The organism is Parasediminibacterium sp. HNIBRBA5674 (assembly GCF_056745525.1).
Genome location: NZ_JBQWIE010000028.1, coordinates 1 through 57,671 on the forward strand (window position 1 = coordinate 1; position 57,671 = coordinate 57,671).

A 57,671-nucleotide genomic window follows, 5' to 3' on the forward strand; every position below is an offset into this window, starting at 1 on the left:
AATTCCATCTTAAAGCAACGGATAAATTTAATTTTATTGTATCAAAGAGCTAATTTATCTTTCGTACACCTGTGGTGAGGACACGAAACAGGGCTGAGATAAACCTAGCTTTGGTACGTGTCCTCACGTACCTTTTTCATTTATGTTTCTTGAAGACACGAAACAGGGCTGAGGATGAAAAAAAACGTTGGTTCCTTTATCTTCACTAGCGCTGGTCTCTGACCAGTGCTACAACGTTACTTGATTGTTCAAGGAAAATATTTATAGCTAAGTGACCTCTACGAACAGGTCAGAGACCTGCTCGAGTTAGACACCACTAGCGCTGGTCTCTGACCAGTGCTACAACGTTACTTTATTTTTCAAGGAAATATTTACAGCTAAGTACCCTCTACGAAAAAGGTCAGAGACCTGCCCGAGTTAGTATTTGCTGTTGGTCAAAGACACAACAGCGGCGAAAAGAAATAACCTTTGTGACCTTTGCCTTCTTCGTTTCGTTGCGTGAAACAACTACGCTACGATAAAAGCCTAATAAAGTATCTAGCCGTACAAGTGTGCGCAACAGACGTTACATAGAAGTACAAAAGCTGGTAAACAAAAGGTTCTCGTCACTGCGAGGTACGAAGCAGTCTGTGTTAGAAAAGATGAGATTTTCGCTGCTGTTGGTGTTGCTTTCACCAACAGCATTACTTTTTTCGGTTAGATGCTTCGTTCCTCAGCAAGACAAGTAAAACCTTTCCGCCGCAGTTGGTGTTGCTTTCACCAACAGCTTTTATTTTTGCAATGAAGTAGAAAAATGGTTTTGTGAATTAAAACACTAAATTTGATATTATGCAAATACAGCTAGATATAGAATTTAACCAGTTGGTAAAAATTGTGAAAACATTGCCAACAGCAAAGTTGCAGCAACTAAAGGCTGCTATTGATAAAGAAACCACTAAAGTGAATCTTAGTAAATCACAAGATTTAGAAACCTTGTTGTTAAACGGCCCTGTTGCTACACAAAAACAACTTGATGCAATAGACAATAACCGTAAAGCGATTAACCAATGGCGGACAAAGTAATATTGGTTGATACCTCAATCTTAATAGATTATTATCGTAAAACTGATAAAGCCAATACCATTTGGATGGGCTTTGTGAAGCAAGGTTATGAATTTGTAATTTCAGCAATTACAAAGTACGAGTTATATTCAGGTGCTACCGAAAGCCAATTAACATTTTGGAATGATGTGCTACAAATTATTTCTGTTATTCCTTTTGATAGTAGCTGCGTAGATACAGCCGTAGCTATTAACCAACAACTAAAGCGCAAGCGTAAGCAGATTGCTATTGCCGATTTATTTATAGCTGCAACGGCTGTTACCATTGGGTTGCCTATAGCTACACTCAATAAAAAACATTTTGAAAGGGTGGACGAATTGATAATTGTAGAATGATTTTTCAGTCGCTGTTGCTTTCACCAACAGCATTACTACGTTTAGGTTAGATGCTTCGTGCCTCAGCATGACAAGTAAAACCTTTGTGTAAAATATCTACGTTACAATAAAAGCCGCACAGCGAACAGAACGTAAAAGTGTGCGCAACGAAGCATCATAGTACTCCCAAAGCTGGTAACCAACTACTGCTTTTCTATTTCGGTGGTTGGCTTTTCTTTTTGTGCGGTGAGGTACATAATACTCACATTTAGCTCGAAGCCAATGAGCAAAATGAGGGCATTGAAACGGATTAATAGCATGATGACTAAAACGGTGCCGATAGAGCCGTACACTTTGTCGAAACGGGCATAATGATTGACCCAATACGACAAGATAATGGTGGTAAGCAAGGTGAGTATGGTGGCTAAAAACGAGCCCGGCGACAGTAGCGGCCAACGCTTTTTAACCGATGGTGCAAACTTGTAAATGAGGCCAATACCATAAAACAGAAAGCCTACGAGAATAAACCATCGCACACCGTTCCACCATTGTATGCGTGCCTTGCGCTTCATGTGAAAGAGACTTTTTAGCAAGAGGGCAAATTGGTCTTGCCCAATGAGTAGGGTAGCAGAAGCCAATACTAACACGATAAGGATAAGGGTGAGTTTGATGGCTCGCAAGCGTTTATGCAGGAAATACTTTTTCTTCTCAAGCACAGAGCGGTCGAAGGTTCTGATAACGCCAATCATGGCATTAGAAGCGTAGTAAATAAGCAACACAAAACCGAAAGAAAACAAACCCACTTGGCGCTCCATTAAGCCATTGAGCAAGTTGCGTATGAAAATATAGGTGCTAGAATTGGGCGTGATATCTTTAAATAAACCCAATACTTCTGTTTGTAAATCGGCCGATTGTGGTAAATAAGGAATGATAGAAAACAAGAACAATATGGCCGCAGGTAAGGCCATAATGAGGTTAAACGAGATAGCCGAAGCTCGTTCGTTTAAGCCTAGTTTGTCTATTTGTTTAAAGAAATACGTGGTGACATCGTACCAGCTTAAAGTGGTAGTAGGAAATATTGCTTGCTTGCTTTTGGCAGACAAAAATCTTACAGGCTTTAGCTGCAATATGTTTCTTTTCAATTTATTCATCCGCTTGTGCCTGCTTCTTTTCTAGGTAGATGGTTAATGCTTGTTGGTATGCTTTGGCGTATTGTAAATGCTCGGCGTAATTGCTGCTAAAATGGCTACCGCCTTTTAAATCTGCATCGGCCACAAAAAATAAATAGTCTGTTTTAGGAGCATTCAAAACCGCATCTATGGTACTAGCACTTGGTGTGCAAATAGGGCCTGGGGGCAAACCTTTGTTGCGGTAAGTATTGTAAGGCGATTCTATTTGCAAATATTTTTCGTACACACGTTTAATAGTAAAATCGTTCATGGCAAAGCGAACGGTAGGGTCTGCACCAAGCGCCATGCCTTTGTTGTAGCGATTGAGGTACACACTTGCAATATTGCCTTTGTCGGCTTCTTTGTTGGTTTCTTCTTCTACAATAGATGCCAAAGTGTACACTTCTGCTTGCGATAAAGCGAGGGCTGTGGCTTTGATTTTTCTGTCTTTTGCATCCCAAAAAGCATCGCTAGCATTTTTAATTTTTGCCAATACTTTACTTAACGGTGTGAAGTAGTAAAAGGAATAGGTATTTGGTAGAATGATGGTAAACACGGTTTTATCATTCACGCCAAAAGGCTGTAAACTATCTTTATTGTTTAGGAAATTGATAACTGCAATACTATCTGTTGCGAAATTCTTGGCTATTAATCTTGCAAAATCTTCTTTGGTACGTAGTTTATTGATAACCAATTTCACTTCGGCCTGACGGTTATTGCGTAAGATTTTGGCAAGGGTTAAAAGATTGTCGCCATTTTTTAATTGAAACTTACCCGGCTTTAAGCGCTGCCATACATTCAATTGGTCTGCTAGTAAGCCAAACATCAAGGTATTGTCAATAATATGCTCTTTTTCTAGTGTTTCTAGTACGCTAGCTTTATCGGTTTTGCCATCTTCTACCACAAAGCTTTTCGCTTTTTCATCGAAAGTGGTGGCAGAACCAAATACAAGGTAGGCAGCTATAGCACCTACAACAACTATTATTAGCAGTAAAAAAGTTAGGAATCGCTTCATGGCATCAAAGTACATAAAAAACCCCGACTGAGGTAAACAGACGGGGAAATTTGTGGTTAATAAACCAATAATTATTTTTTAGCAGGAGCAGCTGGCGCCGCTGGTGCTGCACCGCTCGTATTTACTTTATTTAATAAAGAGTTATCTACAGAAGTAGTAGAACCACCTTTTAAAAATAATGAAGAGGTTAATGCTAAAATAGCAATTGCACCTGCAAAAATCCAAGTTCCTTTTTCTAACACATCGTTGGTTTGTTTTACGCCCATAATGTTGTTACTTAAACCACCAACATTACCTGCTAATCCACCACCTTTTGGGTTTTGAATTAAAACAATTGCACCAAGAGCCACACTGGCTAACACTATTAAAGCTAAAAACAAATACACCATGATTATATTCCTTTTAATTGTTGAATCTTGCCCGCAAAATAAGCGGATTTCTCAGGATCTAAAAAACTTAATTTTATATAAAGCTGAATTGCCTTGTCAACCTTGCCTTGTTTGATGAAAACATCGGCCATAGTTTCGGTAACAATTTCTCTTGCAGCGATAGACGTTTTGGCAATATTCGCAATGGCTTTTTCCAATTCAGGGTCAGTACCAAGGTCTTGCGGTGGGTTTGGGCCTTGCCCTTTTATCTGTTTTAACCAATCTGTAAAGCGCCTTAACTGAACGGTTAATTTATCTTGCGGCTGCTTAGTTAAATCTATTTTAATGCCTTGCGAAGCAAAATAATCTACTTTAAATAGAGGTTCGGCTTCAAATTCTAGTTTTGCATCTTCACTAATAGGCTTTTTAAAATCAGCTATTTGGCTAGATAATACAGACGCAATGTTGTTAATTGGGTGTTTATCTTCTTCTTCCAATACATCCACTTCTTCCTCTGTAAATGCTTCACTTAAAGCCACTGCATTTGGTGCAATTTCTGTTGCAGCATCTGCAAAACCATTGAAACTATAACTTGGTATGGTAGCTATATTTGGCTTAGGTGTTTCAACTTGAATGGCAGGTGTTGAAGCATTTACGTCTAATAGTTTTTTTACAGCTTCTAATGTTGGGATTGAAAAACCGCCACTATTATCACTGCCAAAACTGTTTGTTATACTATTATCTGAGATTGGTGCTTGCGGCTCATAGATAACTACTGGGGCTTCAACTTTTACGATAGGCGCAGGAGGTGTTACATCTTTGAGTGAATTAGAAAGCGCATAAGCCGAATAATCTACAAAGCCATTATCATCTACAGGATTATTTGGTGTAGGTGTATTCAGAATTGGAGCTTGTACAAATATCTCATCTAAAAAAGGTTCAGCAATTAAGGTGGTATCTACAATTTCTGTTACTACTGGCACTTCTATTACAGCAGCTTCAACTTCGTTGTTTGTAGTTTCTGAAACAGTTTCTACGTGTTCTGTACTTTCAGTTGGTAAAGCTGCAATTGCTTCTTCAACAACTGGCATAGACGCAACCTGAGTAGACTCAACAACTGCTTCTACAACTGGTGGTATTGACTGCGTTACTGTTGTTTGTTTCGCCTGACCATTTAATATTACTTTTTCCAACACAGGTTCGGCAATACTGCCGTTGTGTAATTGGTACTGCAACCACAAAGGATTGCTAAAGTGCAAAGCTGCTTTTTGTATTTGGCCATTATAGCTGTAGCTGCTTTGTTCTTTTTGTTTTAGGGCTAATAAAAATTGGGCTGGGGCGAAATAAGGAAATTCGTTGGCGATTTGTTGCAAATCGTCAGCACCTACAGATGATAGGTGGTTGCTTCCTGAAAGGTTGTATAATACTTGTTCTATTGCCATCGGGGATGAAAATACTAATAGATTACCAATTAGAAAAAATATGGTTGAAAATTTCATCTGTTAAGTTGCGAATAATCTCATCCTGCAACTGAACATAGGCTTGGTCAAGGGATAAATTGGCTGAAAAATCGAAGTTACGACTTACATCAAATTCATCCGTTTTATTTTCCAAAATATCTTTCACAATCATGTGAACGCCAACCGTTAAACGGTTGGTAGCTGCTTGTGTAGATGATATTGCCGTGGTTGTAACATTATAAGTAGATATAAAACCACTTAACTGATAATGAGCATCATCGCTACTTGTTCTTGTTAGGCGTGTTTGCCCCACAATTTTAAGTTGCAGTTTATCATTCAACTTTGGTGCAAGCTGTGTATTAATAATTGGTGCTCTATTCTCAATAAAATTAATCTTGATGGTTTTGTACTTATTATAGTCTATAGATACATCTTTAAACTTGTACACACCACAAGAACACAAAAGCACTAATAGTGAAAGGTGAAAGGTGAAAAGTGAATATTTTTTTACCTTGAACATAAATTTCAGTTATCTATATTTTTAAAAAACTCCCTTTAGGGTTGGGGCAAAAATGGTTACAAATCATCAATATCGTATTCCTTCAACTTTCTGTACAATGTTCTTTCGCTAATGCCTAAATCGGCTGCGGCATCTTTACGCTTACCCTTATGTTTTTTCAATGCTTTTATAATCAGTTCTTTTTCAATCACCATTATGTTTAGCGTTTCTTCTACTTCTTCATGGTGATGAATATCGTCTTCATTCAATAGTACTGCTTGGTTATTATTAGGCTGATAAGCATTCGCAATTGGTTGCGCAGGCTGATAACTAGGTGTAGGCAACATCGGCTGCAAATCCATCGAACCGCCATTTGCATGAAAATCGCTCATTAAACTTTCTTTGGTAAAATTAGCCGCTGTACCTGCCAATGAAGGGTTTTGCAATATTTCTAAGAACATCTTTTTCAACTCTGTCACATCTTTCTTCATATCGAAGAAAAGCTTGTACAAAAGTTCTCTTTCATTTGCAAATTCGCCTTGCGGTGCTGCATCGCTAGCTAGCATTGGCATTCTATTCACCACTTTTTCTGGTAAAAATTTACGCAGCTGATTAGCGTTTAACGTTTGCGAATTACTCAACACAGAAATCTGTTCTGCAAGGTTCTTTAATTCACGCACATTACCTGGAAAAGGATAGTTAATTAACAAATTTCTTCCCTCTTCATCTAGCTGAACAGGTGTGGTTTTATAGCGCTCAGCAAAGTCAACCACAAACTTTCTAAACAACAATAAAATATCTTCCTTTCTGTCGCGTAAAGCTGGTACACGAATAGGTACTGTGCTTAAACGGTAATACAAATCTTGTCTAAAACGGCCTTTTTCTGCAAATTCTAGTAATTCTCTATTAGTAGCTGCAATAACACGTACATCGGTTTTTTGTACTTTAGACGAACCTACACGAATAAACTCACCAGTTTCTAGCACACGTAGCAAACGTGCTTGAGTACCAAGTGGCATTTCACCAATTTCATCCAGAAAAATTGTACCACCACTTACGGTTTCAAAATAGCCTTTACGGCTATCTACAGCACCTGTAAATGCACCTTTTTCGTGACCAAATAGTTCACTATCAATAGTACCTTCTGGTATGGCACCACAGTTTAGTGCAATAAAAGGATTGTGTTTTCTTGCCGATGTAGCATGTATAATTTGAGAAATAACTTCTTTACCCACACCACTTTCACCAACTATTAATACCGTTAAATCGGTTGTAGAAACCTGTACCGCAGTGTTTAATGCAAAGTTTAGCGTAGGTGCATTACCAATAATGCCAAATCTATTTTTTATGCTTTGTAAATCCATTATGAGTCAGTTTCTATTTTGTCAACTAAAATTTTGATTTCTGCTATTAAAATTGGAACATGATTTTTCACAATCAAGTATAATTGATAAGGGTCAACTAAATCATATTCATGGGAAATCTTATTTCTTATTGCAAAGATTTTATACAAATTGGTTATTGGGAGATTTGGCTCTATTACTTGCGCTCTTTTTAATGCTTCGCTTATTATTTCTATGCCTCTTTCAGCAATCCATTTAACATTGCTGATGGCAAATTTGGAAGGATTTAAAACGCCATATGTTTCCAACTCTTCTGCTGCTAACAATGAATCACATAGATATTTTAATAAGCGTTCTTTTTCTTTAAGCAGCATAAACTATTTTTTTACTTGCATCTATAGATCTTCTTAAATATTTATTTTGTGTTGTAATATTGGGAACAAGATCGACTTTTCTTTTTAGCAATTGGGTTAATGCTTTTTCCAAATCTAGAATGTTATCTATGTAATCATAGTTCTCAGAATCCCAAGTACTAAAATTATCTAAATCGATAGTGTATAAAAAATCTATGTCGCTTTTAGGGCCAAAATCCTTTTCTTGTGCCGCTGAACCAAACAGATATAACTCTTTCACCTTGTATTTTTTGCAAGCCTCAGCTATGCCATCCAAATTATTTTTTACTATATCAACCATAAGTCACAAATTTAAAGGTTGCTGACTATTGACTATTGACTATCTCACCCAATAAAGTAGCCCTTGTACATTCGTTTACTTTTACGTGTACATAGTCGCCTTTTTGCAACTGATAATTGCCTTTAGGAAACACAATTGACTTGTTTTGTTCAGTTCTGCCGCTCCAATCTGTGTCGCTTTTTTTGCTATTGCCTTCTATTAAGACTTTGAAGGTTTTTCCAATGTCATTCAAATTACTTTGAGTTGATAAAGTGCCTTGCATGTCTACAATTTCTTGCAAACGTCTTTTCTTTACTTCTAATGGTACATCATCATCAAAACGTCTTTCAGCCAATGTACCCGGCCTTTCGCTGTAGAAATACATATAAGCCATATCGTATTTACTGTAAGCCATGGCACTTAACGTATCTTGATGGTCTTCTTCTGTTTCGGTACAAAAACCAGTAATAATATCGGTTGTAATGCCGCAATCTGGCAGTATTTCTCTTATTCTATCCACTTTCGCTAAGTACCATTCTCTAGAATAGGTTCTATTCATGAGTTGTAAAATACGAGAGTTACCGCTTTGTATAGGTAAGTGAATATAGTTGCAAATGTTCTCGTATTTAGCCATAGTGAACAATACGTCATCGGTAATATCTTTAGGATGAGATGTGCTGAATCGCACACGTAAATCAGGATGAATCAACGCTACCATTTCTAGCAATTCTGCAAATGTTACGGCTTTATCGGTCTGTTCATTAAACCAATAATAGCTATCAACATTTTGCCCTAAAAGCGTCACTTCTTTATAACCTTTATTAAACAAATCGGTTGCTTCGGCTACAATAGAAACTGCGTCTCTGCTACGTTCTCTACCTCGTGTAAATGGCACTACACAAAAGCTACACATATTATTGCAGCCACGCATAATAGATACAAATGCACTCACACCGTTGCTATCTAAGCGAATAGGTGAGATGTCAGCATAGGTTTCATCTCTACTTAGCAGAACGTTAACCGATTTTTGTCCACCTTCTGCTTCTTCAATTAGGTTGGGCAAGCTTCTATATGCATCTGGGCCAATAACGATGTCAACCAATTTTTCTTCTTCCAATAATTTGGCTTTTAATCTTTCTGCCATGCAGCCTAAAACGCCTACCAATACGCCTTTTCTCGCTTCTTTTAGCTTTCTAAATTCTGTTAAACGCTTACGAATAGTAGCTTCGGCTTTCTCACGAATAGAGCAAGTATTTACAAAAATTAAGTCGGCTTCTTCTAAGTTTTTGGTAGCACCAAAGCCTTCGTTATTTAAAATAGAAGCCACAATTTCGCTATCGCTAAAGTTCATGGCGCAGCCATAACTTTCAATATAAAAGTGCTTTTTAAAGATATTTGGTTCAAATTCAAACGGCGCAAACGCTTCACCTTGCTTTGTTTCATCATGCACTTTGTTTTGCAACGCTAACATTTCCATTATTCAAGAAAAATTTTGTCTGCAAAAATAAGAGAAACTTGTGTCAGTTTGGCAGCGAATGTTTGTTAAGTGGTAATTTGTAGAGCGAACCATACCGCCTTGTTTAAATTGATTACATGCTTATATAAAAAACTTTAACAAAATCTGCCCTAAATGTTTTCTACACACTACTTGGGAAACACAAACTCAACACTTATTTTCGCCAAAAAAGCAAGCAACATGAAGCATTTGGTATTGGCAGTCTTAATCAGTTTGGGTGTATCGTCGGTAAAAGCGCAAGTTGTGGTACTCAACAGATTAAGAAGCGAAACCAATAGAACCATCAAAAAAGAAGCAGATACAAGCACATGGAAATGGAAGCAGGGCGGTTTATTGAGTTTTAATTTATCGCAAGCATCACTAAGTAATTGGGCTGCTGGTGGTGATAATTTTACATTGGCGGTTGGTGGCTACTTCAATTATTTTATGTACCACAAAAAAGATAGAATAAGCTTTGACAATAACCTTGACGTAAACCTTGGTTATGTACAAAGCACTAGCCTTGGTGGTAGAAAAAATGATGATAGGATAGATTTTTTAAGCAAATACGGCTACAAAATGGATAGCACTGGTAAGTGGTATTTATCTAGCTTATTCAATTTTAGAACCCAATTTTTTGATGGTTATTCGTTTAGTGGTAATAATGCAACGCTTACTTCTACGGCTCTATCGCCTGCCTATGTGGTGTTATCTGTCGGTTTTGATTATAAGCCTTCTGATAAACTATCTGTATTCTTATCACCTTTAACCTCAAGAACAGTGATTGTTGCTAGTAATAAGTTGGCAAAACAAGGTGTTTATGGCTTAGATAGCGGCAAACACGTTTTACAAGAAATTGGTGCTTTTGCAACCATTAACTATAACAACACGATTGCTAAAAACGTAACATACAAAGGCAGGTTAGACTTGTTCTCTAACTATAAAAACAATCCTTGGAACATTAATGTGTTTATGACCAATCAGTTTTCTTTTAAAATTAATAGAAACTTCAGTGCAACTTATGGTCTTGATTTAATTTACGATGATAACGTACGCATTTTTGGCCCAAACAGTAATGCCCCTGGTTTACAAACCAAAAGCTTAATTGGGGTTAACTATTTAAGACCATTGAATGTGAAAAGAAAGCGTTAATAATATTTACATGTATTATTTTTAGTAAAAGCCATTCTAAATGAGTGGCTTTTTTGTGAGAATAATATAATCTGTTGCTTAAAAATTGCTATTCTAAAACCGTTCTTCAAAAAAATATGCATTTTCTCTAGTGCAATAATTAGTTGTTGCCAATAATTAACTACTTTACGGCTAACTAAAACTGTGCTGTATCAAACGGAAAGAACTTTCTAGAAGACAATTTCTATCATCAACTGGTATGCTTGCAGGTGGTACTTATCCTGCCATGCTTGCTTTAGGCTTGTTAAAAGCTGCACCTGCTAATGCATTTAAATTAAAAGGCAGTGGCAAAGGCAAAAAAATCATCATTTTAGGTGCTGGTCTTGCAGGCATGAGTGCTGCTTACGAACTAGAAAAATTGGGTTACGAATGTGTATTACTTGAAGCTAGAGATAGAGTAGGTGGCAGATGCTTTAGTATTAGAAAAGGTACTACCAATCAAGAAATCAATCAACCATTACAAACGGCTGGCTTTGATGCAGGCTTGTATTTTAACGCAGGGCCAAGTCGTATTGCGCATCATCATCACATTACATTGCAATACTGCAAAGAACTTGGTGTACCACTTGAAACGTACAACAATGTTAACGAAGCGGCTTATTATTTTGCCGAAGGCAAAGGCCCATTATCTAACAAAAAAATTCGCATTAAAGAGATACAAAACGATGTGCGTGGCTATACCAGTGAATTGCTAGCAAAAGCGATAGATAAAAGCCAACTAGATGCAGCTTTAACCAAAGAAGATACCCAAAAAATTATTGAGTTTTTACGTGCAGAAGGCGGTTTAGATATTGATAAACTGTACAAAGCTTCTTCACGCCGCGGCTATACACAAGAACCAGCAGCCGGTAATCAAGAAGGGGTAATTTCAGAAGCTTATAAGCTACAAGATATTATCGCTTCTGGCTTACTTGACCCAGACTTTTACAACGTTACTTATTACACTTACGAACTGCAAATGACCATGTTTCAAGCAGTAGGTGGTATGGATAAAATTGCCACTGCTTTTCAGGCAAAACTAAAATCACCCATACAATTTGGCGCAGAAGTAACCAATATTAAGAACACCAATAGCGGCGTTACTATTAGTTACAATACCAAGCAAGGTGCACAACAAATACAAGGCGATTTGTGCATTTGTACCATTCCTTTACCAGTGTTAAGTAATATTAACCACAACTTTTCTAGCGATGTAAGTAGGGCTATTGACTTTATTCAATACATTAACACTTGTAAAATTGGCTTACAATTTAAAAGGCGTTTTTGGGAAGAAGATGAGGGTGTTTATGGCGGCATTACACATACCAATAATGAATTGACACAAATATTTTACCCGAATAACGATTTCTTAGGCAAGAAAGGCGTACTCATTGGCTGCTATAATTTTAACGATAAAGCCAAACGTACAGGTGCTTTAGGTTTTAAAGAACGTGTACAAATGGCTTTGCAAAAAGGCAGCTTGATTCACCCACAATACAGCAAAGAATTTGAGCAATCATTTTCTATTGCATGGCACAATACCAAATACAGCCAAGGTGGCTGGGCTTTGTATAGCGATGCAGAACGAAAATCGGTGTATCAAGCGCTGCTGAAACCAGATGGCAATGTGTATTTTGCAGGTGAACATTTAACCTATTGGAACGCTTGGATGGCTGGCGCATTTCTCTCTGCTCGTAGCGTTGTTGCCAATATTCACGCAAGAGTAAACGAACAAAAACTAGCCTATCAATCACCAACATAAATCTTTTAGCAACCAAAACAAATCATACTCAAAACAAACTACTATGCACACAAACATTAACCGCAGACAATGGCTTAGAAACAGCGCTTTATTAACAGGTGGCTTATCTATTTTGCCGGGCATTTTCAATTCGCTTAGTGCCAATCATTACGTGCCACAAGGCACTAGCCTTTACAGCGATATTTTGTCGGAAAAAGAAATTGTAGAGCAGTTTAATGCAGAGCGACCGCAATTAAAAGCGAGACTATTTGCCAACGAAAACCCTTGGGGGCCTTCGCCTGCGGCAAAAAAAGCCATTGCAGATGCGCTTGCCACTAGCTACCAATATGCATTTGTTGAAGAGCGACAATTAACCCAGAAAATAGCAAGTGTTGAAGGCGTAAAAGAAGACCAAATTTTAATGGCGGCAGGTTCTTCACCTTTATTGCAGGCAGCAGCTATTCATTTTAGTAAAAACGGCGGCACAATATTGACTTGTGGCCCTACTTACGATGATTTACTAAGAAAATCAAAAGCCTTTGGTGCTAATATTAATGAAGTGCCATTAACCGCAGATTACAAGTACGACCTTGATGCGATGGAAGCAAAAATTGACAGCAAAACATCTTTAGTATACATTGTAAACCCTAACAATCCTACAGGTACGGTGCTAGATGCAGCCAAGCTAAAAGCTTTCTGTACAAGGGTTTCAGCCAAAGTGCCTGTGTTTATAGACGAGGCTTACATAGATTATTTAGAAGACCCCAAAGCAGCCTCTTTAATTGAAAATGTAATTAAAGGCGAGAACGTAATTGTTGCTAGAACCTTCTCAAAATTGTATGGTTTTGCTGGCTTGCGTGTAGGTTATATTGCTGCGCAAAAAAGCATGATTGATATTTTAGAAAAATACTCATCAGACGGTGCTATTTCTTCGCCAAGTATTGCTGCTGCCATGGCTTCGTTTAAAGAACAGCCTTATTGCGGCGAGATTATTAAAAACACACAAGCTTCTAAAACCTATTTGTACAGCGTTTTAAAAGCAGAGGGCTACGATTATATCCCTTCAAGCACCAATTTCGTGATGTTTCCTATCAAAATGGACGGTAAAAAGTTTGCCGAAGAAATGATGAAACGTGGTGTGGGTTTGCGTTACTGGAAAATGAATGGCAAAGATTATTGCCGCCTAAGTATCGGCAGAATGGACGAAATGGAAGCATTTGCCAAAGCGTTTAAAGAGATTTCATAAAGTCGTCTGAACGGGGATTTTGTAGGATTTATTGGATTATTCAGATAAATCTTGATAATGCTACTAAATCTAGGTTCAGATATTTTGTCACCAGCTTTTGTTTTTCAATTGAGCATCGTTGCGTCGCACACTTGAGCGCTTAGTACATTTATCAGCAATCCAGTACCTTATCAAGTTTTTGAAACTTCGTAAGTGTACTGTAACATATCAAAAGGACACTTTCACATGGCTAAAGCAAGGTGAAACATGACAAAAGTGTAGTTGCACCTAGCTAAAGGATGCTTTCACTTAGCAAAAGGAAGGTTGAATATGGTAGAAGCCTACATGAACATTATTAAAGCATTACAAAAAAGAATAAAAGGTATATGAGAAGCATTGTTTTATTAGGATTTGGATTATTAGTATCAGTGGCTACAACATTTGCCCAAGATGCAAAGCCAACAGGCAGGGCACTAACCATGGCTGAATACGAAAAAGCTAAAACATTTGCGATAGCAGATTTAGATAAAGACACGTATGTAAAATTTGAAAACACGTATGTGCTAGACCGTTACGAAGCAAGAAAGCCCTACTTTATTACGGGTGATGATGGGCAAAAGAAGCGCATTGATTTGTACAAGTTATTGGCAAAACAAGACATGCAAGAACTAGGTGTGATGATATTTTACACCAACGAAAAAGGCAAAGTGTACAAAGCCGTAATGCCAAACTTTACAGCCGATGGTAAAGTATGGGAAAAGTATTTTGAAGACATTCATGCTATAGATAAAGTAGAAGCAAATTTTGTGTTGAAGTTATCTTATGTTTTGTCAAAAGAAATGGGGTATCAATTGTACAAAACCCTTAACCAAGGCAAAGATTTGAGCAAAGATGCAGGTACTTATGGCAGCGATATTTGCTTTCCTGGTACTGATTTAGTGGCTATGGCTGATGGCAGCAAGAAGCTTTTGAAAGATATACAACAAGGCGATGAAGTGCTGACTTTTGATGCTAACACCAAGCAATCTGTAGCTGTAAAAGTAAAAGCCTTAACTGAACATGATGCTAAGAATTATGCCATTACAACCTTGCTTTTGGTAAAATTTAATGAAGCTGTAAATAGTGATGGTATTGATGTAACGCTTACTAGCAAAGTATTAGAAGCCACACCAAATCACCCAATACAAACAAACGTAGCTATTAAAGCAGCAGGTAGTATAGCAATAGGCGAGCAATTATTTTGCCTAAATGAAACTACTAAAGCCAATGAATTATTTACTGTATGGCAAGTAAAAGAGCAAGCTGATGGTACGCAGAAAGTATACAATATTGTAGCAGAAAGCGGCACTACATTTATTATGAATAATGTGGTAGTAAGGCAGAAGTTGTAGTTGGATTTACCACATAGGCATATAGTCACATAGATTTTTGTACATCCAAATTCTATCTGTCTTTGTGCCTATGTGGTAATACTATTTCGAAAAAATATCAAACTTACTTTTTGGCCTCAAGTTTTCAAGCCATTTAAACTTTCTTAATCTTAGTTCTTCGTGGTTTATTTGACGCATAGGGTAGGCGGTGCCTTCTAAATTGTTGCGCAGTACTATTTTTTGTGGTGATGAGCCATCATTCTTTTGCTCAAAATACATGTCTATTACATCACAAGTAGCCTTGTTTACGCCAAGATATTTATTACTTTCATCTACACCATAATACACAGTTTCTGCATTGCCTTTTGCACGTAAATGGTCTATTTTGCCATTTAAGAAAAAGCCGTTAATAGTCGTGCCTTTTATTTGGTTAAAATATTTGTCAGTTAATTTTTGAATACTCATGGCATTTTCAAACACATATAATCTTTCAGGCTTCTTGTTTTGTACAAATAAGTACATCGTATCGCCTGTAATTTGATTTTTTTGCGCCCAAGCAATTGGATTCTTGAACAATCTAAACACAGAATCTTCACCTGAGTAAAACATACTATCGCAAACAGCTTGCAAGGAATCATTGAAGATTCTCACGTTAAAGTAGGCTTCAAAATAGCGGTCAGCAGATGTGTCTTTAGGGTTTTTAGCAACAGGTAATTTATCTTTTACAGAATCTCTCACCACAGGTACTGTTCTTGTTTTAAGTAACTCAGAAAGCTTTGAGGTAAACAAGGTATCTGCAGTTACATAAGTTGTGTCTTGTGGCTGTTTAATGAGTAACAAAGGCTTTTGCGTTGCTAATAAAGCGTTCGTTTTTCTATTGGCTTTTATATTGCCAGCAATTAAATCGTAGCCTGTACTGTCTTTGGTTCTGTACACAGCATTGCCATCGTATTCACTCAAGCCAGTTTTATCATCTACTGCAATTTTATCTGCTGTAAAAGTATAAGTGCTATCGTCTATAATTGGTCGCTGATTAAAGAATGCCTTTTTGCTTTTGGTATCGTAGTAACCATCTTTTGTTTTGATGGTTTGCTTTCCACTTACAATGGTAGAAGGCGCAACAATAGTGGTGATGCCAGTTTTGGTGTTGTATAAAAGTGTATCTGTTTTTACCGTAAAACCAGAATCTTTCAAGAATACATTTTGCTTAAAGTACACATCTTTTGTTTCGCCGTAATAATAACCTTCAGTACTTGTAAGCACCGTTTTGCCATTTACAACTTTACCGCCTTTGTAGTAAATACCTATTTTGGTTTGCTCGTCGTACACCAATTCTTCTGTAGTTAATACACCTTTGCCATCGGTTAGCTTTACCTTTTTGTTCAGGTAAGCTTTCTTTTCTTTACCTACATATTTTAAGTATTGCGAGTAAGTATGAATACTATCGTTGTCGTTAATATGCACATTACCAAAGGCTTCTAGAATATTAGTCAGCTGATTGAGCGCAATACTATCAGCTTCGAAAATGGTTTTCTCTTGCTGCACTTTGGCTTTACCAGCAAGCGATAGCACTTGTGTTACAGAATCAATTTGCTGAAAATTTTCCCTATCAGCACTGATGATCATAATCATTTTGCCATTTCTAGAGGTATCTTTTTTAGGCGCTTGCGCATATAAAACCGATGATGCTGCCAAACCTAGCATCGAAATAAATAATCGTTTCAGAAAAATCATTTTTGAAGTATTAGCGTATCATTAAGAGGTGCCGTTAGTGGCGTGCTCTTATCTTTTCCTCCAAACACAGAAATATTTACGTAACGCTTAGGATGTGTTTTAAAATCGTCTAACAAAATATTGGTGCTTCTCACAGTATTCAGCAATTGATAATACAATTTAGGGTCATTCATTAATAAGCCTAAAGTGCCATCTTTACTACCTATTTTTTCTACCAATACATTCATATTATCTATCGCTTTTTTAAGCGAAGCAACACTACCGTCAATATCAGCTTTCGATAAATTTTCTGTTGTTTTTTCAATGTTAGCCATCATTTTGGTAACCTTATCGTTGTTGTCAGCCAAATTTTTGGTAAAACTGTTCAAGTTTTTCATCGTTTGGGTGATTGCACCAGATTGTTGGTTTAACATGGTTTGAATTGAAACAGCAGAAACAGCCAAGCTAGCTGTTACCTTATTCATATTGGCAATCGTTGCTTGCAAGTTTGCTTTCGATTGTGCATCAAGCGTACCATTTACATTGTTTAAAACATTGTCTAAGCTGTGCAAAGTTGTTTTCAATTGATCAGCAACAGGCCCTACTTTGCTAGATAAAGAACCCAATAAACCAGGATTATCAGCAGTAACTAACGTATCACCAGAAGTTAAATATTTTGTGCCATTGCCTAATTCAATTTCCATACTTGCAGAACCAAGCGGGCTGCTGCTGATAGATGCAATAGAATTTGCAGGAATATTGTACTTGTCTTTCAGTTTAATAGTCACCAAAATCTCATTCAAGTTCGCATCTAAATTTTCAATATCGGCCACATTACCTACCTGAAAACCCTTGATTGTGACCTCATTAGAGATTTTAATACCTTTTGTATTAGAATATTTTGCGTATAAATAATTACCTGTTTTAAAAAGACTTTTACCTTTTAAAAAATTAAAGCCAAAAATAAACAAGGCAATACCAGTTGCAGCCAGTACACCCACTTTCATCTCGTTTGTTATCTTCATAACTACAAATTTAGGGGGATTGTTTGTATATAGTGAAAGGTGAAAAGGTAATAGTGAAAACGTAAAACGTTAAAAATTGCAATTATTTATTGTGTATATATACTTGTTGCGAGCTTCTGTAATTCTATATAGCTTTAGTTGTGTCACTCACTTGTACGTTCTTATCGCTATGCAGCTTTTCCCACATCATCTGTTTGATTTTCGCCCTAGCTTTTCACCTAAAATTTAATATTCCATTTCTTTCAAGGCTGGCGCTTTAAACCAAGTTGTTACTACCACCAATATTGTCATGCAGCCACCAAACAATACCGAAGGAATTACGCCCATCAACTTAGCCATCACACCACTTTCAAACTGCCCAAGCTCGTTGCTACTATTAATAAACATTGAGTTCACACTCATCACTCTGCCACGCATATTTTCAGGTGTTTTTAGTTGTAAAATGGTACCACGAGTCACCACGCTAATACCGTCTAACATACCGCTAATCATTAGCGCACCAAACGATAACCAAAACATTTTTGACAAGGCAAATGTGATAATACACAAGCCAAAACCTGCAACTGCATACAGCAATTTACGCCCTTGTTGTTTTCTAATTGGGTTTAGTGTAAGCGTAATAATAATAATGGCAGAACCAATATCAGATGCAGCATTTAGCCAGCCAAAACCTACTGGCCCTACTTTTAAAATATCTTTTGCAAAAACAGGAATCATAGCAACAGCACCACCAAACAATACTGCAAATAAATCAAGCGATAAAGCACCAAGCACTTCTTTGGTTTTAAACACATATTGCAAACCTTCTTTTACACTGTCTAGCGTTTTTTTCTCGCCTACTTTATTCATGGGCGGTTTAGGCTTCAATTGAAACAAAAAGCAAAAACCAGTAAAAGCCAATACTGCAACCACTGTAATGGCGCCTGTATTACCAATACCTGCAATTAAAAACCCTACTGTTGCATGGCCAAGTACCGATGCAGATAGCCAAATTGTTTGGCTCCAAGTGGTAGCATTTTGTAAGGTTTCTCTTGGCACCATAGAACCGACCATTGCACCAAATGTAGGCCCAGTAAATGAGCGAAAAATGCCCGTAAAAAATATCACTACGTAAATACAAAAAACAATGGCATGATTGCTAAGATGCGTACTTGTAAACTTTGTGGTCAATGTAAGTAAAACTAACACTGCTAAAAAATACAGCGCAACACCTTTTAACATCAGTTTGCGTTTATCACTTATGTCAATCACATGACCAGCATAAAGCGACAACGACACCGCAGGAATCACTTCACTTAAACCAATTAACCCAATAGCAAAAGGCGCATTAGACAACTCGTACACCCACCAGCCAACTAATGTACCCAACATACGCAAGCCCATAATAAATGTAAAACGACCGATTAAGAAGTTGCGAAATTCTGGAATTTGTACGGCGGCAAAGGCATTGTATGGTTGTAATTGCTTGTCTTGCATGCTTAGCTTATTGGTGAATGCAGCGAAGAAACATAAAAAATTGCGTAAGCATTTTCTATTTGCGTTAAATGGTAACGATTAATAGCTACGGGCACATTGTTAAAGCGTGCATTTTATTTCGTGCAATTTCATTTGCACGAAAAATATTGCACACTTTTTTGTGCAAATCGAACTGTGCATTTTAAATTGCACATAATTATTTGCACAATTTAGCGCAATCATTATCTCATTTCAATTTTAAAAGTATATCATGAAAATAATTAGAGATGCATTTGGTATTACTCAAGATGAGTTGGCTAGCTATTTTGAAATTACGCGTAGCCAATTATCACTCACAGAAACGGGCGGTAGAACCTTACCTGTAAACGGCATGAAAAAATGTATAGCACTGCTGCAAATAATGAAAACTGAGCCTGTACCCACAGTAGAAGAAAGCGAAAATGAACAGCAAGCACATAAAAAAACGGTTGCTAAGCGACTAAAAGATTGTAATTGGCAACTGATGCTTGCACAAAAAAAGTTAGCCGATATGCAAATGGTTTATCGCCAATGCTGCTTGAGTTTACTAGCTGTAAACACGTTGCTGCCACAATTAACCCAAGAGGAAATTAATGGTGTAGATAAAATTTGGCTAGAACTATTAGAAAGAAAAGCAAAAAGGAAATTGAATAACTGCAATATAAATGCGCAACAATTGCAACAACTAGAAATAGATAAACTAAATTTTGAAATAGTGAAGTTGGAAGAAATGATGGGTGGGTAATTTTCCGCCTATTATTTGCCGTTGGCTTAAGCCGACGGCAAATAATCCTAAAACATATTCACCACATCTTTCGCTCTTTCTTTTGGCAAAACCTCAAGCATTTCAAGCTTACCATTTATAATAATCGCTTCTACTCACCATTTGTTGCCTGGAAATAAACGCATCACTTTTACCACCGCACCATTTAGATTAGAAGGAAAACCTTTGCAGCCAAGTGGTTTAGTAGGTGAGGTAACAATCTTATCTTTTTAATTGAAGTGAATATTTCAATCAATCCAATAGCCTATTTTCAATATTTAAGCATCCACTAGACTTTGTTTGTTACTATCAATAGCAAACAGAGTCTAGGTTTACTATTTTTAAGATGTAAGCTAATTTTATTTTATCTAAGCTTGTACCAAATACCCCACATGCCATTTGAAAATGTGTATAGCTATCATCTCATGGCTATTATTTTCCCCTTCTCAACATTATAACGCTGCTAAATGTTATTGCTTTGCAATAATCAATATTTTTACACCTTTCTACTAGTTTTATAAATACGATTCAATGATTGAATTACCTGTTGTACCGCAACCATCTACCGCAGATACGATACTTAAAAAACCAAATTGGCTACGTGTTAAACTGCCTATTGGCGAGAGTTACAAGCACGTTCGTGGTTTGGTGGATGACCATAAATTACATACTATTTGCGAAAGCGGTAACTGTCCTAATATGGGCGAATGTTGGGGTGCTGGTACGGCTACTTTTATGATTTTGGGCAATGTGTGTACACGTAGTTGTGCTTTTTGTGCGGTAGCTACTGGCAGGCCAGATGCGGTAGACTGGGACGAACCGCAACGTGTGGCAGAAGCCATTAACCTAATGAAGGTGAAGCATGCCGTAATTACCAGTGTAGATAGAGACGAACTGAAAGATGGCGGTTCTATTATTTGGTACAATACCATCAAAGCGGTAAAAACGTTAAATCCTGGTACAACTTTAGAGACTTTAGTACCTGATTTTAGAGGTATTCAAGAGCAAATACAACGCATAATAGATGCTGCACCAGAAGTGGTAAGCCACAATATGGAAACGGTAGAACGCAATACCAGAAAAGTACGTATTCAGGCGAAATATCACCGCAGTTTAGAAGTGTTGCGCTTGCTAAAAGTAGGTGGTATGCGCACCAAAACAGGCATGATGCTTGGCATTGGCGAAACGAAAGACGAAGTAATTGAAACCATGAAACACTTGGTAGATGTGGGTTGTGATGTATTAACACTTGGTCAATATTTACAACCAACTAAAAAGCACTTACCAGTGTTGCGCTACGTTCACCCAGATGAATTTGCTGAATTAAGAGAAATAGGCTACGAATTAGGCTTTGATTATGTAGAAAGTGGGCCGTTGGTGCGTAGCTCTTACCACAGCGAAATGCACGTAGTAAAAGGTTACGGCCGTAACAAATGGGAGTCAGAAAAAGCAATATTGGCTACGGTATAGTTTGTATAATTTGCCACAGAGCCACTGAAACACAGATATTTTTGAAAGTTTCAGTGGCTTTTTTATGTTTTATTGTCTGTGTTTCTTTAACCCCAATATATGCTGCACTTTAAATTCTGTGCTTCTGTGCCTCTGTGGCAAAAAAAAATTCTCTGTGTTTCTGAGCTTCAGTGGCAAAAAAAAATTCTCTGTGTTTCTGAGCTTCAGTGGCAAAAAAGACTTAAAAACTAGGAAAGGCCTCTAGCATTTTGCAGTTATCATTTACATGCCACCCAAAAATGGATTCACCATTGGTAATAAATATATAGGCAACAGGTATTGCCATATTGTAGCGCAGTACTTGCTGTAATACGCTTTCGGTTAAGGCTACATCCATGGCTTTACATTCAATCATTAACCAAGGTTGGTGTTGTTGATTGTACACCAAAATATCAAATCGCTTTTTTAATTCACCCAGTTTTAATTCTTTTTCTACCGCAATTAAGCTGGCAGGGTAGTGTAGGCTTTGTAGTAAATATTGTAAGGTATTTTGTCGCACCCATTCTTCTGGTGTAAGTTTTACCCACTGTTTTCGTATCTCGTCAAATATTATTTCCTTACCCGCTTCTACTTTAATTTTAAAGTTAAAAGCTGGGTACGCAATTTTTATCATCCAATAAAAGTAAAAACTTTACCTTTACAAAAGCCCTTTTTTAACGTAAATAAAAATAAACAAATATGAAGACGAAAGAAGAAATCGTTAATAACTGGTTGCCACGTTATACAGGTGAGGTTTTAGAAAATTTTGGCCAGTACATTTTGTTGACCAATTTTAGTAATTATGTACAAATGTTTGCCGATTGGAATAATGTAGAAGTGATAGGAAGAGATAGACCTTTTCAATGTGCTACCGCTGAAGGTATTACCATTATTAACTTTGGTATGGGTAGCCCAGGCGCAGCAACTGTAATGGATTTGCTAAGTGCTATTAAGCCAAAAGCGGTGTTGTTTTTAGGTAAATGTGGCGGCTTAAAAAGACGCAATAAAATAGGCGATTTAATACTACCAATTGCAGCGATAAGAGGTGAAGGTACCAGTGGCGATTATTTTCCACCAGAAGTGCCAGCAATGCCAGCCTTTGCCTTGCAAAAAGCCATTTCAACAACCATACGTGACTACAATACCGATTATTGGACAGGCACAGTTTACACTACCAACCGACGCGTTTGGGAACACGATGAACAATTTAAAGAACACTTACAACGCGTTAGGGCTTATGCCATAGATATGGAAACAGCTACCATATTTATGGTTGGTTTTTATAACCATATACCAACTGGTGCGTTATTATTAGTGAGCGATAGCCCAATGGTACCAGAAGGCGTAAAAACAGAGGCTAGCGATAAAGCTGTAACATCAAAATTTGTTGAAAGCCATTTGAAAATTGGTATCGATTCATTGAAACAGTTAATTAATGATGGCGCAACAGTAAGGCATTTGAAATTTTAAATCATTTGCCTTGCTGAATATTTAGAACTTTAAATAAGCAAGGCAATGACTAATTTCTTAACAGCAGAATGGCGTAAATTAATAATGGCTAATTATGCAGTAGACCCCAATATTCTCATTCCATTGTTGCCCAAAGGCACTGAACTAGATATTTTTGAAGGTAAAGCCTACGTAAGTTTAGTAGGCTTTATGTTTTTAAAGAGTCGCATTTTTGGTATACCTATACCTTTCATGGGAAATTTTGAAGAAGTGAACTTACGCTTTTACGTAAAAAGATGGGTGAATAACGAATGGCGCAGAGGTGTGGTTTTTGTAAATGAAACCGTACCGTTTAAAATAGTTGCAGTAATTGCCAATTGGCTATATAAAGAACATTACACAGCAATACCTACCAAACACGAATGGCTAATAAACGATACAAGGCAAGCCATTAATTACTATTGGAAAAAGGCTGGTAAATGGAATGCAATAAAGTTAGAAGCGAGTACTGAAAGCCATAAAATGCAAGTAGGTAGTATAGAAGAATTTATTTTTGAACACTACTATGGCTACACAAAAGTCGATTCTGTTAATACCATTGAGTACAATATAGCACACCCAAGTTGGGAAATTTATCCTGTAGAAAAGGTAACGGTTAACTGTGATTTTGGTGCTATGTACGGTGCTGATTTTGCACACCTGAGCCACGTAAAGCCAGATTCAATAATGCTTACAGAAGGTTCTGATATTGCAGTAAAATGGAAAAGAAACAGTGTGTAAAAGCCATTAACTGACATTATTTTGCTAAGTAACGCTTGATTTCTTTTTGGGTATCTCTTTCCTTCAAAGTTTCACGCTTGTCGTGTACTTTTTTACCCCTACCAAGGCCAATTTCTACTTTCACAAATTGGTCATCAGTAAAAAATATTTTTAAAGGAACAATTGTATAACCTCGTTCCTTCATTCTTGCTTCTAGTTTCTTTAATTCTTTCTTGTGCAGTAAAAGCTTACGGTCGTGTACGGCAATATGGTTATTGGCTGTACCTAGTTTATACTCAGCTATGTACACACCACGCATCCACAATTCATGCTTTTCAAATAGGCAAAAAGCATCGTTAAAGCTTACTTTGCCTTCTCGGATGCTCTTTACTTCAGTACCCATTAAAGCTACGCCAGCAACATATTTGTCTTCTATGGCATAGTTAAAATAAGCCTGCCTATTGTTCATTTCTTTTGCCATGCCCCTAACCCCTGAAGGGGAATTTTAAAATAAATTCTCTATTAATTCTTAAACAAAGTAATCAATTGGCTTAAACGGTCTTTTAATGTTTTTCTATCAACAATAAAATCTAAGAAGCCATGTTCTACTAAAAATTCACTGCGTTGAAAGCCTGGTGGTAAATCTTTTTTGATAGTTTCTTTAATAACACGTGGCCCTGCAAAACCAATTAAAGCGCCTGGTTCTGCAATGTTCAAATCGCCAAGCATACCAAAGCTTGCTGAAATACCACCAAAAGTAGGATCGGTTAATAAAGAGAAGTAGGGTAATTTAGCATCACTTAGTTGCGATAATTTACCGCTCGTTTTTGCCAATTGCATTAAACTGAATGCGCTTTCCATCATTCTTGCACCACCACTTTTACTAATTACTAAGTAAGGCAACTTGTGTTCTATGCAATAGTCAACTGCTCTGCTGAATTTTTCGCCCATCACACTACCAAGGCTACCACCTATAAATTCAAAATCCATACAGGCAATTACCAATTCTTCACCATTTACTTTACCCACAGCTACACGCATTGAGTCTTTTAAATCGGTTTTTGAATGAATATCATCAAGGCGTTTTTGATAGTTTTTTAAATCAGTAAAGTTTAAAAAGTCTTTGCTGCGAATATTATCAAATAGTTCTGTAAACTCTTGGTTATCAAAAATAATATCGTAGTACTCATCACTGCCAATACGGTGGTGGTAGTTACATTTTGAACACACAAACAAATTCTCTTTTAAATCTGTGGTGGTAGAAATGAAATTACATTCAGGGCATTTATTCCAAAGACCTTCTGGTGTTTCTTTTTTATCAGCCGATGCTGTTAAAATTCCTTTTTTTCTGCGTTTAAACCAACTTCTTCGTCCTGTTTCCTCTAATTGCTTTTCCTCTTCACCTGTAAGATTTGTTTCAATATCTAATTCTAAGTCTTTTTTCATCTCTCAATAATGTTTGTTTGGCTATTTTACAAGCTAAACAAATGGTTTTAAGTAGTTAATAAACAAATAGCTACGTTGTGAAATCCCTCTTTAACGGGCGGTGAAGATAATGATAATTTGATTTTACACATCCTCTAAAAAAGAATGACAACCTAAAGGGGTTGTCATTCCTAATATAAAGGTATAATCGCTTATGCGTTACGGTTAATGCAGTTTAAATCTTCAAACGCAACTTCTAAGCGTTTGCTAAAGTTTTCTTCTGCTTTACGTAACCACACACGTGGATCGTAGTATTTTTTGTTAGGGCTATCAGCACCTGTTGGGTTACCTAATTGGCCTTGTAAGTAAGCCTCGTTTTTGGTGTAAAATTGTTGAATTCCTTCCCAGAAGCTCCATTGTAAGTCGGTATCAATATTCATTTTGATAGCACCATATCCAATAGCTTCTCTAATTTGGTTTTGTGGCGAGCCGCTACCACCATGAAATACAAAATATACTGGTTTTTCGCCTGTACCATATTTTGCTTGAATAAAATCTTGGCTATTTTTCAATATTTCTGGTCTTAATTCTACATTACCTGGTTTGTACACACCATGTACATTACCAAATGCAGCAGCTACCGTAAATAAATTACCTACTTTACCTAGCTCTTCGTAAGCATAAGCTACATCAGCAGGTTGTGTGTATAATTTGTCGTTTTCTACATCGCTGTTATCTACACCATCTTCTTCACCACCAGTTACACCAAGCTCAATTTCTATGGCCATACCAAGTGGTTTCATCCTTTTGTAAAACTCTACAGAGGTACCAATGTTTTCTTCAATTGGTTCTTCGCTTAAATCTAACATATGAGAGCTAAACAAAGGCTGACCTTTTTCTTTGTAAAATTGTTCGCCAGCATCTATTAAACCACTTACCCAAGGCAACCATTTTTTTGCCGCATGGTCAGTATGTAACACAACTGGTACACCGTAAGCTTTTGCTACATTATGAATGTGCAATGCACCAGAAATACCACCTAAAATATTACCTTGTAGGTTATCGTTTGGCATGCCTTTACCAGCTATAAACTGTGCACCACCGTTAGAAAATTGTATAATTATAGGTGAATTTACTTTTGCTGCTGTTTCTAATACGGCATTAATAGTGTTAGTGCCAATGGTATTAACTGCTGGCAATGCAAACTGATTGTCTTTTGCATCCTTTAACAATGCTTCTAATTCTTCGCCGAAAAGTACACCTGATTGGTATTTTTTCATAATGTAAAATAGTTTTGTGATGAATGAGGTCGCAATATAATCTAAGTTTTAGTTTGATGCTTGCTAAAATTGTATTAATTGAGTTATTTTTTGTCAAGATTCAGTTACAAGCGTTTGTTTTTTTAAATTTTTCAATTTTAAAACTTATTGTCTTAAACTTCACTTTGAAGGCTTGCAAAATAGTTTGCAGCATTAAGCAATCTGCTGCCATACCAGCTAAACATTTCACCATCTACCAATAGAATTTTTGTGTTTGGCATTGCTGTTTGTAACTCTACAATATGTGCTTGCTTAAAAGGGTAGGGCTCGCTTGATAAAAATAACACCTCACAATTTGTTTCACCTAATTGCTCAATTGTAATGGCTGGATAGCGCTTTTCATTTGCAAAAACGTTCTCAAAACCAGCATACTGTAGCATGTTGTTGATATAAGTATCGCCACCAACGGTCATGTAAGGCTTGCGCCAAATGAGATAAGCGGTTTTAAGTTTGGTGTGTGAAGTTTGAAGTTTTTTGAAGCGAATATTAATTTCTTCAATTAGTTTTTCTGCTTTTTGGTTGGTATTGGTAAGTTTTCCAATGGCTTCAATCATTGCTAAAGCATCCTCTAAATTATTGACATCGCTTACCCAAACTGGTGCAATCGTTGCTAGTGCTTCAATTTGTTCTTTTACGTTTTCTTCTTTATTTGCAATAATAATATCTGGCTGTAATGCGCTTACTGCATCAATATTTACGTTTTTTGTACCACCAATTCTTGCTTTATTTCTAAACCAGTCATTTGGGTGAACGCAAAATTTTGTAATGCCTACCACTGCTTGTTCTAAACCCAAGTAATGCAACAATTCTGATTGCGATGGTACTAACGAAACAATGCGTTTGGGCGTGTTTTCAAAGCGATGTTTTCTGCCTAATTGGTCAATACTTTCAAACATTAACTAAAGATAAGCAGTGCACTTGTATGGAAAAATGTTGTTTGACTTTGTTGAATAAAACTAGGTGATTCGTAAGTAGGTTTCACGCAAAGAAGGCAAAGAATACAATGTAACAAAGGTTATTACGCAAATAGCTTTAGGGCTAGTTTGGGTAAGAACCTTTTTAATTTGGATAGAACTTATTTGATAGTGCTAATATGATGGTAGTAAAAAAGATGAAGCCTTACTATCTTCCTTACTTGGCTGCGAAGCCTTGAGGACTTCGCATTGGCAAGAAAACGCAATATTGAAATTAGCTATACCTGTACTATTGCCTACTACTTCAAAGTGTCATTTTTGCTAATAGCAAAATCAAAGGAGGTTTTAGTGAAAATCAAAGGAGGTTTTACCTAAAACCAAAGGCGGTTTTGATTGCTGCCAAAGGTGGCTTTTTCTAGCTCGCTGATTTCGCAGATTACGCTGATGATTTTGAGAGTAATGGTTAAGTATATTAAACACTATCGATAATAATTTCTGCGTCATCAGCGCAATCTGCGAGAACACCAACCACTTACTTTGCCAAGCTATGTATCACATCGTACTTGGTTACAATGTGGTAATTACCGCTATCATCTTTGGCTAATACTGCACCGTTTTCTTTGGTAATTAAACTGCCTAGTTTTTCAACAGGCGTTAAAAAGTCTACCACCGGCGAAGCTGCTTCCATCACGCTTTCTACTGTTGCAAATTTGATGTCGGGGTTACTAAATATTTTCTGAAATAAACCGCCTTCACTCAGGCTGCCTACTAGCTCATTGTTTTGCAAAACTGGTATTTGTTCAATATCGTATTTCTTCATCAGTTCTACTGCATCTGCCACCGTATTGGTTGGTTCTACGGTAATTAGTTTTTTGCCAGCGCGGCCACTTACTATGTCTTTAAAGGTTTTTACTTCCAAGAAACCTCGTTCCATCATCCATTGGTCGTTATAAATTTTGCCTACATAACGGCTACCGTGGTCGTGAAAAATGCATACCACTAAATCGTCTTTAGTAAGGCTAGCTTTCAACTGCATCAAGCCTTGAATGCAGCTACCAGCGCTGTAACCACAAAACAAACCTTCTTCTTTGGCTATTTTTCTAGCCATTACTGCACCGTCTTTATCTGTAACTTGTACAAACTCGTCTATCACGCTCATATCGTAGTTCTGCGGCACAAAATCTTCCCCAAAACCTTCAGAAATATAGGGGTGCACAAAGCTCATATCTATATTGCCAGTTTTAAAATAATTGGTTAGCAACGAGCCGTATACATCTACCGCCCACACTTTTATGTTGGGATTTTTTTCTTTCAAATACATTGCCGTACCTGTAATAGTGCCGCCTGTACCGGCCGTGCAAACCAAATGGGTAATTTTACCTTCAGTCTGTGCCCATATTTCAGGGCCAGTGCTCTCGAAATGCGCTTGACGGTTGGCTAAATTATCGTACTGATTCATGTACATACTGTTGGGCACTTCTTTACCCAAACGCTTAGCCACACTGTAATAGCTTCTTGGGTCTTCTGGCAACACATTGGTAGGGCATACAATCACTTCTGCACCAACCGCTTTTAAAATGTCAGCTTTCTCTTTACTCTGTTTATCGGTGGTTACAAAAATGCACTTGTAGCCTTTTACGCAAGCTGCAAGCGCCAAACCCATACCAGTATTGCCACTTGTGCCTTCTATAATAGTACCGCCAGGCTTCAGTTTGCCTTCTTGTTCGGCTACTTCTACCATTTTTAAGGCCATACGGTCTTTAATAGAATTGCCCGGGTTGAAATAGTCAACTTTAGCCAAAACTGTTGCAGGAATATCTTTGGTAATTTTATTTAACTTGATAAGAGGCGTATTGCCGATTGTTTCTAGCACATTGTTCAACCACATAAAAACTAACGTTTGTTTGTTGCAAATGTAGTGTTTTGGCTATGTCAATAATAAACCCTCATCATATTTATACGCAGCAAAAACTTAATTTCATAGTAAGGCAACTAAAGGTTACTTTCAGCCATTGTGTAATACCTGATGTAATTAAATATTGGGGTAAAATGGTTAATAAGAAAGGATTATGACATTTAAAGTATTTAGCGAATTGAGTTACCAAGTGTACATGCCAAGTACCTTTTTGTTTAATATAGAAGCAGCACAAAGCAATGGGCAAACCATTATTGAAGAAAAACTAAGCACCAATATTGATTGTGAATTAGAAACATTGGTATCGCCATCGGGCACAAGATTTATACGTACCACCATAAATGAACCGCTAGATTTTATAGTAACCTACAGTGCCACTGTAACTACGCACCATCAATTAATAGATGAGCATCAAACCAATACTTTTACTGCATTAAGCAATATTCAGCCAGAAGTTTTGTCTTATTTATTTCCAAGTAGGTATTGCCAAAGCGATAAGTTGCAACGTTTTACCAGCCAAATGTTTGGTAATTTAATAGGTGATTATGCAAAAGTTACGGGCATTTGCGATTGGATATATCACAATATTGAGTACTTGCTAGGCAGTAGTAATTCGTATACGTCTGCGATAGATACCATGAGCGAAAGGGCAGGGGTTTGTAGAGATTTTGCACATTTAGGTATTGCCTTATGTCGTGCAAGTGGCATACCTGCAAGATATTTTACTGGTTATGCCTACCAATTACAACCAGCAGATTTTCATGCTTGCTTTGAGGCTTACATAAATGGTGTGTGGTTATTTTTTGATGCGACTAGAATGATACCTAGCAATGGCTTAGTAAAAATTGCCAATGGTTTAGATGCTGCTGATACCGCAGTGACCAATATTTTTGGTAGTACTTTTTGCAATTACATCACAGTAAGTTGCAACTTGGTTGAGGATGCAATATTCAAGCCTTTTAATGCTTGGGAAAATAAAGAGGTAGCTTTGAGTTATGGGTAAATAAGATAGCTTAACTACTAACTCTGTACTGTTTCAAACATCTCTTTCATCTTACCGCAAAGGTCTGTTTGAATCATTTTTTCTGCAAGGTCAATCATATTTTTAAAGGCAATGGCAGTGCTAATACCATGACCGATAATTACTGGCTTAGCTACACCAAGTACAGGCGAGCCGCCATAGTTTTCGTAGTGAAAACGATTAAAATAGTCATCTTTACCAAAACCTCTAGTTTCTGCCACTTCATACAAGGTTTCAGCCATTTTAAGCACAATATTACCTGTAAAGCCATCGCACACCATTACATCGGCTTTATCGTTAAAGAAATCTCTTCCTTCAACATTGCCAATAAAATTAATTGCAGAGTTATCTTTTAAAAGAGGGTAGGTAGCTTGGGCCAAAATATTACCCTTGCCTTCTTCTTCGCCTACATTCATTAAACCAACTTTTGGGTTGCTTACATTTAAAATGTGCTGTGCGTAAAGGCTGCCTAAAATCGCAAACTGGTTCAGTTGTTCAGGTTTGCAATCTGCATTTAACCCCACATCCAATAATAAACCTGTTTTGCCGCTTAGTTTAGGAACAATGGTCGATACAGTAGGTCGTAAAACACCTGGTAAAGCTTTAATGCTATACATGGCACCTACCAACATAGCACCTGTATTACCTGCACTGATGAAGGCATCAATTTTGCCAGTTGCAAGCATGTAAAAGCCAATAGAAATAGAGCTTTTCTGTTTTTCTTTTAATGCTTTGGTAGGATGTTCGTGATAGCCTATTACTTCTGGGGCATGAACTAAATGCAAATAAGGCGATGAAACAAGTTGCTCCTTTATGAGAGGTTTCACAATTGCTTCATCACCTATACAAAATATATTAGCTTCAATTAATTTAGACTGCAAGTACAGTTGGATACCTTTTACCACTTCAAGAGGGGCTAAATCGCCACCCATCATGTCTAATCCTATATTCATGCGCCGAAGCTAAGAAATTTACGCTAAAGGTTACGCTTTTAAAGGCGCTTTTTCAGCTACTAATTTGCCTTTGTAGAATAATTTACCTTCGCTTACATGTGCACGGTGACGTACATGTAATTCACCAGTTGTGGTGTCTTTGCTTAAAGTAACTTCTTGTGCAACATAGTGTGTTCTTCTTTTTGCACTGCGTTGTTGCGAATGTCTACGCTTTGGATTTGGCATAACGTCAAATTTATAAAATCAAAAAAATATTTATTCTAAACCCTTAATATTATCTAAACCTTTCCACAATGGGTTTGCTTGTTTAGCAATGTCGTCTTCCATCTTTTTCAGCATGTCAAGAACCTCATTGTTACATTGTGGCCCACCCATTTCTTTTTCGTCACACATTTTTTGCATTGGTATTGATAAGTTGATAAACTCATAAATCCAATCAGAAATATACAAGTGACTTTCTGTTTTGCTAATGTAATAAATGTCAGAATCTTCTTCAGAAGCATTGGCCGCTTCAGGGTCATCTACCATTTTTACAATAATGTTGAATTCGTCCCACAATTGTTTTTTCAAACCATTACCACATCTATCACAATCAACGTCTACAACACCATCTATATCAAATTTTAGCTGCAAGAATCCATTTTTCTTGTCTAAGGTCAACTTTACGTTGGCACTTAAATTTGTAAAATCTTGCTCGCCAAAAGGTACAAAGAACTTATCTTCAATCTTGTATTCAAATTCATGAACCCCAGGTCGTAAACCAACAAACGCTATTTCAAATTCTCTCCGGTTGCTCATCTCGGTTTTTTTGGGACGGCAAAAGTAAGGTATATAGGTGTAACAGCAAAAATTACATGAGTTATTGTTAAAAAGTTGATTCTTTGTAAAACTTATGAAAGTTACTCACACATCAATGCTGCGAAGATACAAGTCAGTTTTAGCTTGGATAATTCCAGTTGTTTTAGCTGTGGCAGTATTTGCATGTTCTTTCTTTCCTGCTTTTATAGAAAAATATTATAGTAGCAAATTTTATATTCAAATATCTGATTTACAGCGCATTGTAACGTCTTTTGTTTCTTTTAGCGTTGGTGATATTTGCTACGCAGTATTAATTGTTTATATCATTTTCTACTTTGTAAAATTTGTAATACTTGTTGTTAAGAAGCAATTGTCTTGGAAAATATTGGGTAAAAGCTTGCTAAAGGGTATTAAATTTCTATTATGGGTGTATGTTATTTTTAATCTTTTTTGGGGATTAAATTATACACGTTTAGGTATTGCATATCAATTACAACTATCAAATAGTAAATATTCCACACAAGAACTACAGGATATTACCTGTGAAATTTTGGATAAATTAAACGATTCAAGGCTTGCTTTAGGCGATAGTAACTATCAATATCCTAGCAATACCGTTATCTATCACCAAGCTTTTGATGCCTACCAAACTACCAAAAGCAGTTTTCAATTTTTAAACTACCAACATTTTTCAGTAAAGCCATCTTTGCTTAGCACAATGGTAAGTTACGCTGGCTACTCTGGCTATTATAACCCTTTTAGTGGTGAGGCACAATTAAATACTGATTTGCCAAAATTTATAACACCTTTTGTTACTTGTCACGAAATGGCGCATCAGTTAGGCTATGCAAGCGAAAGCGAAGCAAACTTTGTCGGCTTTCTTACTGCTACGCACAGCAATAATTCATTGTTCGTCTATTCAGCTTATTTCGATGTGTTTATGAGTGCCAATGGTGAATTGTTTGAGCAAGATTTTTACAGCGCCTCTTTAAACCTAAAGCAATTAAACAGTCTTACCAAGCGTGACAGAAAAGCTTATCGAGACTATGTTTTTGGCAAGCAAAACAATATGCAGCCTGTCATGTCTAAAATATATGACCAATATTTAAAAGCTAATCAACAAAAAAGCGGTATTAAGAGTTATAATGAAGTTATAGGCTGGTTAATTGCTTATAAAAAGAAATATGGAACGTTCTAATGTTATAAAAGCGATCAATTCTATTGCGCTTACGGTCGGCTTAGGTGCAGCATCTGGCTACTTTACGGTAAGAGAAATACCTACTTGGTATGAAGGACTTGTAAAACCAAGTTTTAATCCACCGAATTATCTGTTTGGCCCAGTTTGGACTACTCTTTACATTCTCATGGGCATTAGTTTATACCTTATTTGGAAACAAGCACCAACCTTAAAGCGTAACAAAGCCATTACTATTTATCTAGTTCAATTTGCACTTAACCTTGCTTGGAGTTTTATTTTCTTTAACCAACATCAAATATTTTTGGCATTAATAGAAATGGTTGTACTGTGGATCTTTATTTTACTTACCATTTTTGCATTTAACAAGTTTAGCAAGCTTGCAGCTTGGCTACTTGTACCGTACATCAGCTGGGTCGGTTTCGCAGCGTTTGTTACTTACAACATTTGGCTACTCAATCGCTAATCAAAACTTGTTTTTCCACATCATACTTTCAACTGGGCGGTTTGGCTGCCCACTGTACTTGGCATTCTTTTTCTGATTGTATTTTACTTCAATTTCGCCATCAACAGGAAAATAAATCAACTGACCAATAGGCATGCCTGCATACACACGTACCGGTTGCTTGCACGAAATTTCAAGCGTCCAATTACCACAAAAGCCCACATCGCCTTTACCAGCCGTTGCATGAATATCAATACCCAAGCGACCTGTAGACGATTTACCTTCTAAAAAAGGCACATGTGCATGTGTCTCGGTATATTCTTCAGTTACACCAAGGTACAGCACGTCTGGCTGTAGCACAAAACCTTCCTCTGGTATTTCAAAATGGGTAATTTGGTTGTGTTTTTTCGCATCCAAAACAGCGTCTACATAAGTGGCCAAATGCTTGCCCAAATGCACATCGTAACTATTGCTGCCCAAGCAATCACGTAAATAAGGCTCAATTTTAATGGTGCCAGCGGCAATTTCTTCTAAAATACGTTTGTCAGATAAAATCATTGTTATTGTATTTGTGTTACCAGCTTTTGTAATGCTATTTAGCGCCTGTTGTGTCACTTGCCGACTTTTTCGTCGGCATCCCGATATTACATTCGAATCGGGACTTGTACGTTCATAACATTATTCAGCTTATAGTTTGGTAGCTTTAAGAATCACTAGATACATTATTATGTCTGTATCATTAGTATTTCTAGTCGCTAACTGCACAAATAAAATTCTTTTTTCTTAATAATCACCCAATTTTGCTTGATGCCTTTGTTTTTTCAACATATCATTAGCCCAAATACCAAACTAGCCATTTGGCAAATTGAAGAAGACGAGTCTTTTTTTCTTGAAAAAGTCTCTTTACAAAGAAGCATTACACATCCTCACAAGCGCCTGCAACACCTTGCTGGCCGCTATTTATTACGCTATTTATTTACCGATTTTCCCAACGATGAAATTGAAATTGCCTCTACACGTAAGCCATTTTTACCAGACGAGCAATACCATTTTTCCATTTCGCATTGTGGCAATTTTGCAGCGGCCATTGTAAGTAAAAAACAAAGGGTAGGCATCGATATAGAATTAATAACCGATAAAGTAGCCAAAATAGCTCACAAGTTTTTAAATGAAGAAGAGAAGATTTTAGTCAATAATCAATGGTCGGTAGTGAATAGTGAAACAATAAACGGTAAAAGTGAAATTTCAAAAGATGTAGCAAACTTTTCTAAGGTTTCACAATTCACTTCTCACGTTTCACCATTCACACTATTAACCCTATTTTGGTGCGCCAAAGAAACCGTGTACAAATGGTGGGGCAAGGGCGAGGTTAATTTTAAAGACCACATTCAATTACATACCATAAATGTTGCTGAAGCTACATTTAAAGCAGTATTTACCAAGTTACCAGAATTACAATTATTAACCATTCACTACCAAATGTTCGATAATTTGTGCCTAACATTTACCCACAACTACTTTACAAGAAAGTAAAAGCAAATACAAAGCAAAATAGCGAGTACAAAAGCACCCGCTAGCTTGTAAGTGTGCCAGTAGTGTAAGCGTTTTTGCGTAGTGCGCTGCTGATTAAGTGATGCAAATAATGGTGCATTATCGCTAGCAAGCGCTAGTAAAATGGGGTAAATATTTTCTGCTAATGGAAAATGTAGATGCCAAATACTAGCCTGTAAATTCTTAATGATTTGCTGTTGTAAATGGCTGTTTGCCTTTGTTATCAACCGTTGATTAGCACTATTGAGCAATTGTGCTACAAGTCTATAAAGCAGGTCATAATCAATACGATATGGGTCTAAAACGGCTATGAATGAAGCAAGCTGTTGTGCTTGTTGCGCAATATATTCTGCTGTAACAAGGGCTTCTTGTTCTACTTGCTTATAAATTTTTTTGTAGTGATATGCTTGACGTCTTTTTGTATCGCTAAGTACATCATAAGCTTCTTTAATTTCTAAAAATAAATGTTGATAGTTTTCGTCAGTAGCGGTATCAGGATGGTATTGTAACGCCAACTTGCGGTACGCCTTTTTTATTTCTTCTTGCGTTGCATTTGGCTGAACTTGTAATATATCGTAGTAATCTTTCAATACCATACAGCTTCGAAATTAAGTTTGTAAAGGTGTAATGGCAAATTATTGCCATAAAAATAATGGTCGTTATTATTATAGTTGGTCTATTAAAATCATATCGGTAGTTATAATTCATGCCAGTAGAAATAGTGCTTATGGTGGTAGCTAGTCAATTATAGGTAGTAGTTACGCAATTCATGGTGGTACTTAAGCCATTATGGATCGTAGTTAGTCTATTAATGGTGGTAGCAACTTAATTTATGGTAGTAGTTACGCCATTATAGTTGGTAGTTAGGCTATTCGTGGCGGTAGCTAGGTTATTATGGGTGTAAGCTGGCTTAGTAGGGTTGGTAATTATTCAATAGTATAAAAAATCCCGTAGAAGCGTTACGCTAACGGGATTCTTTTATTTTAAATTGATAATGATTTATTAAAAGGCAAATTTCTTACCGCTTAACCAAGATAAATTAATATCATCTGGTACTTTCATACGTTCTGCAATGCGCTTATATCTTGCAGCTAACGTGCTTAAATAGTCTTGTGCTTTGGCAGCGCCATCTTTTAAACCAGTTAAATCTTCAATTTTCCAAAGGCTCACTAAATGTTCTATAATGCTTGCGTAATCCCAAGTTGTGTATACACCAATTTTTTGCGTAATTGCAGAAAACTCAACGAACAGATTAGGGTTACTACCGCCTTGATCCATTAAAACTGCTGGCATTGTAATTTGCTTGCGCATCATTTGTTCAAATGATTTTAAAGCACCATTAGGGTCTATTTCAAATATTTTGCTCATGAAAGATTTATATGCCTTTTCATGTCTTGCCTCATCACCTGCAATTTGCTTACAAATTCTAGACAAATTGTTATCACCAGCTTTATCGGCTAATTTACCTGTATTTACATGTGAAATTTTGGTAGCTCTTTCTTGAAAAGAAGTATACACAATGGCGCTGTATGGATCTTGATTGGTATTAGGATCAAAGCCATTATATATCAAACGGTGAATGGTTTGTTCAACAACTTTCATGTCGCAACGGCCACTTAAATACAAATATTTGTTTAGCAAGTCACCATGTCTATTTTCCTCAGCAGTCCACGCTCTTGACCAGCGTACCCAACCATTATCGCTTATCAAATTTCTCTCCTCATTAACCATTAAGTTAAAATAAGTTTGATAACTTGGTAAAGCCTCTTCGGTAATCATATTACCGACCAATGAAGTAATCACTGTATCAGGTATACCTGCACTTCTCTCTCTTAAGCTTTTAATTTGATCAAAGGCATCTTCTTTGGTTAAATCTGGTAAAAAATCCGTTGGTTGCCAGCAATCGTCTGGGTCTAACAAGGTATCGTCTACAGCAGTACCAACGTAGTCTTTCAACATGCTGATTACTTCCATATTCTTTCCCAACTCGTTACTCTCTGCAATACTCATTGCCCTTTTTTTTATTGGTTAAATATTAAAGCGGTAAAGATAATACTTGCAGCTTTTTTCAAGCAACATTTAATTTGCTAAATTAGTTTTTGTTTAGTATTTGTGTTTGCTAGAGAGATATTTCTCGTGAATAATGGTAGCCATTGTTTTGTTTTGCACTTTACTTTCTACCCATGAGATAATATCTAAATACGCAAACGCTCTTGTTTCAAAACGGCTTTTCTCATACTTTTTAATTGTAGCCAAAAACTTCTCAAATTCTGGCTGCATTTTCCTCGGTGAAACACTAAATGAGTGGCGCAAAAACTTAAACATCTCTTCTTCAATCACTGTAAGATTCTGCATTTTGGCCATAAAGCGATACACAGATTTAATGAGATATTCAATAATATCATGGTTACCTAACTCATAGTGTGCCATCATGTGCATCAACCTAGCATAGCACTGTAAATCGTTTCTTAAACCAACGTTGTGGTTTATTATTTTTTGTAAATAATCTATTGCAGTACTATAATCACCACTGCCAAAATACAGTGTAGCAAGCTTGTAATTAAATACTAAAACCCTATGATAATCAATGTACAACTCGTATTCTGTTAACTTTTCTTCAATGTAAGGTATCAGCTTTAATCCATCCTTAAAAGTGCCAGTCATTAAACATTGATTAATTTTTGCACTGTTGATGTACACAAATGTGTGAATGCGAAAATTATCATGGTGGTTAGCTACAGCAGATTGACCAAAGGCTTCAAATTCTCTTAGGGTTGTTTCGAACTTGCTAAAATTTCTAAGATCAAAGTGTGCATTTAGCAAGTTGTGCATCCCTTTAATGTAATGGCCAGTTTCTACTTCAATCATACCTGGTTCAGCCGTAAATAAGTCAATCCATTTTTGGCTATAGCGATAGTACATTAAAAAATCTTGCCTAATGAACGCATACCAAACATAGCTTTGATATAGATATAGTTTCTCGTAAAAGCCTGCTTCTGCTTCACTTTTTGGTGGTAAATTTTCCTTAAAAAAAACTCTTACATCCACTTCATCTTCTTCGTTACGTGCATGGCCATTTTTTACATACCAGCCATACAATTGTAAGGCAAGGTTAGATAGTTTTGTTACACGGCTTATACGATCGCTTACCTCAACTGCTTCTACAGCTAAGTGCGCCGTTTTTTCAAGTGTACTGCGTGTAATATGTAGCGTTTCAATTTTTTTCTCTAGTGTAATTACCTGCGTTAAAAAACTGAACTTGTTGTGTGAGCGTGCAATTTCTTTTACACGTTCTAATATCTTTAAACTTTGAAGCTTTAAGCCCTTGTTGTACAAAATACGAGCATAGTCTAACTGCTCATTTAATTGTAAATCAATGTTTTCTGTTGATTTTAATAAGCGCAGGCTTGCTAAAATTTGCTTGTATAAATGTGTTTTTAAATTGGCTAGTTGTGGCTTTTCTACTGTCGGTAGTTTCTTAAGTAATATTTTCTCGTCGTATTCAGATAGCTTATCAAGTGCATCAAATAGCTGTATGATTTTTAAATCTTCTTTGGCGGAACTACGTTTGATGTACAGCTTAAAACTTCGTTTCTCTGCTTTTTCAAGCGATTTTATTAATAAGAAAAGTATATCAGTATTTCGGTTTGACATCATTAATTTTTTTTTGTAAAAACCAATGCCTGTAAGGGTTTCCGAAATATCAGCAAGTTTTAGAGATGATAAAATCAACAATAACTTGTGTTCAATAGGGTAGTAGCCCTATGTATATTTGTTGTAGAAACAAAAAGCTAAATGGTAAGCAATCGTTAGTGGCAAGTTTCGTTAGAGGCCGACATCTTTCTTAAGATGATTTATCGAGAATCAAGCAAGCTGTTAGTCAGCACTACTTTAATTCTAAGAATTTTCATATGGCAAGCAATCGTTAGAGGTCGTTCTGTTTCTACGGAAGGACCCTTTTTTCGTTAAGGCTCTGCGAATATATATGAACGAAAGATTACCACAACAATTTTTTAACAAATTATTTCTAAATTCTTTAAAAAAGATTTTAGTTGAAGCATTTGCGTTCTTTTTGCGTAAAACATTTATTTTTTCATTTATTCAAACGCTATTTTTTCATGAATTTCAAAACGTTTTTTTAGCTTGGGCATCATCGTTTTTTTTAACTGTAATGCAGTGTTTACAAGCATTACAGCTTTATTTTTTTTGTTTGGGATAATATTATTTGCAAGAACTTGTTTATACCCTTTTGTACAGTCGCTGTACATTTATGTAACAAAAGCAAAGAAACAAAAAGCTATTGGAGTCAAGCTGTGAATCAGCGCAAAGTTCGATTTTAAGATTTTTTCATATGGCAAGCAATCGTTAGAGGTCGTTCCGTTTCCACGGAGTGACCCTTTTTTTTGCGGCTACTTCAAAATATTTACTACTATTCTCGTTAAGCTTATTAAATTGCTATTATGAAGGAAGAACAACCTCAAGCAAATGGCGAATTATTGTTACAACTTGTAAGTACTAAGATGCCTTTTGGCAAATACAAAGACACGCTTATCTGCGATTTGCCAGAGTTTTACATAGAATGGTTTGCTAGAAAAGGCTTTCCTAAAGGTAAGATTGGTGTATTATTAGCAACTATGTACGAGATTAATTTAAACGGCTTGAAAGATTTATTAAAGCCATTACGAAAATAACTAGCTGTTACATTAGCAAAGAAAAAGCCGTTAGAAACATTATCTAACGGCTTTTATATTTTTGGAAACCTAATTTTAAATTAAGCAACTGCTAATTTCACTAAGTCTGCAGCTTCACTTAATAAAATAGCTGACTGAACTTTTAATCCACTTTCGTCTATTAATTTTTTGGCTTCAGCAGCATTGGTACCTTGTAAACGTACAATAATAGGAATATTTATATTCCCTAGTTTATTGTAAGCCTCAATTACACCAGCAGCAACTCTATCGCAACGTACAATACCACCAAAAATGTTAATTAAGATAGCTTTTACGTTAGGGTCTTTCATAATAATTCTGAAACCAGCTTCTACAGTTTGTGCATTTGCAGTACCACCTACGTCTAAGAAATTTGCAGGCTCACCACCAGCTAATTTAATCATATCCATTGTAGCCATTGCCAAACCAGCACCGTTTACCATACAACCTACGTTACCATCAAGTTTCACAAAGTTTAGGTTAAACTGACCAGCCTCAACTTCTGTTGGATCTTCTTCAGTAACATCACGTAGAGCAGCAATGTCAGCATGACGCATTAAAGCGTTGTCATCTAAATTCATTTTACAATCCACAGCAATCATTTTGTCATCGCTAGTTTTGAAAAATGGGTTAATTTCAATCATGCTTGCATCTAACCCTACGTAAGCATTGTACAAATTAGTTACAAATTTTACGCAGTTTTTAAAAGCTTCACCAGTTAAACCAAAATTGAAGGCAATTTTACGAGCTTGAAACGGCTGTAAGCCACCACTTGGGTGTACTAATTCTTTAAATATTTTTTCAGGTGTATTATGAGCAACCTCTTCAATATCCATACCACCTTCAGTGCTGTACATAATTACATTTTGACCATTAGCACGGTCAAGCAAAATGCTTAAATATAATTCTTTAGTAGGGTTAGGACCATCATAATAAACGTCTTGTGCTACTAAAATTTTGTTTACTTTTTTACCAGCTTCACCAGTTTGAATGGTAACCAATGTACCACCTAAAATACCAGTTGCATAGCTAGAAATATCTTCTACACTTTTACCAACTTTTACGCCATTCATACCAGTTTCAATCACTTTTCCTTTGCCACGGCCACCTGCATGAATTTGCGCTTTAACTACAGCAAATTTGTTGTCGGTTTGTGTTTTTATTTGGCGGTAAGCTTCTTCTGCGGCAGCTACTGTTTCAACAGCGATACCTTCTTGAACGGGAACATTGTATTTTTTTAATAATTCCTTTGCTTGATACTCGTGTAGATTCATATCGTTAAAAAATTTTGGCGAAGATAAGTGAAAGTATAATTGACAAAAATGAATTGCTAGTGATTTGTAGAATTATTTACGCCAACGTTATCGAATGTTTTTTTAGTAAATTTTATCGAGCCTTTTTTATGCAAAAAGACTAGCCATTTGGCTAGTCTTTTGTTATAGTTTAGTGGTGCACCTTACCAGTAAATTTATGATAGAAAGGTGTTTTACTTTTTTCATCTTTTGGTTTGTATTTACCTGTAATAATAGGTACATACATTACTCTTCTACGGCTTGCTTCGCCCATTAATGGCGATTGTTTTACACGATGCCACAATCTACCATCATGTACCGTTAAATCGCCTGAATAGATATCAAAACCAACTTCTTTTTTATCATCGCTATTATCTATAAAGTATTTTTTACCAAATAATAGCTTGATTATGTTTTGATTTTGTGTACCAGGAATAACTCTTAAACCACCATTTTCAAATAAACAGGTATCTAGGTGTAAGCCAACATTGAGCATGGGCATTATTTTTTGGCCAAGAAATAAATCTCTAGGGCTATCGGTATGCCAACCCATTTGGGTAAATGTGCTATTAGGTGTGTTGATGTAGTTGTTAATTACTAAGCCATCTTTTTCATTTTCACCAATCCTTCCTTCATAAGGTGCTAATAATTCTGATAAATTGGCAAGGCGAGGGTCTTGTAATAATTCTTTTAAAGGCTCACTGTGTAAAGAAGTAAAGCATAAGCGTTGAATAGCTTTATTACCATTTTCGTCTTTACCAAATTTTAAAGGAATACCATTTACTTTATCACGCCCTTCATCTAGCCACAATTTCTCTAAACGCTTTATTTCGCTGATGTATAGCTGAACCTTTTCTTGGCTTAGAAAGTTGCGAAACACAATAACCCCATGCTTTTCAAAAAAACTCAGTTGGTCTTGGGTTAGTGTGTCACCTAAATAAAAATCAGAATCCCATTTTTTCATTATCATGCCTGTTCTCTGTTAATCTACACAATGTTAAATAATTATTACAAAATTGTGAAGTTAAGTTTAAATAAAAAAAGTCAAAAACTAAAATTAAGCACCTTTTAAAGGTGTCAATGCAATTAGTTGGTGTAATTTGCAAAGATATATTGATGAAAGTAGAATGAAAAATTGTAAAAGAAGATTAGCTGCCATTATTGTTTTATTACCATTGTTAGTGATTGGTCAAACAGATACTACCAAAGAAGTTCCCAAGAAAAAATCAACAGTAATTTTTCCCGTAATCGCAAGGTCAATAGAAACGGGTTTTAGTTTTGGGGCTGCTGCGTCTACAACTTTTCATCTTGCCAAAAACGATACTGGCACACGTACCTCTAACATTCAAGCAATTGCTTTGTATTCTGTAAAAAAGCAGTTTGTGGCTGCTTTAGAAGGCTCTCAGTACACCAAAAAAGAACGATACATTTTTAATGAAATTATTAGCTACAGTTCTTTCCCTGATAAATTCTGGGGGCTAGGAAAATATTCTTTAGCTAGTAACGAAGAGTCGTATAAGTTTCAGCAGTATTATGTCAATCTTCAAGTATCAAAAAATATAGGCCATCATTTTTTTGTAGGCGGCTTACTTGAAGTACAAAACTTAATGGATATAGATTATACCAAAGGAGGCATTTTTGATTTAGACAATGTTACAGGCCGTCATCCTTATTTTATAGCAGGTGTTGGCAGTAGTGTTTCATATGACAACCGCTCTAATGCATTTTCGTCCCAAAAGGGATTATTTGCACAACTGTATTTCAATCATTTCGATAAATATTCAGGGTCAGATTACATTTATAGTAATGTAGTTTTAGATGTAAGAAAATATATTTCGTTTAAGCAAAAAGTATTGGCTTTGCAAGCTTATTATTCTGGAAATTATGGGGATGAAATTCCTTTGCGTAGTTTGGCATCGCTAGGCGGTAGTAGTAGAATGCGAGGTTATTACGAAGGTAGATATAAAGATAAAGAATTGATAACCATACAATCTGAGCTACGATTTCCAATTTACAAACGTTTTAGTGCAGTTGCATTTGGTGCTTTGGGTGATGTAGCTGATGAAATCTCCCATTTTTCGCCCTACAATTTTAAATACACATTTGGTACTGGGTTACGATTTGCAGTAAATAAAAGTGAACGCTTAAATATCAGAATAGATTATGGCTTTGGTGCAGCAGGAAATAGTGGCTTGTATTTTCAGCTTGGTGAGGCATTTTAAAATTGCTTCAATACCCATTGTGACATTTTGAAACATAAATAGGCAAATAGTGGCGCAGTTACTACATCTAATGTATAATGCACGTGTTGAATAAGTACAAGTATTCCAATAAGAATGGTAGAAATTAGTGCTAAAATTTTATCATTTTTTTTCTCTAAACACAGAAACATTAAAAATTGCGTGGCTGTATGGCCAGAATAAAAGAGGTCTTTTGTAATAAATTTGCCACCGTAGAACGTATTACTTAACGGATCAACTAATGGTATCAGTTGTGCCGGAGGATTTAAATGACATAAACTTATAGATACGACTCTGCTAACTGCAATAAATAAGAAACACCAAATTGTATTAATGGCAATTCTTGGATTTCTAAAAATTCTGTACAACATTAATGCACCCATGCCCCAAATGATTGAGAAAACAGGTATTGAAACATTCTTGGCAGGTAATTTTTGAAGAAAGAAATCGTTTAAAACCACACCATTTCTTAGTTCAACATAATCGAAAAAAAGAGGGTACAGACTTAGCGTTAACGCCACTAAAAAAAAACCTATAAAAAATTTAATTCTAAAAAAGTTATTAGCCCAAGCATCAGCCCACGAAATCTGCTTACTGGTATCAAACATCATTCTGCAACAGTACGTTTAGTATTGGTAAAAGCTGCAAAAGTATTAATAAAACAGACTAAATGTGAATATTACTAAAAAATTGAAAATCCTCAGGCGATAAAATTTGTCTCATCATTTCTGGATTATCTTTTATTTGGTCTTTAATCTGCCAAACCATTGTTTTTATGAGATCATTAGTAACCTCGAGGGTACTTAATGTGTGGGTTACCGACCATGCAATGATACTATCGCCTGAAATAGTTTTAAGGCGTAAAATAATATCATCAATTGTATACAACATGTTTATTTGTTTATATAATAATACTGTAAATATTTATTTTACTTTAAAGCCATAAGAAAATAAGACGCTAAACTAAGTTTAGTTGCAAAAAGAGATATCTGATTATTAAGAATTTAATTTGCACATTCTTAAATAAACAAGTGCAAATTAAGTCATATTATCCATTTTAAGAAAAAATACAACATTTTAAATTATCTCAAATTTACATTCTTAAACTATTCGTCCTTATATGTTCTAATAATTTCAAAAAAAATTTGAAATTATACTTAAACTAACATTTGTTAGTTTAGTTTTGTTTTAAAATATTGCCACTATGAATTTTGAATTTACTGAAGAACAATTAATGATTCAACAAGCTGCAAAAGACTTTGCAAATACAGAATGTTTACCTGGTGTTATAGAACGAGACGAGTTACAGAAGTTTCCTAAGGATCAAATATCCAAACTTGCCGACCTTGGTTTTATGGGTATGATGGTAAAACCTGAATATGGTGGTAGCGGTTTAGATACCGTAAGCTATGTACTAGCTATGGAAGAAATAAGTAAGGTAGATGCAAGTACTAGTGTATGTATGAGCGTAAATAATAGCTTGGTTTGCTATGGTTTAGAGGCTTTTGGTACCGAAGCGCAAAAACAACAATATTTAGTACCGCTTGCACAAGGCAAAAAAGATGGCGAATTATATATCGGTGCTTTTCTATTAAGCGAACCAGAGGCAGGTAGCGATGCCACAAGCCAACAAACTACAGCCGAAGATATGGGTGATTATTACTTACTTAACGGTACAAAAAACTGGATAACCAATGGTTCTTCAGCCTCAGTGTATTTAGTAATGGCGCAAACAGATAGAGCAAAAGGCCCGCATGGCATAAATACTTTGATTGTGGAAAAACATTGGCCAGGCGTAACAGTTGGCGCTAAAGAAAATAAGCTGGGCATTAGAGGTAGCGATACACACACGATTATGTTTAACGACGTAAAAGTACCCAAACAAAATAGAATAGGTGAGGATGGATTTGGATTTAAGTTTGCCATGAAAACCCTTGCTGGCGGCCGCATAGGCATTGCATCGCAGGCACTTGGTATAGCTAGTGGTGCTTATGAATTGGCTTTGAAATATTCAAAACAACGTAAGGCGTTTGGTAAAGAAATAGCACAGCATCAAGCGATACAATTTAAACTTGCAGATATGGCTACACAAATTGAAGCTGCAAGATTATTGTGCTTAAAAGCTGCTTGCGATAAAGACAATGGTCGCAATTACGATTTAAGTAGTTCTATGGCAAAAGTTTTTGCAAGTGAAACAGCAATGGCTGTAACTACCGAAGCGGTGCAAATACATGGTGGCTATGGTTTTGTAAAAGAATATCACGTAGAGCGTATGATGCGTGATGCAAAAATTACCCAAATTTATGAAGGTACAAGTGAGGTTCAACGTATTGTAATTAGTAGAGCTATTCTAAAATAATGAGACAAAAAAGTCGCTTCAGCAATTTTATAAAGTTGAAGCGACTTTTTTTAATACAAGTTTCGCCTTCTAGCTTTGAACAACGATAAACGTTACAATAGCTGCTACAGTAAAGCATATAATTGTAACAATTGCTACTGTTTAAAAACGTACTTTTATTATTGTTAATCTTGTATCGTTATTCTAGGACTAGACAATTGATACAAATAAAAAATCTCTTCAGTTTTTGAAGAGATTTTTTTACGGAACAAATTGTATAATTTGCTGCCAAATGCAATTATGCCTTAAACCTTAAGTAAGACAAAACTGCAATTACAATGTACATCATTGTAATAATCACAAAATTCTTTATTCCTTTGTCAAATGATGACGATGGAATAATGACTTGTTTTTTTCGCATAACCAAAGAGTTTAATTGTGGGGTTAAAAAACAATTATTTTCATTGGTTCTTCATAATGTGAAATGGAATAAATTGTAAACGTGTAATGATGTTAAAAAATTGTATCGTTGTGGTGATTTTGAACAAAATTTATTTTAATAACAGAACAATATGTTTGCTGTAGTAGATATTGAAACAACTGGTGGGCATGCGAATGCAAATAATATTACCGAGATAGCCATTGTATTACATAACGGAAAAGAAATTGAGGGTAAATTCACATCGCTAGTAAACCCATGTATGCCTATACAACGTTATGTGCAAGGGCTTACTGGCATTACCGATGCGATGGTAGCTACAGCACCTAAATTCGAAGAATTAGCTGAGAATATTTACAATTTGCTTAAGGATAGAATATTTGTAGCCCACAACGTAAATTTCGATTACAGTTTTGTTAAACACCAATTGTCTCAATCTGGTTACGATCTTACAACGCATAAGCTTTGTACAATAAGGTTGGCAAGAAAAATTTTTCCAGACTTACCTAAATATGGTCTAGGCACTGTTTGTAGAGAATTAAAAATAGAATTAAATGATAGGCATAGAGCCGCAGGCGATGCTATTGCAACGGCACAATTGTTTAAATTATTAATAGAAAATGATACGAGTGGTGAGTTGAAGAAAATGGTAAAAAAAAACTCCAATCAGTACCTACCGCCCAACTTAAGCAGCCAAAAAGTTGATGATTTACCTACAAATGCAGGTGTATATTACTTCAAGAACAAGCAAGGCAAAGTTGTATATGTTGGTAAGGCGAAAAATATTAAAAAGCGTGTGATTTCACATTTTGCGAATAACAAGCCTTCAAAACAAAAGCAAGCATTTTTAAAAGATATTTACGATGTGTCTTTTCAAGAAATGGATACTGAATTTTTAGCGGCACTTTTTGAAACGATTGAAATTAAACGCATTTGGCCCATTTACAATAAAAGCCAAAAACACTACGAACACCAATATGGTATTTTTATGTTTGAAGATGCCAAAGGATATTTAAGGCTTGGTATTGATAAAAAAAAAAATTTTGCAGCCATTGATGTCTTTTGGTATGATGTTGCAAGCGCATAATACACTTTGGTCATGGTCTAAGCAATATAATATTCACCCTGCTTTATGCTTTTTAGATAAACGCGCAAAAACGCTAGGGGCGCTGCCACAAGTAGATGAACATAATTCGATTGTTTATAACCTTGTTAAAAAAATTGAAGAAGAAAAAGAAACGTTTTTAATACAAGAAGCATCTACTTATATTTTAGTAGAAAATGGCATATTTTATGGTATTGGTAAAGTGGAAAAAAAGAGTGATTTAAAGTCAAAAGAAACATTAAAAGAACAATTAACAAGATATCCTGAAAATGAAATTTTAAAGGGTATGATAAAACAATTTGTATTAAAATACCCTGAAAGGGTCATTTTACTTTAATAATTTTCTTACCATTGTAAAAGTATCCTATTAGCCGAATTAAATAACGATTACATGAAAAAGAATGCCATTATTTTAATACTCATATTATTATCTCAAAATACTTTTGCTCAAAGAGTGAGGGGCAACATTTCTGTTGGCCAGAGCGCTTACTTAGGAGAACTACAGCAGAAAAGCGTTTTTTTAGAGCAATCTTCACCATCAATTATTCTTGGACTCTCTTATGACTTGAATAATTATTTCAGAATTAGAGGTGATGTTGGTATTATGGGCGCAAAAGGTGATGATAAAATGAGTACCAAGGTATATGCTAGACAACGGAATTTAAACTTTAAAACTACTATCTATGAAGCCGCCTTATTAGGCGAGTTTGATTATCTAAATTGGATTTTCAAAAAAGATTTGCCAATAACACCTTACGTAATTTTTGGTCCGGGGATATTTAGGTTCAATCCAACTACCATAGATAGAAATGGTAACAAAGTCTATCTTCATGGCATTGGTACGGAAGGTCAATTACTTGGAAATTCAAATTATAATTATAGAAAATATAATTTAATTCAGTTGAATTTTCAGTTTGGTGGTGGTATTAAAATTAAGGTTTCTGAAAAAATGAACCTTGGTATTGAGCTATCATTACGCAGACTCACTACCGATTATATAGACGATGTTCATGATAGAACTTATGTTGATCCCTCAGAATTTTTAGCTAAAGGACAAGTATTAGCATCTCAACTATCTTTTAGGGGTGATGAATTGGGGTATTCTTTTGCAGATATAAAAAATAATGGCAGAGGTAGCAATAAAAGTGAAGATTTTTACTATACCTGTCAGTTTAGACTAAGTTATCGTCTTGATAATATACGATTAGGTCAGGAAGGTTATTATTTCTTTTCGAATAAAAAAGCCCTGAGAAGCCAACGTAATCCACCAATTCTTTAATCGCTATTTACTTTTTCTTTTTACCGACTTTAGATGATTCTTTCTTCTTGGTAAATGTGTCGTCAAAAAAGCACTGCATACCACGTCTATTACCACAACTACCTTTTTCTTTTAAGGTAATGTCGTTGCCTTCAAAACTAAAGTCAATAACACAAGGGTCACCGCCTTGGTTATATACTGCTGTGGTGGCATCTTTCATTTTAAATTCACCTTTCAATTCACCTACACAAGTACCTTCTTTTTTCTCAAAATGGATAAAGAAAATGTAGGTATTTGGGTATTTACCATCTCTTACAGAGATATAGTTTTTCTTGTCTTGCACATAATCGCCACTAAGCTTATTGGCCTTTGGCAAGGTATCAATCGGGTTGATGATTTCATTGGATTTTTTGGTATCTTCATTGGTATCATTTATTACTACCATAAACATATTGTCAGGGCCATAAATCCAGCCAACTCTAGAAAACAGTAACTGTTTAGTGTCGGTTGTTACTTTTTCTTTACTAATAACGAATGTTGGCTCTCTGTTTATTGATAATGAATGTAAATAGCCATCATTGCTATAATTTTCAAACACAGATTTTGCAGCTAAAAACTTATTTCTCTTATCAAAAACAAACGCTACAACTAGTGTCTTTTTATTTTGAATAATGGTTGCTAATAAATAATTTTCTGTATTCTTTTCAATTCTGCCTATTGGGTGAACTAAGTATTTTTTATCAGTATTCACCAAAATATTAATGGCAGAATCAGGTACAAATTGTTGTAAAACTGTAGCGCCAATAATGGTACTATCGCTAATTTTTGAAAGGTTAGTATCTGCAACAGTGAAGGGTAAATTGAGTATTGGAAAAGCTTTTACAAATTCGTTAGGTTTTACAGGTGCGTCGCCAGATAAATCTACCTTTTTATCCTTACAACCTAATATAGCTACTACAAGTAAAAGCGTTATCCATTGTTTCATACAAGCCAAAAATTTGCGTAAATGTATGATTTTGACACATCCATAGTATTAAGAACTGATTAAGTATTGCTAAATTATGTTTCGATTGGTATTGATAATTATTTTAGATTCGCCTAAAATATTATTTTGTGATTGCTAATTTATCTGTAACAGAAGAAAACTACATAAAAGCCATTTACCACCTGCAACAAACAGATGGCAATGTAACTACTAATGAGGTGGCAGAAATGCTACATACAAAAGCAGCCTCGGTTACAGACATGCTTAAAAAACTAAACACAAAAAATATTGTTAATTACGAGAAATATCAAGGCTTTACGCTAAGTGATGAAGGTAGAAAAATTGCTTTAAGCATCGTTCGTAAGCATCGTTTGTGGGAATATTTTTTAGTAGAAAAATTACAATTTGGCTGGGATGAAGTGCACGAAGTTGCAGAAGAATTAGAACATATTTCAAGCCATAAATTGGTAGAAAAATTAGATGCTTTTTTAGAATATCCCAAGTTTGACCCTCATGGTGACCCAATACCAGATGTAAATGGTAAAATGGTATTTCAACCGCAAATAAACCTTACCGATTTACCATTAAACGAGTTTGCTGAAGTAACTGCCGTGGGTAGTCAATCTACTGAATTACTTGAATTATTAAAGCATAAGAAAATAGCCATTGGCACTAAAATTATTATAAAAAAGAAGTTTTTGTTTGATAATTCAGTAGAAATAAAACTGCAAAATCAAGCTGCTTTTACCATTAGTCAGCAATTGGCGCAAGCCTTATTTGTAAAAAAGATACCAAATGAGTGACACATATTTACAAAATGACAATTCATTAAGTGAGGTACATTCATCTGTAGATACCACCAAAAATCGTAAAGGTTTCAAGCGCATATTGGCTTATTTCGGCCCCGCGTATTTGGTAAGTGTAGGCTATATGGATCCTGGTAATTGGGCTACCGATTTGCAAGGCGGTGCACAATTTGGTTACAAGCTTATTTGGGTGCTGTTAATGAGTAATTTAATGGCTTTATTGCTGCAAAGTTTAAGCGCAAGATTAGGCATTGTAAGGCGTAAAGATTTAGCACAAGCCAATAGAGAAGTGTACCCACCACTGGTGAATTTTTGCCTTTACATTTTAGCTGAATTGGCTATTGCAGCTTGCGACTTAGCCGAGGTTTTAGGAATGGCAATTGGTATCAATTTACTCACAGGCTTACCGCTCATTTGGGGCGTTGCATTTACCGTTTTAGATACCTTTTTATTGCTTTGGTTGCAAAAGCTAGGCATAAGAAAATTGGAAGCTTTCATCATTGCACTGGTAGCTATTATTGGCTTATCTTTTTTAATAGAAATAATTTTTGCAAAACCAAATTTAGCCGATGTTGCTAAAGGTTTTATACCAACAAGTTTAAACAAGCAAGCGTTGTACATCGCAGTTGGTATTATTGGTGCTACAGTAATGCCACATAATCTGTATTTGCATTCAGCTTTGGTGCAAACACGAAAAATTGCTACTGATTCTGAAGGTATAAAAAAGGCTTTAAAATTCAATTTAATTGATAGCACTATTGCCTTAAATGCAGCGTTTTTTGTAAATGCTGCTATATTGGTATTGGCAGCCACAGCATTTTTCGCAACTGGCCATACAGAGGTAGCTAAAATTGAAGATGCGCATAAATTATTACAGCCAATGCTTGGTACTAAGTTGGCACCTTTGTTATTCGCTATTGCTTTAATTGCTGCTGGGCAAAGCAGTACGGTTACAGGCACTATGGCTGGGCAAATAGTGATGGAGGGTTATTTAAGTTTACGCATCAATCCGTTGCTAAGGCGTTTGTTAACCCGCTTAATTGCAATTGCGCCTGCCGCAGTTGTAATACTTTTGTATGGTGATGAAAAAGTAGACGCTTTATTGGTTTTTAGCCAAGTGGTGCTGAGTTTGCAACTAGGTTTTGCCATTATTCCATTGATTCATTTTGTGAGCGATAAGCAAGCGATGGGCGAATTTGCTATTAAAACTTATACCAAAGTTTTGGCTTGGTTAGTAGCGCTAATTCTAGTTTTTTTAAATGTAAAATTGATTGTTGAAGAGATACTAGGCTTTTTTGAGCAAAATGGCAAAATAGGCTGGAAAATAGTGATTGTAATAGCAGTGTTGCTTTTTATTTGGTTGTTTTTAATGATGACATTTTTACCAATAGTACAGCGCAGGCGACACAAGAAAAACATTGCTTTACATAGAGAACCTCTGCCGCTAGAAAACTTATTCATACCACAAACGCAGCACATTGCGATAGCGCTTGATTTTACCAATAATGATGAACGATTAATTGCGCATGCTATTAGCCAAGGAAAACAATATGCAAGCTATACCTTAATGCATATTGTAGAAAGTGTGAGTGCTAGCTATTTAGGCGCAGCAAGCGATGATACAGAAACCCGTAAAGACCGTGAACGTTTACAATCGTATGCTGAACAACTGACCAAACTTGGTTACAATGTAAGGGTAGAGCTAGGTTTTAAAAACCGTGTGTCTGAAATTGTACGTTTGGTAAAAGCTGCTGATGCAGATTTACTAGTAATGGGTGCACACAGGCATAGCGGTATTAAAGATTATTTGTTTGGCGAAACCATTGAATCGGTAAGGCATCAGTTAGAAATTCCTGTATTGATAATTAACGTGTAGAAATGTCTCACAGATTACGCTGATTTGCACAGAAAATATATTTACCACAGCGCAAAAAAGTAACAGTGAAATTCACATCTTATTTGCTTCCTTGCCCTGCGTTTTATTAAAACTGCCGATAATAATCCTTCAATAAAGCTGTAAATGCTTCTGTGTAGTTGTTGTCTTCTTTTATAACTATGCTGTCTACAATTGCTTCTTTTTGGGCGAAGCCAAATTGCAACATACCTCTAAAATATGGATGTTTTGGTGTTTGTTGTACCAATGTTTTTTTGTGTAAATGATAGCCATTTGCTGTAGCTAAATCTTCAAAAAAATCAACCCGATGGTAGGGTAGAAGTATTGCAAAATGACCGCTTGGAGCTAATAATCTGGTAATATTTGCCAATAATACTTCTAAACTTAAAGCCGAACTGTGCAAAGCCAAGTTGCGTTTGGCATCGGGGCTTTTTAAATCGTTGTCAAAAAAAGGAGGATTGGTAATAATAAAATCGTAAGGGCGATTGATATAGTTTTGAATAGGTGTTTCGTACACTTTTAAACTTTGCCACCATAAAACCCCTTTAAAGTTAGCATTTGCTTGTTCTGCTGCTGCTGTATCTATTTCAACAGCGTCAATATATGCAGGAGATTGCTGCGCTAGCATAATGCTAAGTAAGCCTGTACCTGCACCAATATCCAATATTCTTTTTATAAAAAAAAGATGTTCTTGAATATTTGCAGCCGCCCAAGCACCAAACAAACAGCCATCCGTGGTTACTTTCATGGCGCAATGCTGCTGTTGAATAGTAAATTGCTTAAACTTGAAATAATCATTTGCCATTGGCTGTAAAAATAGCAGCTCAATTTATAAGCTTAAACATTTTTGAGAGAAGATTTGAGAATTATTACTTGTATCATTTGCCGAAAAGTGTAGCTGAACGTACAAGTGTGCGACGCAACGATGCTAAATAGTAATACAAAAGCTGGTTACCCAAAGAAATGGTTACAACTTGAGTATGGGCTTAAAATAATAGCGCCGTCCATTAGACAAAGGACGGCTGCTATCTGCCTAAACTATAACCATATATCCATGAAAAAAATTATTTTGTGTACAGGTTGGCAGTATTTCTATAGCCAGAACTTGTATTGCTGTACCAATCTGTGTATTGTGTGCCACCAGATTTTGCCCAATCTAAAAAGTGTAAATATGCTTTTGAGATATCAACACCTTCTATAGGATAAGTGAATGGTACTGTAAAACTTAGCGCCCAAGGGTGATTGTCTTTTGTTAAATAGTAAGTATTGGTTGAAGCATTAGATGCGTCTTGCAAAGTACCTAGCAAGCTTTTATCTGAAAGGTCAGTTGGTAATTGGCCTGGCAAATGCACTTCATAATTTCTACGCTTGTTGCTGATGGCAAAAGGATTGAATGGTGCAGAACCAAGTGATGCTTGAGAAATTGGTGTGTTGAACTGTAAGTAAATGCGTGAGGTATCGCCTTTCATTTTTGCTTTTGCCATATCTGTGTTTAATATTGATGCGTTGCCTGGGTTACTAATTAGGTTTGAGTGGTCATCAAAAGGTACAATTACTGCTTTTGATTGTCCTGCTTCTGTACCGTTGCTGTTAAGTTTTATAAATGAGTTTTTAGCGCTTTGGCCTGTTACAGTTTTTACATCGCTAGGGCTAAAAGGGAACTGAATACCAAAGCCATTATAGTACGTAGCACCTGCTGCAAGTGGTGCATAATCTGCGTAAAATTCCACTACATTATTTTGTGCATTTGCAATAAACTTATAGCGATAGCTTACTACTAAATCATTTAAATCGTAGTCACCAGTTACTGGCCACAAATCTTCAAAAGCGAGTGTGCCCCAAGTATTTTCTGAAGGATAATAAGAGATATAGGCTCTTGCAGGATCATTAGGAAAATCGTCGTAAGCATCTGATACACCATCATTATCAGAGTCAACAGGTGTGATAATTTTTTGAACGTTTTGTGTAGAAATAGCGTCTATAGGATTTGAAGAAGCATAAATACATACATCGTTAAAATCTTGGTCACAGCTAGAAAGTGTTCTGTTAATGTCTTCGAAACCAATGATATATTTACCATTGTTGTTTAGTAATACAGTGTGTCTTTTTAACGTAGCGTCGTTTTCTGGGTTAAAGCTTGAATTGGTATAAAAAGTTGTAGCTGAGGTACTAAAGTTCTCGTAGCTCCTCCATGCGTCAGCAAAAATTGCAAAACCAATAGTTTTTCCGGCATCGAATACACCAAGTGAAACTTTATCACCAGATTTCATTCCACCGCCACTAAAAGCCATACTGGCATTAGGTAATACTGTATAAATGGTATCGATATCTTTAGCACTTGTAGGTGGATTTTTAGTATCGTAAACGTAGTAGCCAATAGTGTTTCTATAACCAGCACCTTCGTAAATAAACGTTACCCAAACCTCAGATTTTTTAGTGATGTTTATGTTAGATGTTGTACCATCGGCTATAAATTCTGGGTGTAATTTGGCAACTGATTTGCCTTCTGGTAATGAGTAACTGATATAGCTAAGCATTTCAGAAGAAATAACATCACCAGTTGCTTCGAGATATAAAGGACGGCCATTTGCATCGGCTTTGCCCATAGATTTATAAATAGCGCCAGAATTACCGTTACCAAATACGGTCATGTTACTTTCTGTTCTTAGCATCGGCGGCTCTTTACTAAAAGTACCAGCCACATTGCCTTTAGCCACTTGTGTACCACCTAGTGTACAAATAAGCGCATTACCAGCTAGAAATACTTTTGCATTGTGTAATAATCCAAGTGATGATGGATCAACAATCATAGTATCTACATAAGCAGGTACAGAAAGCGTTGTATTTACTACGCCTTGTGCATTGGTAATTGCTGTTAAAGCAACTTCGCCAATATTGCCATCTTGATAAAAATAAACCTTTACAGGAATATTACTTAATGGATCATCCGTGTTGGTTAATAAAGAAATATTAACGTTTAATGTTTTGTTGGTGGCGTACTTAAATCCATCCGGTGCAACTTTATTTACTTCAGTTGTAGGTGGATTCACAATGCTTGTATCTTCTTTTTTGCTGCACGCTGTCAGTAAAGACAAAGCAAAAAGAATAGACAGTGTTGAAAGATTTTTCATTGAAATTGGAAAGTGATTTTTCATAATTATAGGTTGATTAAGTATAAACCATTCTTGTGCCAAAGCAAAGAGTGAACACAAGTGATTGATTTTCAATTAAATTAATTTAGGCAGATAGAGAATCTTGTTCCATAATTTGGAATCAGTTCTATTTTTGGAAAATTTTGCTATCAAAATGGATGAATACTAGAACTAGGGCGGCTGTAAATGAAAATACTGCGCTATAAGGCAAAGCAAAATGAGAGGCTTCATGATTATTAGGATATTGGTACTATAAAGTTGGTTCTTTTATGCAAAAGATGGACTGTTATGGGCATAAAAAATGCCATTTACAGTATTGTAAATGGCATTTTAAACGTATTACTACAAAAAATACTTAAGCGCTAGCTTGTAGCTTCTTAATTTCTTCGTTCAATTTTGGTACAATGTCAAAAGCATCACCAACTATACCGTAATCGGCTGCTTTAAAAAATGGTGCTTCTGGGTCTTTATTTATTACCACAATTACTTTACTTCTATTTACACCAGCCAAATGCTGAATAGCGCCAGAAATACCAATAGCAAAGTACAAGTTTGGTGCAATTTGAAAACCAGTTTGCCCAACGTGTTCGTGGTGAGGACGCCAATGTGCATCAGCTACAGGACGGCTACATGCAGTTGCAGCGTGTAAGGTTTTTGCTAAATCTTCTATCATGCCCCAATTTTCTGGGCCTTTTAAACCTCTACCACCACTAACTACAACATCTGCCTCAGTTAATGGAATTTCGCCTACAATTTTATTAACAGCAGCTACACGTACTTTAGATGCATCTACAGCTGCATTTAGTGCTACCACTTCTGCAACACCTTCACCCACAATAGTTGTAAAACTGTTTGGGTTTAATGAAATAACTTTTATAGCTGAAGTAATATTTACGTTGGCAAAAGCCTTACCACTGAATACTGTTTTCTTAACTATAAAATTACCATTGCTAGTATCTGGCAAAGCACAAGCACCTGTAACTACACCAGCTTTTAAACGAGCCGAAACTCTTGCTGCTACTGCTTTACCAGTTTGATTGTGGCTAAACACTAATACCGTAGCACCACTAGCTGTAACTGCCTCAGCAATTACTTTGCTGTACAATTGTACATCTAGGTGATTTAAAGTATCGTTGGCTACTTGGTGCACTTTTGTAACGCCGTATTTACCTAAAGTTGATAAATCATCTGTTACTGTACCAAGTAATAATGCTTCTGCAGTGGTGCCAATTTGTGCTGCTATTTTAGCTCCATAAGTTAAAGCTTCGAAAGAAGACTTTTTAACTTGACCGTCTGCATGATCTACAAATATTAAGACTGACATAAAATTTAGTTTACCCCTAACCCCTAAAGGGGGATTGGGAAAGTTGATATAATTTTAAAAACAAATTTCAGTAACTATTTTAAATACTCCCTTTAGGGCAGGGGCATCTAAATTGCTTTTGCTTCTTCATGTAATAATCTTACTAATTCGGCTACATTGTCGGCAGCAACAAGTTTTACACCAGCTTTTGCAGGTGGTAATTCGTAGCTTACTACACTTGTTAAAGCCTCTATTGCTGCTGGTTCTACCACTTTTAATGGTTTTGTACGAGCTGCCATAATACCACGCATGTTTGGTATACGTTGTTCTGCTACGCCTTTTGCACAGCTTACAACCACTGGCAATTCTGCTTCGTTGGTTTCTTCACCACCTTCAATTTCACGAGTTACGGTTACAGTGTTACCTGCAACATCAAATTTTGTGGCTAATGATATATATGGTGCGTCAACAAGTTCGGCTACAATACCACCAATTGATGAACTATTGTAATCGATGGTTTCTTTGCCTGTGAAAATGAGGTCGTAAGCGCCTTGTTTTGCTACTTCTGCTATTTGCGCTGCAATAAAATAACTGTCAAAATTGTCAGCGTTAATTCTAATGGCTTCGTCACCACCTAGCGCTAATGCTTTGCGAATAATTGGCTCACAATCAGCACCACCAACCGTGATAAGGTGCAAAACAGTAGTAGGATCTTTTTCTTTTAATTCGATAGCTCTTACCAAAGCATACCACTCATCGTACGGATTGATAATCCATTGTACACCTGCGTCTTCAAACTTGGTATTGCCATCTTTGAAGGCTATTTTTGAAGTCGTATCAGGTGTTTTACTAATGCAGACTAAAATTTTCATGTGCAGATTTTTTTATTTTATTTGCCAATTATGATTGCGATGTTGCTATCTTCATATGGCAAAACTAAATGGTTGTTTATGCAACTAATTTACAAATATAGGGTTGTTT

56 protein-coding genes are annotated in these 57,671 nt (G+C 36.1%); 22 read left to right on the top strand and 34 right to left on the bottom strand.

The window, feature by feature from the left end; all coding sequences use genetic code 11:
* Positions 1–828 precede the first annotated feature (828 nt).
* Entirely contained in the window at positions 829–1,062 is a 234-nt protein-coding gene (locus tag ACT9TX_RS13540) for a hypothetical protein (RefSeq protein WP_481338973.1), read from the top strand.
* On the top strand, positions 1,047–1,436 hold the full coding sequence (locus ACT9TX_RS13545) for a type II toxin-antitoxin system VapC family toxin (RefSeq protein WP_481338975.1): 390 nt from the start codon (positions 1,047–1,049) through the stop codon (positions 1,434–1,436). Before ACT9TX_RS13540 ends, ACT9TX_RS13545 begins: the two co-directional genes overlap by 16 nt.
* 182 nt (positions 1,437–1,618) lie before the next feature.
* On the opposite strand, the gene ACT9TX_RS13550 is transcribed toward ACT9TX_RS13545, so the two are convergent.
* The 9 genes from ACT9TX_RS13550 to miaB form a co-directional block, all read right to left on the bottom strand.
* Positions 1,619–2,566: a YihY/virulence factor BrkB family protein gene (locus tag ACT9TX_RS13550; RefSeq protein ID WP_481338977.1), complete on the bottom strand. Its 948-nt coding sequence runs from the start codon at positions 2,564–2,566 to the stop codon at positions 1,619–1,621.
* Positions 2,559–3,599: an endolytic transglycosylase MltG gene (gene mltG / locus ACT9TX_RS13555; protein ID WP_481338979.1), complete on the bottom strand. Its 1,041-nt coding sequence runs from the start codon at positions 3,597–3,599 to the stop codon at positions 2,559–2,561. The genes ACT9TX_RS13550 and mltG overlap by 8 nt, the downstream gene beginning before the upstream one ends.
* Before the next feature lie 71 nt (positions 3,600–3,670).
* Positions 3,671–3,988, bottom strand: coding sequence for a preprotein translocase subunit SecG (gene secG, locus ACT9TX_RS13560; protein WP_481338981.1), 318 nt, complete (start codon positions 3,986–3,988; stop codon positions 3,671–3,673).
* A gap of 2 nt (positions 3,989–3,990) precedes the next feature.
* The gene (locus ACT9TX_RS13565; protein ID WP_481338983.1) at positions 3,991–5,409 is read right to left on the bottom strand and encodes a hypothetical protein; all 1,419 of its coding nucleotides are present in this window, start codon (positions 5,407–5,409) and stop codon (positions 3,991–3,993) included.
* Positions 5,410–5,431: 22 nt separating this feature from the next.
* A complete protein-coding gene (gene lptE, locus ACT9TX_RS13570; RefSeq protein ID WP_481338985.1) occupies positions 5,432–5,947 on the bottom strand; it encodes an LPS assembly lipoprotein LptE in 516 nt (171 codons plus the stop codon).
* 56 nt (positions 5,948–6,003) lie between these two features.
* Positions 6,004–7,290: a sigma-54 interaction domain-containing protein gene (locus ACT9TX_RS13575; RefSeq protein WP_481338987.1), complete on the bottom strand. Its 1,287-nt coding sequence runs from the start codon at positions 7,288–7,290 to the stop codon at positions 6,004–6,006.
* Positions 7,290–7,643, bottom strand: coding sequence for a HepT-like ribonuclease domain-containing protein (locus ACT9TX_RS13580; RefSeq protein ID WP_481338989.1), 354 nt, complete (start codon positions 7,641–7,643; stop codon positions 7,290–7,292). The genes ACT9TX_RS13575 and ACT9TX_RS13580 overlap by 1 nt, the downstream gene beginning before the upstream one ends.
* Entirely contained in the window at positions 7,633–7,962 is a 330-nt protein-coding gene (locus tag ACT9TX_RS13585) for a nucleotidyltransferase family protein (protein ID WP_481338991.1), read from the bottom strand. The genes ACT9TX_RS13580 and ACT9TX_RS13585 overlap by 11 nt, the downstream gene beginning before the upstream one ends.
* A gap of 25 nt (positions 7,963–7,987) precedes the next feature.
* Entirely contained in the window at positions 7,988–9,418 is a 1,431-nt protein-coding gene (gene miaB, locus ACT9TX_RS13590) for a tRNA (N6-isopentenyl adenosine(37)-C2)-methylthiotransferase MiaB (protein ID WP_481338992.1), read from the bottom strand.
* A 219-nt stretch (positions 9,419–9,637) separates the two neighbouring features.
* Here miaB and ACT9TX_RS13595 point away from each other — a divergent pair, with 219 nt between their 5' ends.
* From ACT9TX_RS13595 to ACT9TX_RS13610, 4 genes are all read left to right on the top strand, one after another.
* Positions 9,638–10,588 (top strand): DUF3078 domain-containing protein, encoded by a 951-nt coding sequence (locus ACT9TX_RS13595; protein WP_481338994.1) that lies wholly within the window; start codon positions 9,638–9,640, stop codon positions 10,586–10,588.
* A 238-nt stretch (positions 10,589–10,826) separates the two neighbouring features.
* Positions 10,827–12,368: a flavin monoamine oxidase family protein gene (locus tag ACT9TX_RS13600; RefSeq protein WP_481338996.1), complete on the top strand. Its 1,542-nt coding sequence runs from the start codon at positions 10,827–10,829 to the stop codon at positions 12,366–12,368.
* 43 nt (positions 12,369–12,411) lie between these two features.
* On the top strand, positions 12,412–13,593 hold the full coding sequence (locus ACT9TX_RS13605) for a pyridoxal phosphate-dependent aminotransferase (RefSeq protein WP_481338998.1): 1,182 nt from the start codon (positions 12,412–12,414) through the stop codon (positions 13,591–13,593).
* Between the two features lie 365 nt (positions 13,594–13,958).
* The gene (locus ACT9TX_RS13610) at positions 13,959–14,963 is read left to right on the top strand and encodes a Hint domain-containing protein (protein ID WP_481339000.1); all 1,005 of its coding nucleotides are present in this window, start codon (positions 13,959–13,961) and stop codon (positions 14,961–14,963) included.
* An 81-nt stretch (positions 14,964–15,044) separates the two neighbouring features.
* Here the strand turns inward: ACT9TX_RS13610 and ACT9TX_RS13615 are convergent, their stop codons facing one another.
* The 3 genes from ACT9TX_RS13615 to ACT9TX_RS13625 form a co-directional block, all read right to left on the bottom strand.
* A complete protein-coding gene (locus tag ACT9TX_RS13615; protein WP_481339002.1) occupies positions 15,045–16,676 on the bottom strand; it encodes an OstA-like protein in 1,632 nt (543 codons plus the stop codon).
* Positions 16,673–17,680, bottom strand: coding sequence for an MlaD family protein (locus ACT9TX_RS13620; RefSeq protein WP_481339004.1), 1,008 nt, complete (start codon positions 17,678–17,680; stop codon positions 16,673–16,675). Before ACT9TX_RS13620 ends, ACT9TX_RS13615 begins: the two co-directional genes overlap by 4 nt.
* Before the next feature lie 225 nt (positions 17,681–17,905).
* Complete coding sequence (locus tag ACT9TX_RS13625) at positions 17,906–19,156, bottom strand: MFS transporter (protein WP_481339006.1); 1,251 nt, start codon at positions 19,154–19,156, stop codon at positions 17,906–17,908.
* A gap of 250 nt (positions 19,157–19,406) precedes the next feature.
* On the opposite strand from ACT9TX_RS13625, the gene ACT9TX_RS13630 reads away from it, so the two are divergent.
* Together ACT9TX_RS13630 and lipA are read left to right on the top strand one after the other, a co-directional pair.
* Complete coding sequence (locus tag ACT9TX_RS13630) at positions 19,407–19,919, top strand: hypothetical protein (RefSeq protein WP_481339008.1); 513 nt, start codon at positions 19,407–19,409, stop codon at positions 19,917–19,919.
* A gap of 549 nt (positions 19,920–20,468) precedes the next feature.
* On the top strand, positions 20,469–21,407 hold the full coding sequence (lipA, locus tag ACT9TX_RS13635) for a lipoyl synthase (RefSeq protein ID WP_481339010.1): 939 nt from the start codon (positions 20,469–20,471) through the stop codon (positions 21,405–21,407).
* Between the two features lie 220 nt (positions 21,408–21,627).
* On the opposite strand, the gene ACT9TX_RS13640 is transcribed toward lipA, so the two are convergent.
* Entirely contained in the window at positions 21,628–22,059 is a 432-nt protein-coding gene (locus ACT9TX_RS13640; protein WP_481339012.1) for a type I restriction enzyme HsdR N-terminal domain-containing protein, read from the bottom strand.
* A gap of 65 nt (positions 22,060–22,124) precedes the next feature.
* Between ACT9TX_RS13640 and ACT9TX_RS13645 the strand changes: the two genes are divergently transcribed.
* Both ACT9TX_RS13645 and ACT9TX_RS13650 read left to right on the top strand, forming a co-directional pair.
* On the top strand, positions 22,125–22,895 hold the full coding sequence (locus tag ACT9TX_RS13645; RefSeq protein ID WP_481339014.1) for an AMP nucleosidase: 771 nt from the start codon (positions 22,125–22,127) through the stop codon (positions 22,893–22,895).
* A 45-nt stretch (positions 22,896–22,940) separates the two neighbouring features.
* Positions 22,941–23,654 carry a YqjF family protein gene (locus ACT9TX_RS13650; protein WP_481339016.1) on the top strand — a complete coding sequence of 238 codons (714 nt, stop codon included), beginning with the start codon at positions 22,941–22,943 and terminating at the stop codon, positions 23,652–23,654.
* 16 nt (positions 23,655–23,670) lie between these two features.
* Here the strand turns inward: ACT9TX_RS13650 and smpB are convergent, their stop codons facing one another.
* The 5 genes from smpB to ACT9TX_RS13675 form a co-directional block, all read right to left on the bottom strand.
* On the bottom strand, positions 23,671–24,114 hold the full coding sequence (gene smpB / locus ACT9TX_RS13655) for an SsrA-binding protein SmpB (RefSeq protein WP_379014657.1): 444 nt from the start codon (positions 24,112–24,114) through the stop codon (positions 23,671–23,673).
* Between the two features lie 41 nt (positions 24,115–24,155).
* Positions 24,156–25,079, bottom strand: a complete 924-nt coding sequence (gene accD / locus ACT9TX_RS13660) for an acetyl-CoA carboxylase, carboxyltransferase subunit beta (protein ID WP_481339018.1) — start codon at positions 25,077–25,079, stop codon at positions 24,156–24,158.
* A 191-nt stretch (positions 25,080–25,270) separates the two neighbouring features.
* Entirely contained in the window at positions 25,271–26,338 is a 1,068-nt protein-coding gene (gene fbaA, locus ACT9TX_RS13665) for a class II fructose-bisphosphate aldolase (protein ID WP_481339020.1), read from the bottom strand.
* Between the two features lie 152 nt (positions 26,339–26,490).
* Positions 26,491–27,273: an ABC transporter substrate-binding protein gene (locus ACT9TX_RS13670; protein WP_481339022.1), complete on the bottom strand. Its 783-nt coding sequence runs from the start codon at positions 27,271–27,273 to the stop codon at positions 26,491–26,493.
* A gap of 550 nt (positions 27,274–27,823) precedes the next feature.
* Positions 27,824–29,179, bottom strand: a complete 1,356-nt coding sequence (locus ACT9TX_RS13675) for a pyridoxal-phosphate dependent enzyme (protein WP_481339024.1) — start codon at positions 29,177–29,179, stop codon at positions 27,824–27,826.
* Positions 29,180–29,360: 181 nt separating this feature from the next.
* On the opposite strand from ACT9TX_RS13675, the gene ACT9TX_RS13680 reads away from it, so the two are divergent.
* Positions 29,361–30,209, top strand: a complete 849-nt coding sequence (locus tag ACT9TX_RS13680; RefSeq protein ID WP_481339026.1) for a transglutaminase-like domain-containing protein — start codon at positions 29,361–29,363, stop codon at positions 30,207–30,209.
* A 17-nt stretch (positions 30,210–30,226) separates the two neighbouring features.
* On the opposite strand, the gene plsX is transcribed toward ACT9TX_RS13680, so the two are convergent.
* Genes plsX through ACT9TX_RS13695 form a run of 3 tightly spaced genes read right to left on the bottom strand, consistent with a single transcriptional unit; the run spans position 30,227 to position 31,978 of the window.
* Entirely contained in the window at positions 30,227–31,180 is a 954-nt protein-coding gene (plsX, locus tag ACT9TX_RS13685) for a phosphate acyltransferase PlsX (protein WP_481339028.1), read from the bottom strand.
* A gap of 30 nt (positions 31,181–31,210) precedes the next feature.
* Entirely contained in the window at positions 31,211–31,405 is a 195-nt protein-coding gene (gene rpmF, locus ACT9TX_RS13690) for a 50S ribosomal protein L32 (protein WP_379014643.1), read from the bottom strand.
* A 30-nt stretch (positions 31,406–31,435) separates the two neighbouring features.
* A complete protein-coding gene (locus tag ACT9TX_RS13695; protein WP_481339030.1) occupies positions 31,436–31,978 on the bottom strand; it encodes a YceD family protein in 543 nt (180 codons plus the stop codon).
* A gap of 94 nt (positions 31,979–32,072) precedes the next feature.
* Here ACT9TX_RS13695 and ACT9TX_RS13700 point away from each other — a divergent pair, with 94 nt between their 5' ends.
* Both ACT9TX_RS13700 and ACT9TX_RS13705 read left to right on the top strand, forming a co-directional pair.
* Positions 32,073–33,176, top strand: a complete 1,104-nt coding sequence (locus tag ACT9TX_RS13700) for a DUF3810 domain-containing protein (protein ID WP_481339032.1) — start codon at positions 32,073–32,075, stop codon at positions 33,174–33,176.
* Complete coding sequence (locus ACT9TX_RS13705) at positions 33,163–33,639, top strand: TspO/MBR family protein (protein WP_481339034.1); 477 nt, start codon at positions 33,163–33,165, stop codon at positions 33,637–33,639. Before ACT9TX_RS13700 ends, ACT9TX_RS13705 begins: the two co-directional genes overlap by 14 nt.
* Here ACT9TX_RS13705 and dcd read toward each other — a convergent pair whose 3' ends face one another.
* Positions 33,640–34,233, bottom strand: a complete 594-nt coding sequence (gene dcd, locus ACT9TX_RS13710) for a dCTP deaminase (protein ID WP_481339036.1) — start codon at positions 34,231–34,233, stop codon at positions 33,640–33,642.
* A 192-nt stretch (positions 34,234–34,425) separates the two neighbouring features.
* On the opposite strand from dcd, the gene ACT9TX_RS13715 reads away from it, so the two are divergent.
* Entirely contained in the window at positions 34,426–35,151 is a 726-nt protein-coding gene (locus ACT9TX_RS13715) for a 4'-phosphopantetheinyl transferase family protein (RefSeq protein ID WP_481339038.1), read from the top strand.
* Here the strand turns inward: ACT9TX_RS13715 and ACT9TX_RS13720 are convergent.
* From ACT9TX_RS13720 to ACT9TX_RS13730, 3 genes are all read right to left on the bottom strand, one after another.
* A complete protein-coding gene (locus tag ACT9TX_RS13720; protein WP_481339041.1) occupies positions 35,133–35,765 on the bottom strand; it encodes a DnaJ domain-containing protein in 633 nt (210 codons plus the stop codon). The two genes, ACT9TX_RS13715 and ACT9TX_RS13720, sit on opposite strands and share 19 nt — an antisense overlap.
* A gap of 406 nt (positions 35,766–36,171) precedes the next feature.
* Positions 36,172–37,179 carry an acyl-ACP desaturase gene (locus tag ACT9TX_RS13725; RefSeq protein WP_481339043.1) on the bottom strand — a complete coding sequence of 336 codons (1,008 nt, stop codon included), beginning with the start codon at positions 37,177–37,179 and terminating at the stop codon, positions 36,172–36,174.
* Between the two features lie 93 nt (positions 37,180–37,272).
* Positions 37,273–38,826, bottom strand: a complete 1,554-nt coding sequence (locus ACT9TX_RS13730) for a C1 domain-containing protein (RefSeq protein ID WP_481339045.1) — start codon at positions 38,824–38,826, stop codon at positions 37,273–37,275.
* A gap of 803 nt (positions 38,827–39,629) precedes the next feature.
* On the opposite strand from ACT9TX_RS13730, the gene ACT9TX_RS13735 reads away from it, so the two are divergent.
* Positions 39,630–39,860 carry a DUF3820 family protein gene (locus ACT9TX_RS13735; protein ID WP_481339047.1) on the top strand — a complete coding sequence of 77 codons (231 nt, stop codon included), beginning with the start codon at positions 39,630–39,632 and terminating at the stop codon, positions 39,858–39,860.
* 80 nt (positions 39,861–39,940) lie between these two features.
* Here ACT9TX_RS13735 and sucC read toward each other — a convergent pair whose 3' ends face one another.
* Together sucC and ACT9TX_RS13745 are read right to left on the bottom strand one after the other, a co-directional pair.
* Positions 39,941–41,152, bottom strand: a complete 1,212-nt coding sequence (sucC, locus tag ACT9TX_RS13740; RefSeq protein ID WP_481339049.1) for an ADP-forming succinate--CoA ligase subunit beta — start codon at positions 41,150–41,152, stop codon at positions 39,941–39,943.
* 169 nt (positions 41,153–41,321) lie between these two features.
* The gene (locus ACT9TX_RS13745; protein WP_481339051.1) at positions 41,322–42,140 is read right to left on the bottom strand and encodes a phytanoyl-CoA dioxygenase family protein; all 819 of its coding nucleotides are present in this window, start codon (positions 42,138–42,140) and stop codon (positions 41,322–41,324) included.
* A 157-nt stretch (positions 42,141–42,297) separates the two neighbouring features.
* Between ACT9TX_RS13745 and ACT9TX_RS13750 the strand changes: the two genes are divergently transcribed.
* Complete coding sequence (locus tag ACT9TX_RS13750) at positions 42,298–43,392, top strand: BamA/TamA family outer membrane protein (protein ID WP_481339053.1); 1,095 nt, start codon at positions 42,298–42,300, stop codon at positions 43,390–43,392.
* On the opposite strand, the gene ACT9TX_RS13755 is transcribed toward ACT9TX_RS13750, so the two are convergent.
* Positions 43,389–44,021, bottom strand: a complete 633-nt coding sequence (locus ACT9TX_RS13755; protein WP_481339055.1) for a phosphatase PAP2-related protein — start codon at positions 44,019–44,021, stop codon at positions 43,389–43,391. The genes ACT9TX_RS13750 and ACT9TX_RS13755 overlap by 4 nt on opposite strands.
* 55 nt (positions 44,022–44,076) lie before the next feature.
* Positions 44,077–44,301: a hypothetical protein gene (locus ACT9TX_RS13760; protein WP_481339057.1), complete on the bottom strand. Its 225-nt coding sequence runs from the start codon at positions 44,299–44,301 to the stop codon at positions 44,077–44,079.
* Positions 44,302–44,614: 313 nt separating this feature from the next.
* Between ACT9TX_RS13760 and ACT9TX_RS13765 the strand changes: the two genes are divergently transcribed.
* The 4 genes from ACT9TX_RS13765 (at position 44,615) to ACT9TX_RS13780 (ending at position 48,571) form a co-directional block, all read left to right on the top strand.
* Positions 44,615–45,769, top strand: coding sequence for an acyl-CoA dehydrogenase family protein (locus tag ACT9TX_RS13765; RefSeq protein ID WP_481339059.1), 1,155 nt, complete (start codon positions 44,615–44,617; stop codon positions 45,767–45,769).
* 551 nt (positions 45,770–46,320) lie between these two features.
* Positions 46,321–47,274 (top strand): exonuclease domain-containing protein, encoded by a 954-nt coding sequence (locus ACT9TX_RS13770; RefSeq protein ID WP_481339061.1) that lies wholly within the window; start codon positions 46,321–46,323, stop codon positions 47,272–47,274.
* Positions 47,243–47,629, top strand: a complete 387-nt coding sequence (locus ACT9TX_RS13775) for a hypothetical protein (RefSeq protein ID WP_481339063.1) — start codon at positions 47,243–47,245, stop codon at positions 47,627–47,629. The genes ACT9TX_RS13770 and ACT9TX_RS13775 overlap by 32 nt, the downstream gene beginning before the upstream one ends.
* 54 nt (positions 47,630–47,683) lie before the next feature.
* A complete protein-coding gene (locus ACT9TX_RS13780; RefSeq protein ID WP_481339065.1) occupies positions 47,684–48,571 on the top strand; it encodes a DUF6089 family protein in 888 nt (295 codons plus the stop codon).
* A gap of 7 nt (positions 48,572–48,578) precedes the next feature.
* Here the strand turns inward: ACT9TX_RS13780 and ACT9TX_RS13785 are convergent, their stop codons facing one another.
* The gene (locus ACT9TX_RS13785; RefSeq protein ID WP_481339067.1) at positions 48,579–49,535 is read right to left on the bottom strand and encodes a hypothetical protein; all 957 of its coding nucleotides are present in this window, start codon (positions 49,533–49,535) and stop codon (positions 48,579–48,581) included.
* A 128-nt stretch (positions 49,536–49,663) separates the two neighbouring features.
* On the opposite strand from ACT9TX_RS13785, the gene ACT9TX_RS13790 reads away from it, so the two are divergent.
* Together ACT9TX_RS13790 and ACT9TX_RS13795 are read left to right on the top strand one after the other, a co-directional pair.
* On the top strand, positions 49,664–50,338 hold the full coding sequence (locus ACT9TX_RS13790) for a metal-dependent transcriptional regulator (RefSeq protein WP_481339069.1): 675 nt from the start codon (positions 49,664–49,666) through the stop codon (positions 50,336–50,338).
* On the top strand, positions 50,331–52,217 hold the full coding sequence (locus tag ACT9TX_RS13795) for an Nramp family divalent metal transporter (RefSeq protein ID WP_481339071.1): 1,887 nt from the start codon (positions 50,331–50,333) through the stop codon (positions 52,215–52,217). Before ACT9TX_RS13790 ends, ACT9TX_RS13795 begins: the two co-directional genes overlap by 8 nt.
* A gap of 106 nt (positions 52,218–52,323) precedes the next feature.
* On the opposite strand, the gene ACT9TX_RS13800 is transcribed toward ACT9TX_RS13795, so the two are convergent.
* The 4 genes from ACT9TX_RS13800 to ACT9TX_RS13815 form a co-directional block, all read right to left on the bottom strand.
* A complete protein-coding gene (locus tag ACT9TX_RS13800; RefSeq protein WP_481339073.1) occupies positions 52,324–53,040 on the bottom strand; it encodes a tRNA1(Val) (adenine(37)-N6)-methyltransferase in 717 nt (238 codons plus the stop codon).
* A 259-nt stretch (positions 53,041–53,299) separates the two neighbouring features.
* Complete coding sequence (locus ACT9TX_RS13805; RefSeq protein WP_481339075.1) at positions 53,300–55,366, bottom strand: LruC domain-containing protein; 2,067 nt, start codon at positions 55,364–55,366, stop codon at positions 53,300–53,302.
* Between the two features lie 376 nt (positions 55,367–55,742).
* On the bottom strand, positions 55,743–56,711 hold the full coding sequence (locus ACT9TX_RS13810; protein ID WP_481339077.1) for an electron transfer flavoprotein subunit alpha/FixB family protein: 969 nt from the start codon (positions 56,709–56,711) through the stop codon (positions 55,743–55,745).
* Between the two features lie 107 nt (positions 56,712–56,818).
* The gene (locus ACT9TX_RS13815; RefSeq protein WP_481339079.1) at positions 56,819–57,562 is read right to left on the bottom strand and encodes an electron transfer flavoprotein subunit beta/FixA family protein; all 744 of its coding nucleotides are present in this window, start codon (positions 57,560–57,562) and stop codon (positions 56,819–56,821) included.
* Positions 57,563–57,671 lie beyond the last annotated feature (109 nt).

Coding starts and splice junctions, on each gene's coding strand:
- ACT9TX_RS13540 (WP_481338973.1), top strand. CDS start 829: ATGCAAATACAGCTAGATATAGAATTTAACCAGTTGGTAAAAATTGTG.
- ACT9TX_RS13545 (WP_481338975.1), top strand. CDS start 1,047: ATGGCGGACAAAGTAATATTGGTTGATACCTCAATCTTAATAGATTAT.
- ACT9TX_RS13550 (WP_481338977.1), bottom strand. CDS start 2,566: ATGAATAAATTGAAAAGAAACATATTGCAGCTAAAGCCTGTAAGATTT.
- mltG (WP_481338979.1), bottom strand. CDS start 3,599: ATGAAGCGATTCCTAACTTTTTTACTGCTAATAATAGTTGTTGTAGGT.
- secG (WP_481338981.1), bottom strand. CDS start 3,988: ATGGTGTATTTGTTTTTAGCTTTAATAGTGTTAGCCAGTGTGGCTCTT.
- ACT9TX_RS13565 (WP_481338983.1), bottom strand. CDS start 5,409: ATGGCAATAGAACAAGTATTATACAACCTTTCAGGAAGCAACCACCTA.
- lptE (WP_481338985.1), bottom strand. CDS start 5,947: ATGTTCAAGGTAAAAAAATATTCACTTTTCACCTTTCACCTTTCACTA.
- ACT9TX_RS13575 (WP_481338987.1), bottom strand. CDS start 7,290: ATGGATTTACAAAGCATAAAAAATAGATTTGGCATTATTGGTAATGCA.
- ACT9TX_RS13580 (WP_481338989.1), bottom strand. CDS start 7,643: ATGCTGCTTAAAGAAAAAGAACGCTTATTAAAATATCTATGTGATTCA.
- ACT9TX_RS13585 (WP_481338991.1), bottom strand. CDS start 7,962: ATGGTTGATATAGTAAAAAATAATTTGGATGGCATAGCTGAGGCTTGC.
- miaB (WP_481338992.1), bottom strand. CDS start 9,418: ATGGAAATGTTAGCGTTGCAAAACAAAGTGCATGATGAAACAAAGCAA.
- ACT9TX_RS13595 (WP_481338994.1), top strand. CDS start 9,638: ATGAAGCATTTGGTATTGGCAGTCTTAATCAGTTTGGGTGTATCGTCG.
- ACT9TX_RS13600 (WP_481338996.1), top strand. CDS start 10,827: ATGCTTGCAGGTGGTACTTATCCTGCCATGCTTGCTTTAGGCTTGTTA.
- ACT9TX_RS13605 (WP_481338998.1), top strand. CDS start 12,412: ATGCACACAAACATTAACCGCAGACAATGGCTTAGAAACAGCGCTTTA.
- ACT9TX_RS13610 (WP_481339000.1), top strand. CDS start 13,959: ATGAGAAGCATTGTTTTATTAGGATTTGGATTATTAGTATCAGTGGCT.
- ACT9TX_RS13615 (WP_481339002.1), bottom strand. CDS start 16,676: ATGATTTTTCTGAAACGATTATTTATTTCGATGCTAGGTTTGGCAGCA.
- ACT9TX_RS13620 (WP_481339004.1), bottom strand. CDS start 17,680: ATGAAGATAACAAACGAGATGAAAGTGGGTGTACTGGCTGCAACTGGT.
- ACT9TX_RS13625 (WP_481339006.1), bottom strand. CDS start 19,156: ATGCAAGACAAGCAATTACAACCATACAATGCCTTTGCCGCCGTACAA.
- ACT9TX_RS13630 (WP_481339008.1), top strand. CDS start 19,407: ATGAAAATAATTAGAGATGCATTTGGTATTACTCAAGATGAGTTGGCT.
- lipA (WP_481339010.1), top strand. CDS start 20,469: ATGATTGAATTACCTGTTGTACCGCAACCATCTACCGCAGATACGATA.
- ACT9TX_RS13640 (WP_481339012.1), bottom strand. CDS start 22,059: ATGATAAAAATTGCGTACCCAGCTTTTAACTTTAAAATTAAAGTAGAA.
- ACT9TX_RS13645 (WP_481339014.1), top strand. CDS start 22,125: ATGAAGACGAAAGAAGAAATCGTTAATAACTGGTTGCCACGTTATACA.
- ACT9TX_RS13650 (WP_481339016.1), top strand. CDS start 22,941: ATGACTAATTTCTTAACAGCAGAATGGCGTAAATTAATAATGGCTAAT.
- smpB (WP_379014657.1), bottom strand. CDS start 24,114: ATGGCAAAAGAAATGAACAATAGGCAGGCTTATTTTAACTATGCCATA.
- accD (WP_481339018.1), bottom strand. CDS start 25,079: ATGAAAAAAGACTTAGAATTAGATATTGAAACAAATCTTACAGGTGAA.
- fbaA (WP_481339020.1), bottom strand. CDS start 26,338: ATGAAAAAATACCAATCAGGTGTACTTTTCGGCGAAGAATTAGAAGCA.
- ACT9TX_RS13670 (WP_481339022.1), bottom strand. CDS start 27,273: ATGTTTGAAAGTATTGACCAATTAGGCAGAAAACATCGCTTTGAAAAC.
- ACT9TX_RS13675 (WP_481339024.1), bottom strand. CDS start 29,179: ATGTGGTTGAACAATGTGCTAGAAACAATCGGCAATACGCCTCTTATC.
- ACT9TX_RS13680 (WP_481339026.1), top strand. CDS start 29,361: ATGACATTTAAAGTATTTAGCGAATTGAGTTACCAAGTGTACATGCCA.
- plsX (WP_481339028.1), bottom strand. CDS start 31,180: ATGAATATAGGATTAGACATGATGGGTGGCGATTTAGCCCCTCTTGAA.
- rpmF (WP_379014643.1), bottom strand. CDS start 31,405: ATGCCAAATCCAAAGCGTAGACATTCGCAACAACGCAGTGCAAAAAGA.
- ACT9TX_RS13695 (WP_481339030.1), bottom strand. CDS start 31,978: ATGAGCAACCGGAGAGAATTTGAAATAGCGTTTGTTGGTTTACGACCT.
- ACT9TX_RS13700 (WP_481339032.1), top strand. CDS start 32,073: ATGAAAGTTACTCACACATCAATGCTGCGAAGATACAAGTCAGTTTTA.
- ACT9TX_RS13705 (WP_481339034.1), top strand. CDS start 33,163: ATGGAACGTTCTAATGTTATAAAAGCGATCAATTCTATTGCGCTTACG.
- ACT9TX_RS13715 (WP_481339038.1), top strand. CDS start 34,426: ATGCCTTTGTTTTTTCAACATATCATTAGCCCAAATACCAAACTAGCC.
- ACT9TX_RS13720 (WP_481339041.1), bottom strand. CDS start 35,765: ATGGTATTGAAAGATTACTACGATATATTACAAGTTCAGCCAAATGCA.
- ACT9TX_RS13725 (WP_481339043.1), bottom strand. CDS start 37,179: ATGAGTATTGCAGAGAGTAACGAGTTGGGAAAGAATATGGAAGTAATC.
- ACT9TX_RS13730 (WP_481339045.1), bottom strand. CDS start 38,826: ATGATGTCAAACCGAAATACTGATATACTTTTCTTATTAATAAAATCG.
- ACT9TX_RS13735 (WP_481339047.1), top strand. CDS start 39,630: ATGAAGGAAGAACAACCTCAAGCAAATGGCGAATTATTGTTACAACTT.
- sucC (WP_481339049.1), bottom strand. CDS start 41,152: ATGAATCTACACGAGTATCAAGCAAAGGAATTATTAAAAAAATACAAT.
- ACT9TX_RS13745 (WP_481339051.1), bottom strand. CDS start 42,140: ATGATAATGAAAAAATGGGATTCTGATTTTTATTTAGGTGACACACTA.
- ACT9TX_RS13750 (WP_481339053.1), top strand. CDS start 42,298: ATGAAAAATTGTAAAAGAAGATTAGCTGCCATTATTGTTTTATTACCA.
- ACT9TX_RS13755 (WP_481339055.1), bottom strand. CDS start 44,021: ATGATGTTTGATACCAGTAAGCAGATTTCGTGGGCTGATGCTTGGGCT.
- ACT9TX_RS13760 (WP_481339057.1), bottom strand. CDS start 44,301: ATGTTGTATACAATTGATGATATTATTTTACGCCTTAAAACTATTTCA.
- ACT9TX_RS13765 (WP_481339059.1), top strand. CDS start 44,615: ATGAATTTTGAATTTACTGAAGAACAATTAATGATTCAACAAGCTGCA.
- ACT9TX_RS13770 (WP_481339061.1), top strand. CDS start 46,321: ATGTTTGCTGTAGTAGATATTGAAACAACTGGTGGGCATGCGAATGCA.
- ACT9TX_RS13775 (WP_481339063.1), top strand. CDS start 47,243: ATGTCTTTTGGTATGATGTTGCAAGCGCATAATACACTTTGGTCATGG.
- ACT9TX_RS13780 (WP_481339065.1), top strand. CDS start 47,684: ATGAAAAAGAATGCCATTATTTTAATACTCATATTATTATCTCAAAAT.
- ACT9TX_RS13785 (WP_481339067.1), bottom strand. CDS start 49,535: ATGAAACAATGGATAACGCTTTTACTTGTAGTAGCTATATTAGGTTGT.
- ACT9TX_RS13795 (WP_481339071.1), top strand. CDS start 50,331: ATGAGTGACACATATTTACAAAATGACAATTCATTAAGTGAGGTACAT.
- ACT9TX_RS13800 (WP_481339073.1), bottom strand. CDS start 53,040: ATGGCAAATGATTATTTCAAGTTTAAGCAATTTACTATTCAACAGCAG.
- ACT9TX_RS13805 (WP_481339075.1), bottom strand. CDS start 55,366: ATGAAAAATCTTTCAACACTGTCTATTCTTTTTGCTTTGTCTTTACTG.
- ACT9TX_RS13810 (WP_481339077.1), bottom strand. CDS start 56,711: ATGTCAGTCTTAATATTTGTAGATCATGCAGACGGTCAAGTTAAAAAG.
- ACT9TX_RS13815 (WP_481339079.1), bottom strand. CDS start 57,562: ATGAAAATTTTAGTCTGCATTAGTAAAACACCTGATACGACTTCAAAA.